Genomic DNA, 56,793 nt, shown 5'->3' with positions numbered 1-56,793 from the left:
GACCTGGTCCGAGCCGTACAGCTCGGCGGCCCGCGCCTCGGTGACGCCGACGGACGCCACCTCCGGCTCGCAGTAGGTCACGCGCGGGATGGTGGCCTCGTCGATCGCCACGGGCGAAAGGCCCGCGATCTGCTCGGCCACGAAGATGCCCTGGGCGAACCCGCGGTGGGCCAGCTGGAGGCCGGGGACGATGTCGCCGACCGCCCAGACCTGGCCACCCGCTGGGGTGGCGACACCGGTACGGAGCAGCTCGTCGGTGAGGACGAAGCCGCGGTCCAGTCGTACGCCGGCGGCCTCGAGACCGAGGTCGGCGGTGCGCGGGCCGCGCCCGACGGCGACGAGCAGCAGGTCGGCGTCGAAGGTCGTGCCCGACTCGAGCTCGACCTGCACGCCGTCCTGCGACTGCTTGACCTGGGCGAAGCGCTCGCCCAGGGAGAACTTGATGCCGCGCTTGCGGAACGCCCGCTCCAGCGCCTTGGAGAGCGCGACGTCCTCGTTCGGCACGAGGTGCGGCAGGGCCTCGACGACCTGCACGTCAGCGCCGAACGACTTCCACACGCTGGCGAACTCGACGCCGATCACACCGCCACCGAGCACCACTACCGACTTCGGCACGGTCTCAAGGGTGAGGGCCTCGTCAGACGTGATGACCCGGTCGCCGAGCTCGAGGCCAGGCAGGCTACGGGCGTACGAGCCGGTCGCGAGCACCACGTTCGTGCCGTTGTACCGCGTCGCCACGCCGTCCGGGGACGTGACCTCGACGACGCCGGGGGACACGAGCGTGCCGTGCCCGTCGACGACGGTGATCTTCCGGGAGGCGACGAGACCCTGCAGGCCCTTGTACAGGCCCGCGACCACGGAGTCCTTGTAGGCGAGCACGCCGGGCATGTCGATGCCGTCCAGCGAGGAGCGGACACCGAACTGCGCGCCGTGGGCGGCGGCGTCGGCCACCTCGGCCGCGTGCAGGAGCGCCTTGGTGGGCACGCAGCCCACGTGCAGGCAGGTGCCGCCGAGCTTGCTCTCTTCCACGAGCGCCACGCTCAGACCCAGCTGCGCGGCCCGGAGCGCTGTGGCGTAGCCACCGCTGCCCCCGCCGAGCACGACGATGTCGAACGTGGCCGGATTGTCATGCGTAGGCACGTGCTGGCTCCTCGTTGACAGGCTGTTGGCACTGTGGGGCGCTCGCATCGGGTGGATAGTGAGCACCGCATGCCATCTTGACACTTCAGCGGGCGTGGCCCCAATTGTGAACCCGGCTTGACGGGTGTGACCGTGGCGACATTGACGGGCAACCCCGGCTGTGAGCGGGATCGCGAGCGGGCCGGTGCAGTGCCGCTACCGTGCCGATACACGGCTGGTGCAGGGACGACGGCCCTGTACTGGGCAGACAGGTGCCTGTGAACAGGAGCTGTGGGTTTCCTGGAATCGCGTGGAGATGCCTAGGACGGTGGGGGTCGCGCTAGTAGTCTCGACGTATGCCCCGCCAGTCCCGTAGCTCGCTCGCGCGTTTCTTTCAGCGACGCTCCTCGTCCGGCAGCGGATCGCGCCCCAGCGGGAACGATGCGCGCCGCCAGACAGTGGCGCACCTTGGTGAGTTCATCGGGTCGCGCGTCGGCGTCGAGGCCTACGTAGAGCCGCCGACCACGGACATCCCCAGCACGATCCTGCTCGTGGCGACCACGGGCGAGTGGACACGGCGTCGGGTACCGGACGAGCGCACCGCGTTCGACATCGCGAACCAGCTGGGGGTGCCGGTGTACAACGTCCGGTTCACCGGCTACCCCCAGCGGATGCGCGACTGGAACAGCGCGCAGCGCAAGGCGAAGTAGCTCTACTTCTCCGCCTTCTCCGCAGCAGCCCGACCCTCGAGGAAGCCGAGCAGGGTGCGGACCCCTACGCCGGTGCCACCGCCGGGCGTGTAGCCGTGCGCGCTGCCGTCGTTGAACGCGGGGCCCGCGATGTCCAGGTGGGCCCACGGGTGGTCGCCCACGAAGGTCTGCAGGAACAGGCCGGCGTTGAGCATGCCGCCCCAGCGAGGGCCGGAGTTGGCGACGTCGGCCACCTTGGACTTGATGTTCGACTTGAGCTCCTCCGGCAGCGGCATGGGCCAGAACAGCTCGCCCGAGGCGTCGGCCGCGGACTTGACCTCGTCGCGTACGGCGTCGGTGCCCATCACGGCGGAGGTGCGGCTGCCGAGCGCGACCATCTGGGCGCCGGTCAGGGTGGCGATGTCGAGCACGACGTCGTGGCCGTCCTCGACCGCTGAGACCAGGCCGTCGGCCATGACCACTCGACCCTCTGCGTCGGTGTTCAGCACCTCGACGGTCTTGCCGCCGTAGATGGTGACGACGTCGGCGGGACGCTGGGCGTTGCCACCCGGCATGTTCTCGGCCAGGCAGAGGTAACCGGTGATCGCGAGCGGCAGGTTCAGCTTCGCGGCGGCGACGACCGTGGACAGGACGGCGGCGGCGCCGGCCATGTCCGACTTCATGGCCTCCATGCCCGCGGCCGGCTTGATCGAGATGCCGCCGGAGTCGAACGTGATGCCCTTGCCGACCAGCGCGACCTTCCCGTTCGGCTTGGCCGGCGTGTAGGCGACCTTGACGAGGCGCGGCCCGCGCGAGGAGCCCTGCCCGACGGCCGTGAGCCCGCCGTAGCCGCCGGACGCGAGCTGCTTGTCGTCAAGGACCGTCACCTTGACGTGCCGCACGTCCTTCGCGGCGGCCTTCGCCGCGTCGGCGAACGTGGCCGGGTACAGCTCGTTGGGCGCCGTGTTGACCAGGTCGCGTGCTGCGTGCACCGCCGCGGCGACGACCTGGGCACGCTCGGCGGCCACCTTTGCCTTCGCGTTCTTGTGCAGCGGCGTCAGGATCTCGATGGCCGCGACAGGGTCCTTGCGGTTCTTGGCGTCCTTGGCCGTGTCCTTGTCGGTGGACCTGTCGGTGGACTTGCCGGCGCTGCGGTACCGGTTGAAGACGTAGGCACCCAGTAGGGCGCCCTCGGTCACGGCGGTGATCTCGTCGTCGTCGGACGCCGGCAGCGCGATCGCCGCGGACTTGAGGCCCGCCAGCTCACGCGTCGCCGCACCCGCGGCGCGGCGCAGGGTCTCGGTGGCGAAGGTGCCGTCCTCGGCGCGCTCGCCCAGACCCGTCAGGACCAGGACGTCGACGGCGAGCTTGGGGCCGGCCGGGATCTTGCGGACCTCGTCGCGCGCGCCGGTGAGGCCGAGCTGCGGCGCGAGGGACTCGAGCTGGGTCAGCAGGTCGGTGGGAAGCTGGTCGGACACGACGGCTACGCCGTCCGACGTCTGGGCGGTCGCCACCACGAGCGCTTCGGCCTTCACGGCGGTGGGATTCTTGCTGGAGAGGGTAACGGAGGTCACGAGGCCGATCGTATCCCTCGCCTCCGACGCCCGGTCGGCCTGGCCTGGAGGCCCGATGGAGGCGCAGGTCACGCACGGTCCGATTGCCGCACGGCAGGTGCCGCCCGGTAGTCTGCGGGACGTGATCCTTGCCCTCGTGCTCCTCGTGGTCGCGCTGTGCGTGGCCCTGGCCGGGTGGGCCGGCTGGTTCGTGGCCCGCGACCGCGCGGTCATCCTGAACCAGCTGTGGGGCGGGGCCGTCGTCGAGGGCGTCGTCCTGGTGCAGGGCGTCGTAGCGATCGTGCAGGGCACCACCGGTGCCGGCGCGACCGACCCGCTGCTGTTCTGGGGCTACTTCGCAACGACCCTCGTGATCCTGCCGGTCGCCGCAGCGTGGGCGTTCGCCGAGCGCACCAGGTGGAGCTCGGTGGTGCTGCTCGTGGCCTCGCTGACGGTGGCGTTCCTGGAGTGGCGCATGTGGCAGATCTGGACGGCGGCATGATGGCGCAGCGGGCCACCGGACGGCGGACGGGGCAGGGCTTCGGCCGTGTCCTGGTGACCGTGTACGGGGTCCTGGCGTTCGCCGCCCTCGGCCGTTCGTCCTACGAGCTGGTCGTGAAGTTCGACGAGGCGCCCGTCGCGTACACGCTGTCGACGCTCGCCGCTGTCGTCTATGTCGTGGCGACGTTCGCACTGGCGATCGGGAGCCCCGCGTGGCGCCTGATCGCATGGATCACCGTCGGAATCGAGGCAGTGGGCGTCGTGACCGTCGGCGCGCTGTCGCTCGCCGACGCGCAGGCGTTCGGTGAGTCAACCGTCTGGTCCGGGTTTGGCCAGGGCTACGGTTACGTGCCGCTCGTCCTGCCGTTCGTGGGCTTGTGGTGGCTGTGGCGGACGTCGCGCAGCACGCCCGAGGAGAGGACTGCATGAGCTGGCCGTACTCGTTGTTGTTCAACGCCGCCTTCCGTCGGATGGACCCGGAACGCGCGCACGAGCTCGCGTTCACGCTGATCGAGCGCGTCGGGAAGGTACCGGTGATGCGCGACGTCGTGCAGGGCGCGGTGGCCCCCTACCTGGGACAGCGGGCAGGAGGGCCGGGGAGCGTGCGGCTCTTCGGTCGCGTGGTGCCCGCGCCGTTCGGCCTGGCCGGAGGGTTCGACAAGAACGCGAGAGCGGTCCGGGGCCTGACGATGCTCGGCTTCGGGTTCGTCGAGATCGGCACGGTGACCGCGCACCCGCAGCCCGGTAACGAGAAGCAGCGCATGTGGCGCGAGCTCGACGTGCGTGGGGTGCGCAACCGGATGGGCTTCAACAACGAGGGCGCCGCTGTCGCGGCGGACCGGTTGCGGGAGCTGCGGAGCACCGCGGCAGGCCGTGCCATCGTCGTCGGCGCCAATATCGGCAAGACCAAGGTGACGCCGCCGGAGGACGCCCCTGCGGACTACGCGACGTCGGCCCGGTTGCTGGCTCCCTGGGCGGACTACCTCGTGGTCAACGTCTCCTCCCCGAACACCCCGGGCCTGCGCGACCTGCAGGCGACCGAGTCGCTGCGACCGATCCTCGAGGCGGTACGCGCTGCGGCCGACGAGGCGAACGCCACCGTGTCGCCGGGAGGCAGCCGCCGCATCCCGCTCCTGGTGAAGATCGCCCCCGACCTCGCGGACGACGACGTCGACGCCGTCGCCGACCTGGTGCTCGAGCTGGGGCTGGACGGCGTGGTGGCCGTCAACACGACGATCGGCCACGACCGCGGCCCCGGTGGGCTGTCCGGCCCGCCGCTGCTGGGCCGTGGCATCGAGGTGGTCGCGCGGCTGCGCGAGCGGCTCGGTACCGGCCCGGTCATCATCGGCGTCGGCGGTATCACCAGGGCCGACGACGTTCGCGCCTACCTGCGCGCCGGAGCCGACCTCACCCAGGGTTACACGTCGTTCGTCTACGAGGGGCCGTTGTGGGCGTCGCGGATCAACCGCGCACTGACCCGCTCGGCCGGCTCGACAGCAAGTGGGAGGCTGGAGTGATCCGTCCGCAGTGGGAGTGGGCCCTCGACGACGCCGAGGGGCGTCGCCTGAGTGAGCCCTTGACCCCCGTCTTCACCGCGCAGTACGACGCCGAACAGTGGCTCGGCGAGCACTGGCGCGCGCTGGCCGAGGCCGGCGCCGTGCACGCGCGGCTGCTGCACGACGGCACCCAGGCGGCCCCGAGCGTGGAGCTGCGGACGCCCTGACGGGAGGTCCGTCGCTCCACGCTCGGCCCGCACTCACCCCTGGTGCATCATCCGGCCGCTCGCTCGGCGGCCGCGGGACTCCCCGGTGCTCCGACCGGACCGCGGACGAGCCGGCGGACGAGGAAGACGGACTGGATCACGCACGCTCCGATCAGGGGCAGGTGCGGTGGCGGCGAGGAAGACGAGCATCACCGTGGCCAGGACCGCGGCGACGACCCGGGCTGTGCGCAGGACGGTCATCGGGAAGCCCCGTCGAGTGTGGGCCCCGCGTACGCGGGCGGGGACGTCGGCGGCAGGCCTGCCGCGGGAGTCACGGGGTACTCCCGGAGACCGAACCGGTCGTGCAGGGCGCGCAGCGGACCGGGGGACCACCAGCTGGCCCGTCCGGTGAGGCGCAGCGCTGCGGGTACGAGCACGCCCCGGATGAGGGTGGCGTCGACCACCACGGCGAGCGCCATACCGATGCCGAGCTGCTGCATGAACGCGACCTCGCTGGACGCGTAGACGGCGAACGACGCTGCCAGGATGAGGGCCGCTGCCGTGACGAGCGGCGCCGAGCGTGCGATGCCGGCAGGCACCGAGCCCACCACGTCGCCGGTGCGCGCGTACTCCTCCTGTATCCGGGCCAGCAGGAACACCTCGTAGTCCATGCTCAGGCCGTAGGCGATGCAGAACATCAGCAACAGGATGCTGGGTTCCACCACGCCGGTAGGGGTGAACCCGAGCAGCCCGGCGAGCGCGCCGTCCTGGAAACCCCACACCACCACGCCGAACATGACGGAGAGCGAGAGCAGGTTCAGCACCATCGCGGTCAGCGGCGCTACGACGCTGCCGGTCATGACGAACAGCACGACGAACGTCACGACGAGAATCAGCAGGCCTACCAGCGGCAGGCGCTCGACGATGCCGTCACGGTAGTCGGCGAGCTCCGCCGGGTAGCCGCCGACGACTACCTCGAACGGCGCGTCCGCTCCGCGCACCTCCCGGACCAGACCCACCGGATCCTCGGCGAGGCGTTCGCTGGTGGGTAGGACGGACAGGCGGGTCGCCGTGCCGGCCTCGAACCGGTCGGCACCGAAGGGTCCTGCCGGGCCGGTCCGCTCGCCGGCCGTGAAGGCGCCTGCGGCCGAGTCGACCCGGGCGACTCCCGGGATCTGCGACAAGGATGCCGCGTAGTCGTGGAGGGCACCGTCGGGTGGGGACGCGGTCCCCGCGTCGGCGCCGGCCGCGTCCGGTGCGACGACGAAGAGAGCGTCAGCGTCCTCGGCGGCGAAGTCGGCGCGGATCGTGTCGTACATCGCGCGCACCGGCTGGTCGCCGTCGTTGAGCACGCGGTCGTCGGGCGAACCGAACGTCAGCCCGAGCGTGGGGGCGCCGAGCACGAGGAGGACCAGCAGCCCCGCACCGCCCGTCACGACCGGCCGGCGCATCACCGTGGTGGACACCCGGAACCAGAAGCCGTCCTCCGCCCTGCCGGTGCCGGTCGGGCGCAGCATCCGCTGGCCGGCCAGACGGAGGATCGCGGGGAGAGCCACGGTCGCACCGAGCACCGCGCAGAGCACCACGGCGATACCCGCCCAGGCGAACGACGTCAGGAACGGGAACGGGAACACGAACAGCACGGCCAGGGCCGCTGCAACGGTCAGGCCGCTGAACAGGACGGTGCGGCCGGCCCCGGCCACGGTCCTGCGCACGGCTGCGGCGGCGTCGTGTCCCGCGGCGACCTCCTCGCGGTAGCGGTAGATCATGAACAGGCTGTAGTCGACGCCCAGGCCGATCCCCATCACGAGCGAGACGTTGGCAGCGAACGTCGAGATATCCGTGAACGGCAGCACCAGCCGGAGCAGGGCGAGGCTGCCTGCCGCGGCGAACAAGCCGACGGCGAGGGTGGCCAGTGCCGGAGCGAGCCGTCGGTAGACCAGCCACAGGAGCACCAGCACCAGGGGGACGACGATCAGCTCGGCGCGCAGGAAGTCGGTGCGGGCCTGGCCCGCGACGATGCGGAAGATCTCGTCGCCGCCACCGAGCGTCACCTCGACGTCCTCGCTGTCGAAGCGCTCGACGACGTCGGCTGCCAGGGCGGGCAGCACCTCGCCGCGCACGTGGTCGGCGTCACCGGGCACCCACGCCAGCACCAGCGCCTGGCGCCGGTCCGCACCGGCGAGGGTGTCGGGCGCGTCGGGGCTCCAGTAGGACCAGGCGTCGCCGACGTCGGGGAAGGCGGCCACGGCCTCGGTGAGCTCGCCGCCCAGGGCGACCACCGCGTCGTCGTCCACCGTGCCGGTGGACGGCGAGACGAGGAGGGCGACGTTGGGGCTGCCCGTGCCGAACAGCCCGTCGAGGGCGGAGCGCGCGGCGGCGGACTCGGAGCCCGGTGCCTCGTAGCGGTTGAGGGACAGCGAGCTGACGGTGGTGGCGGCCACCGCGAACGATGCGAGCAGGACGAGGGCTGAGGTGACGAGCACCCGCCAGGGACGGCGGATGACGAGGCGACCGAGCACAGGTGCTCCCGGGGTCTAGGATGAATGCGAGCAATGACTCGCGTACAGAATGCGAGTGATCACTCGTGTTTGTCAACGCCTAGGGTGGACGGATGGAAGATCAGCTGGAGACCGGGGTGGCCGACGGCGCGGAGGAGCGCACCGCGCCGCGCAAGCGCCAGGCCCGCGGCGAGCGGCGCATCGCCGAGATCGTCGCGGCGGCAGCCCGGGTCCTGGCCGCACAGGGCTACGAGAAGACGACGACCAACGCGATAGCGGCAGAGGCAGGGATCTCACCGGGCTCCCTGTACCAGTACTTCCGGAACAAGGACGAGATCGCCGCGGAGCTGGCGACCACCTACGCGGCCGGTCTGCGCTCGGCGCACGATGCCGCGTTCGACCTCACCGACGTCGCGCGCCTGACGGCAGAGGAGACGGTCGACCGCGTGATCGACCCGATCCTCGCCTTCAACGTCGCCAACCCCGGCTTCAAGGCGCTGCACGCGCGGCCCGACATGCCACCGGGTCTCGTGGCGGCGACCCAGCCCATCCACGACGCGCTGCGGGGCCGGGTGATCGGTCTGCTGGAGACGAGGTTCCCCGAGCGGTCGTCCGTGGAGCTGCACCTGGCGGCGCAGCTGATGATCCAGGTCGTCCAGGCGGCGATGCCGACGATCACCGCCGCCGACCCGGGGGAGCGGCCGGTGATCATCACCGAGGTCAAGCGGATGCTGAGCGCCTACGTCCGCGAGCTGGCCGTGCGCTGACCTCCGGCGACACGCGCCCACGCCCGGACAAGGCGCGGCACGGCGTCGGCCAGCTCCGCGGGCGACCGGGTGAAGGTGAGGCGCACGCGGGAGGCAGCCCCTGCGCCGTCGGGCGTGAACAGCGGACCCGCGGCGACGAGCGCGCCCTCTGCCGCTGCGGCCGCTGCGAAGGCCTGCGCGACCGGCCTGCCCAGGTCGACCCAGCAGAACAGCCCGCCCGCCGGCAGGGGGACCTCCCAGGGGAACGACTCCCGGAGCCGGCCGACGAGCAGGTCCCGCCGTTCACGCAGCATGGCCTGCCGCCCCACCATGATCTCGGCGCGGCGTCCGAGCAGGTCGGTCACGGCGAGCTGCTCCAGCACCGCCGTCGCGATGTCCATGGACTGCCGCGCCCGCGCGAGCTGGGCGATCATCTGCGGGTGCGCGCGGATCCAGCCGACCCGCAGGCCGCCCCAGAACGCCTTCGACGCGGAGCCGACGGACACCACGTGCGGAGAGGTGCCGTACCCGGCGAAGGCCGGGGGCGTCGGGTCGGCGTCCAGCCCGAGCTCGACGAGCGTCTCGTCGCCCACGACGGTGACGCCGTTCCGGTCGGCGACCTCCCGCACCGCGGCCCGCTCGGCGGCGGACAGCACGTAGCCGGTCGGGTTCTGGTAGTCCGGCACGAGATACACCAGCCGTGCCTGGGTGCGGCGCACGGTGGAGGCGAGCAGGTCGACGTCGAGCGGGCCGGTCGGGACGCCGACGACGCGGCCGCCTGCCTCACGCATCGCCTCCATGGCGTGGAAGTAGGTGGGCGACTCGACGACGGCGCGGTCGCCCGGGCGCAGGTGCGTGCGCGCCAGGAGCGCGATCGCCTGCTGGGCGCCCGTGGTCACGAGGATCTCCTCCGCGGTGGTGGGCACCCCGCGCTCGCGGTAGCGCGCGGCCACCGCCTCGCGCAGCGGTGCGAGCCCGTACGGCTCGTAGCCGCCCGAGTCGAGGTAGGCGGGCAGGCTGTCCAGGGCCCGTGCGAACGAGTCGTACAGCTCGGGCGGCGCCGACGGCGTCGCCTGCCACAGGTCCAGGTGGCCGACGGCGCCGGGCCGGCTCCGTGCCCCCGGATGCTGCAGCGACTCGTCCGCCACGGGGGCGTCTCCGCCGGCCGGGCGACGTGGGCCGCGTTCCACCCTGCCCTGCGGGAGCGTGGTGACCGTTCCCGAGCCGACCCGGCTGACCGCGAACCCCAGGTCCCGCAGCCGGGCGTACGCGCCGGACGTGGTGGTGCGTGAGACGCGGAGGGCGGTCGCGAGCTCGCGCTCGCTGGGCAGGCGGGTGTTCGGTGAGAGGGTGCCCGACAGGACGGCGGAGCGCAGCGCGTCGGCGAGCGCGACGTAGGCAGGCCCGCCGGCGTGCCACGTGCCGAGCAGGCGCGTCGCGGCGGGAGCCGAGAGGTGCCGCAGAACGACGGGCGACGAGGCAGGCTTGGCCCTCGGTCGGGAACGTGGCCGGGCCGGCGGTCGGGGCACCGGTCCGGGTGCCGGGACGGATGTCGTCGTGGGACTCGCGCTGGGGATCGCGGCGTGAGGCGCAGCTGACATGGGTCCACTCTCACGCTATTGGCCATGGAAGACAAGGCCAATGGTCGCGCATCATGAGTACATGACGACCACCAGCGGCCGCCCGGCCGACGATGCACTCCGCCCTGCGGTACCGCCGGACGCCGCACCCGCACCGGTGCGAGCCGTCGCGATGAGCCCGCTGCGCCGTGGTGTCCAGCTCGTGCTCGGCCTGCTGGTGTTCGGCGCCTCCATGGCGATGATGCTGCACGCCAACCAGGGCGCCATGCCGTGGTCAGTGCTGGACCAGGGGATCGTGGGACGGACCGGCCTTGCCTATGGCTGGGTGGTGCTCGGGATCAGCGTTCTCGTGATGCTGGCCTGGATCCCCTTGCGGCAGCGGCCGGGGATCGGGACGGTCGCCAACATCATCCTGCTCAGCCTGGTGATCGACCCGGCGCTCTGGCTCCTGGAGGTGGTGATGCCGGACCCCGCGCTCGCGCCGTCGATCGGGCTGGCGCTGGGCGGGATCGTCCTCAACGGCCTGGGCACGGCAGCGTACGTGGGTGCCCGCCTGGGGCCGGGGCCGCGTGACGGGCTGATGACCGGTGCGGTGCGCCTGACCGGGTGGCCCGTCTGGCTGGTCAAGACCGTCATCGAGGTCACGGTCGTCGTGATCGGCGTGCTGCTGGGCGGGACGTTCGGCTGGGCCACCGTCGCGTTCGCGCTCGGTGTCGGTCCGGTGGTGCAGCTCGGCGTGCGGTGGTTCGCGCCGTCCGGCCTGGTGGCTCGTCGCTGAGCTGGTCAGGTGCCGATTCGATTCGATGTTCGTCGTAGGGTGACGGCATGGTCAACTATCGGTATCTCGGCAACAGTGGTCTCAAGGTCTCGGAGATCACGTACGGCAACTGGCTCACCCACGCCTCGCAGGTGGAGAACGACGTCGCGACCTCGTGCGTCCGGTCCGCCCTCGACGCGGGCATCACCACCTTCGACACCGCTGACGCCTACGCCAACACGGCTGCCGAGCAGGTGCTCGGTGACGCGCTGAAGGGCGAGCGCCGCGAGGGCCTCGAGATCTTCACCAAGGTGTACTGGCCCACCGGGCCGAAGGGCCCCAACGACACGGGCCTGTCACGCAAGCACATCATGGAGTCGATCAACGGCTCCCTGACCCGGCTCGGTACCGACTACGTCGACCTGTACCAGGCCCACCGCTTCGACGTGGAGACCCCGCTCGAGGAGACGATGCAGGCGTTCGCCGACGTCGTCCGCCAGGGCAAGGCCCTCTACATCGGCGTCTCCGAGTGGACGGCCGACCAGATCCGCGAGGGCGCCGCCCTGGCCAAGCAGCTCGGCTTCCAGCTCATCTCGTCCCAGCCGCAGTACTCGATGCTGTGGCGTGTCATCGAGGACGAGGTGGTGCCTGCCTCGAAGGAGGCAGGTGTCTCGCAGATCGTGTGGTCGCCCATGGCGCAGGGCGTGCTGTCCGGCAAGTACCTGCCGGGTCAGCCGGCGCCGGCCGGCTCGCGGGCCACGGACGAGAAGGGCGGCGCGCAGACGATCAGCCGCTTCATGAGCGACGAGACGCTGGCCGCCGTGCAGAACCTCAAGCCGGTCGCTGCCGAGCTGGACCTGTCCATGGCGCAGCTCGCCGTCGCGTGGGTGCTGCAGAACGACAATGTGGCCGCTGCGCTGGTGGGCGCATCGCGCCCGGAGCAGGTGGCGGAGAACGTCAAGGCGTCGGGTGTGACCATCCCCGCAGAGCTCATGAAGCAGATCGACGATGCCCTGGCCGGCGTGGTCGAGCGCGACCCCGCCAAGACCCTCGAGGGCATGCCCAAGAAGCGCCCGGCCTGATCAGAGTCTGATCTGCCGAGGTGGCTCGCTGGGAGCCGGGCCGGCGGGGTGACACTACGAATCCGAGGTCGGTTGCTGTGCGTAGACGTTGTCTACCGACAGCAACCGACCTCGGATTCGTAGTACTACCCCGCGGCGTCATGCCAGGACGGGCATCCGGCCGAGGCATCGCTCGGCGAGCCGGAGCTACTCCGGGTAGTTGCCGCGCTTCTTGCTCATCGGCTTCGGCAGCCGCGAGCGGCGCAGCTGGTAGGCGCGCGTGATCGTGTACATGAGAAGACCGCGCTGGACCTCGCCGAACTTCGCGGTCAGGCGCTTCTTCAGCGAACGCCACAAGAGCCACGCGTCGATGATCGTCAGGAACAGGAACCCGTAGAGGCCCAGCATCACGACGATGCTGAGCTCCGGGTACTGCGAGGTGAAGAACGTCGCGAACAGGAAGATGAACGCGACCGGCAGGAAGAACTCGCCGAGGTTCCAGCGTGCGTCCACGAAGTCGCGCACGTACCGGCGCACCGGGCCCTTGTCCTTGGCCGGCATGTACCGCTCGTCACCGGTCTGCATCGCCTGGTAGGCGCGCTCGCGGTCGATGCGCGACTTCTCGCGCTGGGTCTTGCGCGCCGCCTTGCGGTCGTTCGGGACCAGCGGCCGCTTGTTCGCGGCCTGCGCGACGTTGCGCTTGGGTGTCGGACGCCCCTTCTTGGGGGCGCCGTCCGGCGTCGCCTCGGACGCGGACGCCACCTCGTCGGGTGAGTCGCCCACGGGGGTCACGCCGTCGGGGGTCGGAGTCTTGCTGCGGGAGAACACCTCCCTAGCCTAAGCGCTCGCGGCAGTGCCCCGTTGCGAGCCGTTAACGTGGGGCGGTGACCTCCGATACAACCGCGGCCCTCCGCGCCCGCGTCGCCGAGCTGTTCCCCGCCCTGCAGGCCGATCTCGAGGCGCTGGTGCGCATCCCGAGCGTGTCGGCCGCCGCGTTCGACCAGGCGCACGTCGCCGCGAGCGCTGCAGCCACGGAGCAGCTCCTGCGCGACGCCGGCCTGCCCGACGTCCAGATCCTGTCCGCGCCGCGCCCGGACGGTACTGCGGGTGCGCCCGCCGTCGTCGCGCGCAGGCCCGCGCCCGAGGGTGCGCCGACGGTCCTGCTGTACGCGCACCATGACGTGCAGCCGCCGGGCGACCCCGCGACCTGGGACACCGATCCCTTCGAGCCCACCCAGGTGGGGGAGCGGCTCTTCGGCCGTGGGGCGGCAGACGACAAGGCGGGCATCGTCGCCCACCTGGGCGCGCTGCGTGCGCTCGGCCTGCCTGAGGGTGCGGACCTGCCCGTCGGGGTCACGGTCTTCCTCGAGGGCGAGGAGGAGTCGGGGTCGCCGTCGTTCCGCGCGTTCCTGGAGGCGCACCGCGACCTGCTCGCCGCGGACGTCATCGTGGTGGCGGACTCCGGCAACTGGAAGATCGGGGTCCCGGCCCTCACGACGTCGCTGCGCGGCCTGGTGGACGGCGAGATCGAGCTGCGGGTCCTTGAGCACGCCGTGCACTCCGGCCAGTTCGGCGGTGCCGTCCTCGACGCCGTCACCCTGATGTCCCGGCTCGTCGCGACGTTCCACGACGAGGCAGGCGACGTCGCCATCGGCGGCCTGGTCACCGCCTCGGAGCCGGAGGTCGACTACGACGAGGCTGCCCTGCGGGCCGACTCCTCCCTGCTCGACGGCGCGGCGCTGGCCGGCACCGGCACCGTCTCGGGGCGGCTGTGGGCCAAGCCGGCGCTCTCCGTGATCGGCATGGACGTCACGTCGGTGGCCGCGGCGTCGAACACGCTCGCGCCGAGCTGCACCGCGAAGATCTCGCTGCGGCTGGCCCCCGGCCAGGACCCGGTGGCGGCCGACGAGGCCCTGGCAGCGCACGTGGCGAAGCACGCGCCGTTCGGCGCGCAGGTGACGTGGCGCACCGGTGAGCAGGGCAAGGCGTTCCTCGCGCCGGGTGACTCGGCGGCGATGCGCGCAGCGCGTGCGGCCTTCACCGAGGCGTGGGGCACCGCGCCGGTCGACGTCGGCATGGGCGGTTCCATCCCGTTCATCGCCGACCTGCTCGAGGTCTTCCCGGAGGCCGCGATCCTCGTGACCGGCGTCGAGGACCCGGACTCGCGGGCGCACGGCGCGAACGAGTCGGTGCACCTTGGCGAGCTGCAGAAGGTGGTCCTCGCGGAGGCTCTGCTGCTGACGAAGGTCGGCGAGGGGCTCTAGCCGCGGTTGGAGGGCTCGCGCGGTGCGACGTCCATCGCGCGGGCCCAGGCGGCCACGTCCTCGGGAAGCTCGGGGGACGGCAGGTCCGCACCCATGACGTCCCGTACGACGTCGAGCGCCGAGATCCGGTTGCCCTTGCGGTCCAGGAAGCGGCTGGCCACGATGCCGCGGGCGTAGAGCTTGTCGCCCTTGGTGAACACCTGCTCCAGGTAGAACATGCGCTCGTCCCAGCCCAGGATCCGAGTGGTGATCTCGAACCGGTCGAACGGCTGCAGGGATCGCCGGTACTTCATGGTCGACGCCGCGACCACCGGTGCCCAGCCCTTCTCGCGGGCGACCGGGAACATGCCGAGGTCGGCGATCTGGTTGTTCCGGGCGACGTCCATCATCTGCAGGTACGTGCCGTTGTTGACGTGCAGGTACGAATCGAGGTCCAGGGGGCCGACACGCATCCGGGTGACCGACGGGTCGAGCAGGGTCTGTCCGGGGCGGGCCTTGCGCGGGAAGAGTCCGGTCCAGGTGAGCTGGAGCATGCGAGCCATGCGTCGAAGGTTATACCGAGAACCGGCAGTAGCAGGTACCGGTCGCCCCAGCGCGCCAAGAGGGTCGGCTGCCGGCTCGGTCAGCCGGCCGGGTGCTGGATCTCGCTCCGCACCGACCGGGCCACCGCCGCGGTCTCGAGCCGTTCGACCAGGTGCAGCGCCATGTCGATCCCCGAAGAGACCCCCGCAGAGGTGACCACGTCGCCGTCGTCCACGTACCGCGCCTCGGTGTCCACGAGGATGCTCGGGTCGAAGCCGGTGAGCTCGTCGTAGTGCTTGTGATGCGTCGTGGCCGGTCGCCCCGCCAGCAGGCCGGCGGCGGCGAACGACAGCGCACCCGTGCAGACGCTGGCCATGATCGGCGTCTGCTTGCGGATCATGCGTAACCACTCGAGGTGCCCTGCCTGGGCCAGCAGCTGCCGGGTACCCAGCCCGCCGGGGTAGACCAGCACGTGCAGCGGCCCGACGTCGTCCGCGCCGTGCGCAGGCAGGATCCGCAGGCCCTTCGCGAGCCGGACCCCTGAGCCGTCCCAGGAGAACGTGCTCACCGACGGCCGCAGCTGCGAGTGGGAGCCCCACTCGGCGAACACCTCGAACGGTCCGACGACGTCGAGCTCCTCCGCCCCGTCGAAGACGAAGATCCCGATGCGCAGCCCGCCGTTGCCGCTCATGTGCTCGATCCGGTCAGAGTCCTGGGAGGGCCAGCATCTGGTCGAGCGCCACGCGGGCCCAGTGGGCGTCGTCGGCGTCCACGACGATCTGGTTGACCATGCGCCCGTCCACGAGGGACTCCATGGCCCACACGAGGTGGGGCAGGTCGATGCGGTTCATGGTCGAGCAGAAGCACACCGTCGAGTCGAGGTAGTGCACGTTCTTGTCCGGGTGCGCCTTGGCGACCCGGCGCACCAGGTTCAGCTCCGTGCCGATCGCCCACGAGGAGCCCGGCTCGGCCGCGTCCAGCTGCTTGATGATGTACTCGGTCGAGCCCACGTAGTCGGCGGCCGTGACGACCTCGTTCTTGCACTCCGGGTGCACCATCACGTTGACGCCGGGGACCGCCGCGCGGATGTCGGTGACGTTCTGCACCGAGAAGCGGCCGTGCACCGAGCAGTGGCCGCGCCACAGGATCATCCGGGCGTCCCGCAGCTCCTGGTCGGTCAGCCCGCCGTTCGGCTTGCGCGGGTCGAAGACCACGCAGTCGTCCAGCGACATCCCGAGCGCCAGGACCGCGGTGTTGCGGCCCAGGTGCTGGTCGGGGAGGAACAGCACCTTCCCGGTGCCGTCGATCCCGCCCACCTGGTCGAACGCCCAGCGCAGAGCGACCTCCGCGTTGGAGGAGGTGCACACGGTGCCGCTGTGCCGTCCCGTGAACGCCTTGATCGCGGCCGACGAGTTCATGTACGTGACGGGGACCGTCGAGTCCGCGACGCCGGCGTCCTGCAGCACCGCCCAGGCCTCCTCGACCTGGCCGATCGCCGCCATGTCCGCCATGGAGCAGCCCGCCGCGAGGTCGGGCAGCACCACCCGCTGCTGGTCCGAGGTGAGGATGTCCGCGCTCTCCGCCATGAAGTGCACCCCGCAGAACAGGATGAACTCGGCCTCGGGGCGGGCAGCGGCCTCGCGCGCCAGCTTGAACGAGTCGCCGGTGACGTCGGCGAAGTCGATGACCTCGTCCCGCTGGTAGTGGTGCCCCAGCACGAACGCCCGGCTGCCGAGGGCGGCGCGCGCGGCGCGGGCCCGTTCGACGAGGTTGGGGTCGCTCGGTGCGGGCAGCTCGCCCACGCACTCGACGCCGCGCTCGGAGGCCAGGTCACGGCCCTGGCCCAGCAGAAGCAACGGCGAAGGGGCGGGCTCGGAGAAGCCGGAGTGTTCAGCCAGCAGGGTGCTCACAGTCACCATGATGACATGTGGTGATGACAGTGCCACGATGCCTGGTGTGCACGTGCTGCTGCTTGCCGAGACCCTGCCCGACGCCGAGCGACTCGCCTCCGCGTGGCGCGACGCCGCGCCCCACACCGGGACCGAGGCACGCGCCGTGCGCGTTCCGGGTGCCACCGGGGCGTCCGGCCACGGCGGAGCGCTCAGCGCTCCGGCGGGCCACGGGACGGGCGGCGGAGGTGTGCTGCTGGCGGGGGCGGCGATCCCCGTGGGGCGGCCGGACGCCGTCGGGCCGCAGGACGTAGGACCCGCCCACCCCGGGCCGACCGCGCCCGGCCCCGCGCCGTCCGCCCTGCCCCGCGCGGAACGTGCGGAGCTCGCCGAGGCTGCCGCGAGCGCCGACGTCGTCGTGGCGTACGTCACGCGGCTCGACGGCGAGACGCTGCACCGCGGTGTCGTGGTGGAGGCCGCTGCAGCGGCCGCACCGCACGCCGTCCCCGTCGTCGTGGTGACCGAGCGCAGCGAGGTGAGCAGGCGCGAGTGGTCGACGGCGGGTCTCAGCGGGGTGCACGAGGCGGTCGACGCCGACGTCGCACGCGTGGCCAGGACCTGGACGCCGGGCTGGGTGCGCCGAGCCGGACAGGTCAGCTGAGCTGGACAGTGCTGGGTTCAGCCGGTCCGTGGGCGTACGATCTTCAGAACAGACCGGCGACGGGAACAGACGGACGGCCCGATGGGTTGGCACCGCTGAGACATCGACTACCGGTATGTCGAACACGATCGGGAGATGACATGACCGACACGACCACGGACATCGGGACCCACGGCGTCACCGTCACCGACGTCGCCGCGGGCAAGGTCCGTAGCCTGCTTGAGCAGGAAGGCCGCGACGACCTGCGTCTTCGCGTCGCGGTGCAGCCGGGTGGCTGCTCCGGGCTGATCTACCAGCTCTACTTCGACGAGCGTGTGCTCGACGGGGACGCGCTGCGTGACTACGACGGCGTCGAGGTCGTCGTGGACAAGATGAGCGTGCCGTACCTCGAGGGCGCCACGATCGACTTCAAGGACACCATCGAGCAGCAGGGCTTCACGATCGACAACCCGAACGCAGGCAGCGCGTGTGCCTGCGGCGGGTCGTTCTCCTGATCGAAGCTTGCTGCGCCGACCAGGCGTCTGCACGACGGCGGGCCGGTCACCTTCACGGGTGACCGGCCCGTCTGCTTGTCTCCGTGCGACGGGCGCTGGCCCATGTGATCGTCCGCGGGCCACGCCATCCTCTGCGGCCGGCGGGGTCGTCGCGCGGACGATGGCGTGGCCCGCAGAAGATCACGTGGTCGTCCGGCTGAGTGTTGCCCCGCTCAGTGCAGGCGCACGGTGACGGCCCAGCCGTCAGCGCCGCCGCCTGGCTCTGCCGCGTGCTCGACCGTCGCGACGTGCTCGTGGCCGCGCATGCGACACCACGCGGGCACGTCGAGCCTGGCGGCGGGATCGGTCGACAGCACGGTCAGCTCGGTGCCCGCAGGCAGGCCCTTCGCGGCCGCCGCGAGCCGGATCACGGGCAGGGGACAGCGCAGCCCTCGCGCGTCCACCAACGTGTCAGACACACGGGTCACCCTAGTGACTCCAGCGCCCGACGTCCTCGGGGCAGAGCCCCGGAGCGCCTCAGAGGCCGCCGACCCCGAGCATCTCCCGCACGCGCGCCACCGCTCCTGGCAGCACCGCGCAGAAGCGGTCCACCTCGTCGGCGGTGGTGCCGCGGTCCAGGGCGATCCGTACGTTGCCGTGCGTGAGCACGCCCATCGCGGCCAGCACGTGCGACGGCTCGAGCGTGCTCGCGGTGCACGCGGAGCCCGACCCGACCGCGAACCCGTGCCGGTCCAGCTCCGTCACGAGCGCCTCGCCGTCCACGTACAGGAACGAGAACGTCGCGACGTGGGGGAGTCGTCCGTCCGGGTCGCCCACCACCTCGACGTCGGGGATACGCGACACCTGCGCCCGCACGTGCTCGACGAGGTCTCTGCGGCGGGCCTCCTGCGCCGTCCGGTCGGCCTCGACCGCTTGCAGCGCCACCGCAGCGGCGAACGCGAGGGGCACGCTGACGCCGCCCGGCGCCCACTGGTCCTCGTCCTCCGGCCCCGTCGCGGCCGTGCGGACGCGCTGCCGGACCGCGAGCACCCCGACGCCCGCTGGCCCGCCCCAGTCGGCGGGGTCGGCGGCCAGGAGGTCCCAGGCCTGGGGCACGGACACGTGCCCGACGCTCGCTCCGGCGTCGACCAGGAGGGGGACGCCTGCCGCGCGTGCGGCGTCGTGCACCGCCTCGACCGGCTGGACCGTGCCGACCTCGCCGTTGGCGTGCTGCAGCGCCGCCAGCGCCGCTCCGGGAGCCCGGACGGCGGCGATCATCGCGTCGGCGTCGACCCTCCCGAGCCGGTTGACCGGGACGCTGCTCTGCTGGCCGGCGGCACGGGCGGCGTGGAGCAGGGCCGAACGCTCGACGGCACTGGTCACGATCGCGCTGCCGGCTCGCCGTCGGGCTGCGGCGGCCGACGCGACGGCCGCGTGGAGCGACGCCGTGTGTCCGGGAGTGAAGTGGACCTCCTGGGTCCGCGCCCCGAGCACCGCGGCGACCGCTTCCCGTGCGCCGTCGAGCAGTCGGGCGGCACGCCGGCCCTCTGCGTGCAGCCGGCGCGGGTCGGCCCAGCCGTCGGCGAGAGCCTGCTCGAACGCCTGCCGGGCGAGCGGGTGCCATGGGGCCCGGCCGCCGTTGTCGAGGTGCACCCGGTCGGGGGTGCTCGGGGTGGCGTGGCTCACACGTCCTCCTGCTCCTGTGTCGCGGCACGGGGTCCGCGGACACCTGCTCCTTGGCCGCCTGGTCAGCGCCCTCGGACGGGCACCGGCGGCGGTGTACGGCATGCTGCCGCGGTCCTTCGCCTGATCCTCGCACCCGTACCGGCCGGCCGGTCGTGCGGATCGTTCTGACACGTCCCTGGCCGGTGTCCTGAACAGCGTCGACGTGCGTCCCGGATGCGGAGAGGATCACGTCCGGGAGGGCGCGCTCAGGGCATCATCGGGCCCCGGAGCGCGCTAGGCTGCACTCATCGAGGACGAAGGTTCTGCGTGGAGCTCGGGAGGAAACCGGTGCGACGCGCCGGACGAGACGTGAAAGGCCTCCCTTGCACTCGCAGCCACCTACCCGCACCCGGCGGGCCATCATGCGCGCGTCGGCTCTTGCCGTCGGAGTCGCACTCCTGGCCTCCGGCTGTGCCAGTGATTCCGTTCAGCGCGGATACCTGCCCGGCTATTCCGACGGGGAGGTGACGAACCAGACTGCGCGCATCACCGACCTTTGGGTGGGCTCGTGGATTGCTGCCCTTGCTGTGGGCATCGTGACCTGGGGCCTGATGCTCTGGTGCATCGCGGCCTACCGGAAGCGCAAGGACGACCACCAGCTCCCCGTGCAGACGCGCTACCACCTGCCGCTCGAGCTCATGTACACGGCCGTGCCGATCATCATGGTGCTCGTGCTGTTCTGGTACACCGACCGGGACGTGACCGAGATCAACAGGGTTGACGGCACCGCGACCGAGCACATCCAGGTCATTGGCAAGCAGTGGAGCTGGGACTTCAACTACACCGACGCCGGCGTCTACGACTCCGGTGAGCACGAGGCCAACGTCGGGGAGCTCACCGCGGAGGACCAGGTGGACGGTGCGCCGGGTACCTCGCAGTCCTTCCCGACGCTCTACCTGCCGGTGGACGAGACCGTCGAGTTCACGCTGGACTCGCGTGACGTCATCCACTCGTTCTGGATCCCCGCGTTCCTGTACAAGCAGGACATGATCCCGGGCCGGACCAACACCTTCCAGGTCACGCCGACCCGTGAGGGCACGTACGCAGGCAAGTGCGCCGAGCTGTGCGGCGAGTTCCACTCCGGCATGCTCTTCAACGTGAAGGTCGTGTCGGCGGAGGAGTACGACGCCCACATGGCGGAGCTCGCAGCGAGGGGACAGACCGGCGAGCTCGGTATGGACCTCGCCCGGACACAAGGCCCGGTTGACGCCGAGGAAGAGGAGGCTGGGCACTGATGGCCGCAGCGACCACGACCGAGCTGATCCCGGGCCTCGCGCCCGGGCGCCAGACGCTCGGCCGGACCGTCATCAAGTGGATCACCTCCACTGACCACAAGACGATCGGGTACCTCTACCTGATCTCGTCGTTCCTGTTCTTCTGCATCGGCGGCCTGATGGCCCTGCTGATCCGGGCCGAGCTCTTCGAGCCGGGCATCCAGCTCGTGCAGAGCAAGGAGCAGTACAACCAGCTGTTCACGATGCACGGCACCGTGATGCTGCTGCTGTTCGCCACCCCGCTCTTCGCCGGCTTCGCGAACGTGATCATGCCGCTCCAGATCGGCGCGCCCGACGTCGCCTTCCCGCGCCTGAACATGTTTGCCTACTGGCTGTACCTGTTCGGCGGTCTCATCACGGTGGCGGGCTTCCTGACCCCGCAGGGCGCCGCGTCGTTCGGCTGGTTCGCGTACGCGCCGTTGTCGACCACGACCTACAGTCCAGGGCTCGGTGGTGACCTATGGGTGTTCGGCCTCGCGTTGGCGGGCTTCGGAACCATCCTCGGTGCGGTCAACTTCATCACCACGATCATCACCATGCGCGCCCCGGGCATGACCATGTTCCGGATGCCGATCTTCACCTGGAACACGCTGGTCACCAGCCTCCTGGTGCTGATGGCGTTCCCGCCGCTGGCCGCCGCGCTGTTCGCGCTGGGCGCTGACCGGCGCTTGGACGCGCAGATCTTCAACCCGGAGAACGGTGGGGCCATCCTCTGGCAGCACCTGTTCTGGTTCTTCGGGCACCCCGAGGTCTACATCATCGCGCTGCCGTTCTTCGGCATCGTGTCCGAGATCTTCCCGGTGTTCAGCCGCAAGCCGATCTTCGGCTACACGGGCCTGGTCTACGCGACCATCGCGATCGCAGCGCTGTCGGTGACCGTGTGGGCCCACCACATGTACGTGACGGGCGCGGTCATGCTGCCGTTCTTCGCGTTCATGACGATGTTGATCGCGGTGCCGACCGGGGTGAAGTTCTTCAACTGGATCGGCACCTTGTGGCGAGGGAAGCTCACGTTCGAGACGCCGATGCTGTGGAGCATCGGGTTCCTCGTGACGTTCCTCTTCGGCGGCCTGACCGGCATCATCCTGTCGAGCCCTGCCCTGGACTTCCAGCTCTCCGACTCGTACTTCGTGGTGGCGCACTTCCACTACGTCGTCTTCGGCACGGTCGTGTTCGCGATGTTCGCGGGCTTCTACTTCTGGTGGCCCAAGTTCACCGGCCGGATGCTGAGCGAGCGCCTGGGCAAGCTGCATTTCTGGCTGCTGTTCGTCGGCTTCCACACCACGTTCCTCATCCAGCACTGGCTGGGCGTCGAGGGCATGCCGCGCCGGTACGCGGACTACATGCCGGAGGAAGGCTTCACCTGGGAGAACCAGGTCTCGACGATCGGTGCGTTCATCCTCGCGGCGTCCACGCTGCCGTTCCTCTGGAACGTGTACGTCACCTGGCGCAAGGCGCCGATGGTCACCGTCGACGACCCGTGGGGCTACGGCCGCTCCCTGGAGTGGGCCACGTCCTGCCCGCCGCCGCGGCACAACTTCACGTCGCTCCCGCGGATCCGCTCGGAGTCGCCGGCGTTCGACCTGCACCACCCGGAGGTCGTCGCGATGGAGCACCCCGAGTACAACAGGGGCGTGCTCGACAACATCTACGGCGAGGCGGACCGGCGCGGCCAGGAGACGCAGGCGCAGCAGCGCGCGGCGGACGGCGGCGGCTCACCGCAGCAGAGCAGCACGACGGTCGTTGACACGCCGGACGAGGGGACCAGCAAGTGAAGATCGAGGCACGACTGTTCCTCTGGGGCACACCCTTCTTCGTCCTGGCCGGCGTGGTGTACGGGTACATGACCGACTGGCAGGAGCCCGTCGGATACCTGGGCATGCCGCTCGTCGGCGGCCTGGTGGCGATGATCGGCGCGTACCTGGCCCTGACGGCCCGGCGCATCGACGCTCGTCCCGAGGACAACCCGAACGGCAACATCGAGGACGCGGCGGGCGACCAGGGCGTGTACGCACCCTGGAGCTGGTGGCCGCTGGCCATCGCAGGCTCGGCCGCGATCTGCTTCCTCGGCCTGGCCGTGGGCTGGTGGGTGTTCTACATCGGCTTCTGCGCTGCGGTGATCGCGCTGGTGGGCTGGGTGTTCGAGTACTCGCGGGGTATCCACTCGCACTGACGCCTCGTCGGGGCTGAGCAGGAGAAGCCGGCCGGCGCACCCCGTGGGTGCGCCGGCCGGCTTCTCCTATTCCGTCGATCACGGCGTCGCCCATGCCGTCGACCGAGAATTCACCCGCGACTTCACCCCTCTCCAGGATTCGCCAGAGGCCTTCGGCTGATTGGATCGAAGGTCGCCAACCGGACACGGGTGCGCACAGGGCATCCACGGTGGCGAGACCGAGAGAGGTACGTCGTGCGAATTTCTCAGAGGATCGTGTCGCTGGCAGCCGCCGGACTGCTGACAGTCGGCCTGGCGGGTTGTGGCGCGGCGACCGACGACACGGCATCGGACACTGCGCCGGACGCTGCGTCGGAGGGGACAGAGCAGGCCCCGGCCGAGATAACGCAGGCGACGTTCGTCGAACGCGTCGGGGCCGCACAGGAGTCCGCGACCACGATGCACATCGAGTCGACCTACAGCGGCGCGCTGGCCGAGGCCGGAGGCATGGCCGGCGGAAGCATCCCGATGGACGTGGACGCCACCGACCCGGAATCACCTCGGATGTCGATGTCCATGGACGTCGAGGGCATGGAGCTCTCGATGATCGTCGTTGACAAGATCTACTACATCTCGATGGGCGAGCTCACCGAGGGAAAGTACATCAAGGCCACCGAGGAAGAGCTGATGAGCGATCCCGCGATGGGCTCGTTCCAGTCGATGTCCGACGCGCCGGACCCCAAGGCGCAGCTCGAGGGTTTCCAGGACGCCATCGTGTCGTTCGAGGCGAGCGGCACGGACACGGTCGGCGGGGCAGAGGTCGACCTCTACACCCTGGTCCTGGACCCCGCCAAGGTGACGGGCCCGCAGGTCGAGCAGCTCGACCCCGAGATGCTCGACGCCATGGGCGAGATGACCGTCGTCTACGCCTTGGACGAGGCCGACCGGCCCGCCCGGGTGGAGGTCACGATGGACATCGACGGGCAGGAGCTCGTCTCGACGTCCGAGTTCAGCCGGTGGGGCGAGGACCTCGGCATCGAGGCGCCTCCGGCGGACCAGATCGTCGAGCAGTGACCGGTCCGCGATGACCGACGGGCCGGGCACCCTCTGGGTACCCGGCCCGTGCGTCACTGTCGGCGGCCCTGCGGCACTGCCGCCCGGCCCTCAGCGGCTGGCGGCGACCCAGCGGTCCAGCGCGGCCTGTGCGGAGCCGTCGTCGACGGCCTGCGCTGCCAGCTCGATCCCCGCAGCGAGGCGTTCCACGAGCGTCCCGGAGCCAGGGCCGGTACCGGGCAGCGTGCCGTCGGCGACCAGGCCGGACGCCGCGTTGAGCAGCACCGTCTCGCGGACGGGGCCGTCCTGCCCTGCGAAGACCGCGCGGGCGACCCCCGCGTTGTAGGCGGCGTCGTGGCCGCGCAGGTCCTCGACCTTGATGCGCGTGAGGCCGAGGTCGGCGGCCGGGTCGAGGCGGTGCTCGACGACCGTGCCGCCCTCAGCACCGGGCAGCACCTCCCACACGGTGGCGCCCGACGTGGCGGCGAGCTCGTCGAGGCCCTCGTCGCCCCTGAACACGAGCGCGGACTTGCCGCGCTCGGCGAACACCCCCGCCATAAGCGGCGCCATCCGGGCGTCAGCACAGCCGACGGCGGCTGCCCGCGGCTGGGCCGGGTTGGTGAGCGGCCCCAGGAAGTTGAACGCCGTCGGCACCCCCAGCTCCCTGCGGGTCTGGCCCGCGTGCCGCATGGACGGGTGGAAGGCAGCGGCGAAGCAGAAGGTGATGCCCGCCTCGCGGGCGATCTGCGCCACCCGCTCCGGTGTGTGGTCCAGCCGGATGCCGAGCTCCTCCAGCACGTCTGCGCTGCCCGACGACGACGAGGCCGCCCGGTTGCCGTGCTTCACCACCCGCAGACCCGTTCCCGCGATGACCACTGACGCCATCGTGGAGATGTTCACGGTGTGCGCGCGGTCGCCACCGGTGCCGACGATGTCGACGGACGGGCCGGGCACGTCGATCCGGGTCGCGTGCCGGACCATCGAGTCGGTCAGGCCGGCGAGCTCCTCGACCGTCTCACCCTTGGCACGCAGGGCCACGAGGAACCCGCCGAGCTGGACGGGGGAGACCTCGCCCGTCATCACCTGGTCCATCGCCCAGCCGGCCTCGGCCTGGCTCAGGTCGACCCCGGTGATCAGCCCGGCGAGCAGGCCGGACCACGTGGGTGCCTCGAGGTTCACGCGGTACCCGCCAGGAGCTTCGCGACTGCCTCCTGGACCTTGATGGCGTCGAGCGGGCGGGAGACCACGCCGTCGGCCAGGGACCAGGAGGCGAGCCACGCGTCCTCGGGGCGGCCGGTGAGGATGAGCACCGGCGGGCACTCGTAGATCTCGTTCTTGAGCTGGCGGCACAGTCCCATGCCGCCGGTCTGGTCGGCCTCACCGTCGAGGACGAGCAGGTCCCACTTCTCGTTGTCGGCCTTGTCCACCACTGCGGCGGGGGTGGCGGCCTCGATCCACTCGATGTCGGGCGCACCTGCGTGCAGGCGTGGCCCGACGGCGAGTCGGACCTGCTCACGCACCGTGCGGTCGTCGCTGTACAGGAGGACTCGCGGGCTCGACGTCGCCACACCGTTCGCACCTGCGCTGGTCACATCCGTCGTCATGCCGGTCATGCGTCGATCGTGGCACAGTCCCCGCTCGCACGGCAGATTTGTCCGCGCTCTTTTCATGGCACTCTGCTGGATCGCGTCAGCAAGAGACGTCGCAGGTAGTGCCTTGGAAGGACTTTGTGAGATTCGACGCGAGCGTCATGGGCGCCTCGGCGTTCGGGACACCCGAATGTCGGCCATAATGGCTGTCGTGTCGACCGCAACGGCTGCAGCCAACCCCACGCACCAGCACGTGACAGTCAATCGTCCGAACCCGGTCTCGGTCGGGACGATCGTCTGGCTCGCGAGTGAGCTCATGTTCTTCGCAGCGCTCTTCGCGATGTACTTCACGGTCAGGCAGACGATGCCCGCCGAGGAGTGGGCGCTGCAGGCGGACAAGCTGAACATCACCTTCTCGACGATCAACACGATCGTCCTGGTGCTGTCCTCCTTCACCTGCCAGTGGGCGGTCTTCAAGGCTGAGCAGTTCAAGCCGTCGCGCTCCGGCAAGCTCTACCAGTTCTGGACGTGGGGCATGCACGAGTGGCTCACGATGACCTACGTGATGGGTGCGTTCTTCATCGGCGGCCAGATCTTCGAGTACGCCGAGCTGGTCGGCCACGGCCTGACGATCTCGTCCAGCGCATACGGCTCGGTCTTCTACCTGACCACCGGCTTCCACGGCCTCCACGTGCTCGGCGGTCTGATCGCATTCCTCTTCGTGCTCGGCCGCTCCTTCGCGGCCAAGCGCTTCGGTCACCACGAGGCCACCACCACGATCGTCACGTCCTACTACTGGCACTTCGTCGACGTGGTGTGGATCGCGCTGTTCGCGGTGATCTACCTGCTGCAGTGACCCCGTAGCGACCACGCCTTGCGGGCGTGCGTCGAGCGTGGCCCGTGCGGTGGCATAGGTTCATAACAGAGAAGCTCAAACACTCACAGCGAGACGAGGACATTTTCGTGAAGGCACTCGCCGCCCGCAGGCATCACCGGTTGGCTCCGGTCGTGCTTCTGCTGCTGGCGCTGCTGACCACGGGCGGCGTCTATGCCGCCCTGGCTCCGAGTACGGCTCAGGCCGAGACCGTCAGCACCGCGGACATCGAGACCGGTAAGAAGTTGTTCCAGGCCAACTGCGCGACGTGCCACGGCTCGAACGCGGAAGGCAGAGACGGCGTGCCGTCCCTGGTCGGCGTCGGCGCAGCTGCCGTCGACTTCCAGGTGTCGACCGGTCGTATGCCGATGCAGATGAACGGCCCGCAGGCCGAGGCGAAGCCGCCGCAGTTCAACGAGGAGCAGACCGCGGCCCTGGCCGGGTACGTCGCCTCGCTGGGCGCCGGACCTGCCATCCCTACGGACGAGCAGGTGGACCCCTCCAAGGGCGACGCGGCCAACGGCATGGCCCTGTTCCGTACCAACTGCGCCATGTGCCACAACGCCGTGGGTGCCGGTGGTGCGCTCTCGGAGGGCAAGTTCGCACCCTCGCTGTGGGACACGTCCGAGCGGAACCTCTACCAGGCGATGCTCACCGGCCCGCAGTCGATGCCGGTGTTCAACGACGCCAACATCAACCCCGACGAGAAGCGCGACATCATCACCTTCCTCGTCGAGCAGCGTGAAGGTTCGGCCGGTGGCGCTTCACTCGGTGCTCTCGGGCCGGTGTCCGAGGGTCTGTGGGCGTTCGTGATCGGTATGGGCCTGCTCATCGGCGCAGCCGTGTGGATCGGAGCGAAGTCCTCGTGAGCGAGAACCGGAACGAGAACCAGAACAACCTGGGTGACACCTCCTCCGACGTGACGGTGTCCCCGGGGACGGGCACCGCCGTCGGGCCTGCGGAGCGATTCCAGGACCCGGGCGTGCCGGAGCACAAGCACCGCCTCACCGACACGGACCCGCGCGCGGCCAAGCGCGCCGAGCGGACAGTGACCTTCCTGTTCGTCCTGTCGATCCTCGGCACGATCGGCTCGATCGTCGCCTACGTGCTGGTCCCGCCGGACGGCACGACGTCGGGCGTCCGGCTGTCGACCCTCCTGATCGGCCTCGGCCTCGCGGTGTCGCTGCTCGGCATCGGCATCGCAGGCATCCACTGGGCCAAGGCGCTCATGGGCGACCGCGAGTTCGTGCAGGAGCGCCACACCCTCGCCACACAGGGCGAGGACCGCGAGACCGCGATCAAGGACCTGAACGAGGGCCTCGAGGACTCGGGCGTCGTCGGACGGCGCGGCATGCTCAAGGGCGCGTTCTTCGGTGCCCTGGCGCTGTTCCCGCTCGCCATCGCCGTGCCGCTGATCGGCTCGGTGGGTGGCGACTGGAACATCTCCAAGTTCAAGCACACGATGTGGAAGCGTGGCATGCGCCTCGCGATCGACCCGTCGGGTCGTCCCATCAAGGCCAGCGACGTCACCGTGGGTTCGGTGTTCCACGTGGTCCCTGAGACCACCGAGGAGTTCCGCGAGACGCACGAGTGGATCACGGAGAAGTCGAAGGCCGTCGTCCTGATGGTGCGCCTCAACCCGGAGGACCTCCGGACCGACCAGTCGCCAGAGGGTGAGGACTGGTCGTACGAGGGCATCGTCGCCTACTCGAAGATCTGCACGCACGTGGGCTGCCCTGTGGCGCTCTACGAGCAGCAGACGCACCACCTCCTGTGCCCCTGCCACCAGTCGACGTTCGACATCGCCGACAGCGCGAAGGTCGTCTTCGGCCCGGCCAACCGCCGGCTGCCGCAGCTGCCGATCACCGTCGACTCCGAGGGCTACCTCGTGGCGCAGGACGACTTCGCCGAGCCCATCGGCCCGAGCTTCTGGGAGCGCCTGAAGTGAGCACCGCGACCGACGACACCAAGCGCGACGCGCCGGCCAAGCCGACGACGCCCGTCGGCAAGGCCGCTGACTACCTGGACCAGCGGACCTCCATCGGCGTGGCCGTCAAGGAGTTCGCCCGCAAGGTCTTCCCGGACCACTGGTCCTTCATGCTGGGCGAGATCGCCCTGTTCTCGTTCGTCGTGCTGATCATCTCGGGCATCTTCCTGACGATGTTCTTCGAGCCGTCGATGGCGCTCACGCGCTACGAGGGCGAGCACCCGGCGAGCATGCACGGCGAGCTCATGTCCGTGGCGTTCGCCTCGACCGTCGACATGTCGTTCGAGGTGCGCGGCGGCCTGCTGATGCGGCAGATCCACCACTGGTCGGCGCTGGTCTTCATGGCGTCGATCGTGGTGCACATGATGCGCGTGTTCTTCACCGGTGCGTTCCGCAAGCCGCGCGAGATCAACTGGATCGTCGGTCTTCTCCTGATGATCCTCGGTCTGGCCGCCGGCTTCACCGGCTACTCCCTGCCGGACGACGTGCTGTCCGGCAACGGCCTGCGCATCACCGACGGCGTGGTCAAGGCGATCCCGGTGGTCGGCTCGTTCATGTCGTACATGATCTTCGGCGGCGAGTTCCCCGGCCACCACATCGTGCCCCGGTTGTTCACGCTGCACATCCTGGTGGTGCCGGGCATCCTGCTCGCGCTGATCGCCCTCCACCTGTTCCTCATGGTGCTGCAGAAGCACACCCAGTTCCCCGGCGGTGGCCGCACCGACAAGAACGTCGTCGGCTACCCCGCCCTTCCGGTGTACGTCGCCAAGATGACCGGAAACTTCTTCATCGTCTTCGGCGTGCTGGCGCTCATGGGTGCCACGCTCTCGATCAACAACGTGTGGAACTACGGCGCGTTCGACCCGTCACCGGTGTCCGCAGGCGCGCAGCCGGACTGGTACATGCTGTTCCTGGAGGGGTCGCTGAGACTCATGCCAGGACCGGGCTGGGAATGGGTCATCTTCGGGTACACGCTCCCGATGAACGTGATCATCCCCGCGATGGTCATCCCGGGCCTCCTGTTCACGTTCCTGTTCGTCTATCCCTTCGTCGAGGCGCGCGTCACGCGTGACGACAAGGAGCACCACGTGCTCGACCGCCCGCGCAACGTGCCGGTGCGCACCGGCCTGGGGGTCGCGTTCCTCGCGGCGTTCATCATCCTGGCCCTTGCCGGGTCGAACGACCTCATCGCCACGCACTTCGCACTCTCGATCAACGCGATCACCTGGGTGTTCCGTGTCCTGTTCTTCGTGGGGCCGGTGTTTGCCTACTACATCACCAAGCGCATCTGCCTCGGGCTGCAGCGCAAGGACCGCGAGCTGGTGCTGCACGGCCACGAGTCGGGTCGCATCGTGCGCTATGCGAACGGCGAGTACATCGAGGTCCACACTCCGCTCGACGAGCAGGAGCGCTGGCTGCGCGTCAACTACGAGGCGCCGGCTCCGCTGGAGATCGCCCCGAAGACCGACGCGCGGGGCGTCAAGCGCAAGGGCTATGCCGCTGACAAGCGGTGGCAGGGCCTGTCCCGGTTCTTCTACGAGGACCGCGTGTCGCCTGTCACCCCGGCGGAGGTCGAGGCCGCGCACTCGCACGGAGAGCACGACCAGCTGAACGGCTCCGAGCGCCAGGCCGTCGAGGCCGGTGCGGGAACCACCTCGCGGGAGCACTGAGCGACCTGCGACACCAAGCGATGGCCCGTGTCTCCCGGTCCGTGAATGCGGCCGGGGACACGGGCCATTGCCGTCCCGGCGGGCACCACTTCTGGCGCGCGACCAGGACGGCGTCTTCCCCCGCCCACCGTCCGGTGTGCGGCCCGATCCTGGAGGTACCTCAGCAATGGCTGTTTACACGCTCCCTGACCTGACCTACGACTACGCCGCGCTCGAGCCCCACATCTCGGGCAAGATCATGGAGCTGCACCACTCCAAGCACCACGCGACGTACGTCAAGGGCGCGAACACTGCCCTCGAGCAGCTCGAGGAGGCCCGCGAGACGGGCAACCTGGCAAACGTCAACAAGATCGAGAAGGACCTCGCGTTCAACCTCGGTGGTCACATCAACCACTCGATCTTCTGGACGAACATGGCGCCAGAGGCCGGCGGCGAGCCGACCGGCGACATCGCCGCCGCGATCGACGAGCACTTCGGCTCGTTCGAGAAGTTCAAGGCGCACTTCACTGCCGTTGCCGCCGGTGTGCAGGGTTCCGGCTGGGCCGTGCTGGCCTGGGACTCCATCGGTCAGAAGCTGGTCGTGGTTCAGCTGTTCGACCAGCAGGGCAACATCCCCTTCGCGCTCACCCCCGTCCTGATGCTGGACTGCTGGGAGCACGCCTACTACATCGACTACCTGAACGTGCGCCCGGACTACATCAAGGCCTGGTGGAACCTGGTGTCCTGGAGCAACGTCTCCGAGCGCCTGGGCCGGGCCAAGACGCAGACCGCGGGCCTCATCGTCCCGTCGGCCTGACCGGCTGATCAGATCCGGCGCACCCTGGGGGACGAGCTCCCCGAGGGTGCGCCGGATCTTTCCTGTCACGGATCGGTCACCTAATTCGTCATCCGGGTGGAAGGCAACACCTGGCACGGTGTCTACTGGGTCTACTGGAAGGCACGTGTCACCTACCCCAGGAGTGATGGCGTGGCAAAGAAGCAGCGTCCGACCGGCGTCGGCAAGGCCGCCGACTACCTGGACCAGCGCACGAGCATCGGTGTGCTGGTCAAGGAGTTCGCGCGCAAGGTGTTCCCTGACCACTGGTCCTTCATGCTGGGCGAGATCGCCCTCTTCTCGTTCGTGGTCCTGATCGCCTCTGGCTTCTTCCTGACGATGTTCTTCGAGCCGTCCATGGCGCTGGTGCGCTACGAGGGCGAGCACCCTGCGGCGATGCACGGCCAGCTCATGTCGGCGGCGTTCAGCTCCACGGTCGAGATGTCGTTCGAGGTGCGCGGCGGCCTGCTGATGCGACAGATCCACCACTGGTCTGCCCTGATCTTCGTGTTCTCGATAGTGGTCCACATGTTCCGGATCTTCTTCACCGGCGCGTTCCGCAAGCCACGCGAGATCAACTGGCTGGTCGGTGCCACCATGCTGATCCTGGCGCTGGCTGCCGGCTTCACCGGCTACTCGTTGCCCGACGACGTCCTGTCGGGCAACGGGCTGCGCATCATCGACGGCGTGGTCAAGTCGATCCCGGTGATCGGTTCCTGGACGTCGATCCTGGTGTTCGGCGGTGAGTTCCCCGGCCACCACATCATCCCGCGGCTCTTCACCCTCCACATCTTCGTGATCCCTGGGCTGTTGATCGCGCTCATCGCGCTGCACCTGTTCCTCATGGTGCTGCAGAAGCACACCCAGTACCCGGGCGGTGGGCGTACCGACAAGAACGTGGTGGGCTACCCGGCGCTGCCGGTGTACGTCGCCAAGATGACGGGCAACTTCTTCATCATCGCGGGCGTGCTGACCCTGATGGGCGCCACGATGGCGATCAACAACGTGTGGAACTACGGCCCGTACGACCCCTCACCCGTCTCGGCGGGTACGCAGCCGGACTGGTACATCCTGTTCGTCGACGGCGCGCTGCGCCTCATGCCAGGACCGGGCTGGGAGTGGGTCATCGGCGGGTACACGCTGAGCATGAACCTGCTGATCCCCGCCCTGGTGGTACCGGGGATCCTGTTCACGCTGCTGTTCGGGTGGCCGTTCCTCGAGGCCAAGGTGACGGGTGACCACAAGGAGCACCACGTGCTCGACCGGCCCCGCAACCGGCCGGTGCGTACAGGAGTGGGCGTGGCGATCCTCGTCGCGTTCGTGGTCTGTGCCCTGGCCGCGACGAACGACCTCATCGCCACGCACTTCTCGCTCGACATCTTCGCGATCACCTGGGCGCTGCGCGTGCTGGTGTTCGTGGGTCCGGTGCTCGCGTTCTGGGTGACCAAACGGGTGTGCCTCGGGCTGCAGCGCAAGGACCGGGAGCTGGTGCTGCACGGGCACGAGTCCGGCCGCATCGTGCGCTTCGCCAACGGCGAGTACATCGAGGTGCACACTCCGCTCGACGAGGAGGAGCGCTGGCTGCGCGTCAACTACGAGTCGCCGGCGCCACTGGAGATCCAGCCCCTCACGGACGGGCGTGGTGTGCGGCGCCCGGGGTACAGGTCCGACCGTCGCTGGCAGAAGGTGTCCCGGTTCTTCTACGAGGACCGCGTGTCACCTGTCACGCCTGCCGAGCTCGAGGCCGCGCACTCGCACGGCCGGCACGACGAGATCGAGCCGAAGGCGCCGACCGGTGCCGGTGCCGGCAGCAGCAGCTGAACAGAGCGGCTGACCCCTTCGCACCACAAGGGCTGCTGCGGCGCTAGCCGAGATTCAGAACCTCATCGTCGGCGTGCGTGCCGAACTCGGCCACGCGCACCTCCGCGATGCGTTCGTACCGGCTGATCCGGTCGGTCCACTCCGCGTCGACGCCGAACGCCACCTGCGCGAAGCCCACCCGCCGGACGGCCTCGGCCAGGCCGGGATCGCCAGGGGCCAGCAGCCGGACCGGCGCGTCAAGGGCCACGGTGTGCGGCGGCACGAAGTACTCGTCCGGCACAACGGTGCCCGCATGGACGAGCGCGCCGACAGCGACCACCGAGCCGGCCCCCAACCGCGCGCGCTGCAGGACCGTCGCCGAGGTCGCCACATAGACGCACCTGCCGACCTCGGAGCCCAGCAGCGTGGCATGCGGCCCCACGAAGACGTGGTCGGCGACAAGGACCGGCTGATCGCCGGCGACCGCAGACCCGCGCAGCACCGCGTTCTCGCAGATCACCGTCGCTTCCCCGACCTCGATCCGCGACCCCTCGGCATCGAGCACCGCGCCGTACATCACCCGCGCCCTCGGCCCCACCCGGACATCACCGACCAGCGTGGCCGTCGGGGCGACATAGGCGGTGGGATGGACCTGCGGTTCATGCCCGAGGTGCCGGATACGGATTCCCTGCGCTGCAGCGGTCATGAGCAGACAGGCACTAGTCGTCGAGCCCGAGGGCGAACGCCTGCTCCAGGTCTGCCTTGGAGAACGCGCGGAAGGCGATGAGGGTCTCGGTGTTCTGCACGCCCGGCACCTTGTTCACCGTGTCGGACACGACGCCGGCGAGCTGCTCGTGCTCGGGTACGCGCACGATGGCGACGAGGTCGGTCTTGCCCGTCACGGAGAAGACCTCGCTCACCCCGTCGATGTTCGCGACCTCCTGCGCGACCTCGGGGATGCGGGACGTCTCGGCGTCGATGAGGACGATCGCGGTCAGCATGCCGTCATCGTATCCACCTGCAGCGGGTTCTCGGGCTCTCCGGGCCCGATCGAGGTGCGCACCCGGTCCGACGCCCATGCGAGGTCCGCGTGCGCACCGGCCGCGCGCACCGGGCACGCCCAGGTGTCGCTGACGTGCACCAGCCGGACGCCGGGGGAGTCGAGCCACGCGATCAGCAGGTCCGTCTCCTCCGGGTGCGCGGCGGGCGACGGCGGGACCGGGGGCTCGACGTGCTCCGCCGTCGTGCGCAGAGCGGACACCAGGGGGAGCGGACTCGCACCGGGCGCCGAGACGTCGGTGGCGGCCAGCCGACCGTGCTTGATCACGACGATCTCCCAGCCGCCGGGCCTGCCCGGGGCGTCGCCGATGCCCGACGGCCGTGCGGCGACCAGCTCGGCGCACCCCGAGAGCGGCATCAGCTTCTGCGCCCGGTGCGCGCCCGAGACGAAGGCACGTAACCGCCGGGTGACCTCGCCCGCCTCCTCGTACCGTTCCTGGTGGGCGAGCGTCGCGATCCGGTCGGAGAGCGCCCGCACCACCGGGGCGGGATCACCGGTCAGTGCGCGGTGGGCGGCGTCGGCCACCTGCGTGTACGACGTGTCGGGGCCCTCCGTCGCGACGCACGGGGCGGAGCAGCGGCCCATGCCGGCCAGGGCGCACGGGCTGCCCGGAGTCTTGGAGACCAGCGGTATGCGCGCGGTGCACTGGCGGAGGTCGAGGGCGTCGTGCAGGGCGTGGACGGCCTCCTGCGCGGTGCGCCGGGACGCGAACGGGCCGATGTGCGCGGCGCCCGCCACCACACCGCCCACGACCGAGAGCCGCGGGTAGGCCTCGTCGGTGAGGCGTACCCAGGAGTGCCGCTCCGGGAACTTCGAGCGCCGGTTGTAGCGCGGGGCGTGCTCCGTGATGAGCCGCAGCTCGCGCACCTGCGCCTCCAGCGGGGTGGCACACGCGACCGGCGTGACCCGCTCGGCGATGCGCACCATCTCCGTGATCCGCTTCCGCTTCTCGGCGGCGGTGAAGTACGAACGCACACGCTTGCGGATGTTGACCGACGTCCCGACGTACAGGACCTCGTCACCCGGGCCCCTGAACAGGTAGACCCCTGGCGCGTCGGGCAGGTCGTCGGCGAGATGCCGCTTGCGGCGCACCTCTGGCGGCACCGGGTCAGCGGCCGTCGCCAGGTCCTCGAGGTGCGTGACGCCCATCGGTGCGAGCCGGTCGAAGAGGGCGTGCAGCACGTCGACGGTCGCGCGCGCGTCCGCCAGCGCGCGGTGGTCGGGGGAGACGCTCGCACGGAACAGGCGGGCGAGCGTGGACAGCTTGTGGTTGGGCGCCTCGTCACGCGTGACCAGCCGCCGGGCCAGCGGCACCGTGTCCACGACGTCGAAACCCGGCCACTCGTAGTCGAGCCGGGCGCACATGGCCTTGAGGAACCCGACGTCGAACGGCGCGTTGTGCGCCACGAGCACCGTGTCGCGCGCGAACTCCAGGAAGCTCGGCAGCACCAGGGCGATGTCCGGCGCCGTGGCGACCATGGCGTTGGTGATGCCGGTCAGCCGCGCGATGAACGCCGGAACGGGCTGCCCCGGGTTCACGAGTGACTGGAACTCACCCAGCACCTCGCCGCCGCGCACCTTCACGGCCCCGATCTCGGTGATGCCGCCCTCTTTGGCGTTCGTCCCCGTGGTCTCCAGGTCCACCACCACGAAGGTCACGTCCCGCAGCGGCGTGCCGAGCTCCTCGAACGTTGCCTGGTATGCGGATGCGGTGGTGCTCACGGCGTGCACGCTAGCTGGCACCACTGACACTCCCGTCCGCCGGCCTCGTCGAGTGCTGGGTATCTGTGGGAGATCGGCCCGTGGGCCAACAGATGGCCAGCACTCAACGGGTCAGGTCCAGGTGTCGCCCGTCAGCTGCTCGTAGATCTCGATGTAGCGGGCGCGGGTCTCCGCGACGACGTCGGCAGGGATCTCCGGGCCGGGGTAGGTGCGGTCCCAGCCGGTCAGCGTGGAGGACCAGTCACGGACGAACTGCTTGTCATAGGACCACTGCCCGCGGCCCGGCTCGTACTCGCTCGCCTTCCAGAAGCGCGAGGAGTCCGGGGTGAGCACCTCGTCGGCCAGCGTCAGCACGCCGTCGGCGTCGGTGCCGAACTCGAACTTCGTGTCCGCGATCAGGACGCCGCGCTCGCGGGCGATCTCGGCGCCGCGGTCGTAGATCTCCAGCGACAGGTCCCGCAGCCGGTTCGTCGTCTCCTCGCCCAGGTCCTTGGCGATCTCCTCGACGGAGATGTACTCGTCGTGGCCCTCGTCCGCCTTGGTCGACGGCGTGAAGACGGGTTGCGGGAGCCGGTCGGCCTCCACCAGGCCGGGCGGGAAGGCGACGCCGGAGACGCTGCCGGAGGCGCGGTAGCTCTCCAGGCCCCCGCCCGCGAGGTAGCCGCGCACGATGCACTCGACCGGGACGATCTCCAGGCGCTTGCAGCGCACTGCACGGCCCTGCCACTCGGCCGGGACGTCCTCGCTGATCACGTGGTTGGGCACGAGGTCGGCGAACTGGCGGAACCACCAGAGCGAGATCTGCGTGAGGATCGCGCCCTTGTCGGGTACCGGCGTCGGCAGCACCACGTCGTACACCGACACCCGGTCGGAAGCCACCAGAATCACATCGTCGCCGTCCGCGTAGACCTCGCGAACCTTGCCCTTACGGATCAGTTCCACGCGGCCAAGGTTAACCCGGCTACCGCGAGTCCTCCGGCGCGTCCAGGTCCAGCACGGCGTACCCGTGGCCGTCGAGGTGCACGACGTCGGCCCCGTCGGCACCTGGCTCGATCCGGCAGTGGCGGGCGAGGACCTCCCGGGCGCTCGCCGCGCCGTCGAGCGGAAGCTGCACCGCCGCCCGGCCCGGGTTCAGCACGACCGCGAGGGCCCCGCCCCGGAGGTAGGCCATGGGGTAGGCCGTGGCGAGCACCTCGACGGGCGACTCGACGTCGAGGCGGTGGTCGCTGTGCCGCAGCGCGATCAGCTCCCGCACGAGGTGCAGCAGCGAGCCGTCGTCGCCGAGCTGGTCAGCGACGGTCGGGCGGTCCGGGTCGGGGTCCTGTGGCAGGTAGGTGGAGCTGCCGGGGTTGCCAGGACCCAGCGTGCCGTCAGGGAGGTCGCCCCACTGCATGGGGGTGCGCGAGCCCGACCGGTCGTAGGTTGGGCTGAGGCGGGAGCCCTCCAGCGTCGGCGTGCCAGGCACGTACCGCATACCGATCTCGTCCCCGTAGTAGACGGACGGCATCGCGGGCCAGGTCATCGTGAGCACGTGCCCGACCCGTGCCTGCTCGGCGTCCCGCTCACCGGCGACCAGCCGGGTGAAGTCGTGGTTCGAGGTCGGCAGACCCACCACCCCGCCGCGGCCGGCGGTCGCGATGGCCTCGGCCGCCTCGCGCCAGGCACGGGCGAACGTCTCCGCGTCGCCGCGCGCGTCGGCGGCGGCCCAGGCAGGGACCTCGGCCCAGGCGGGGTTCACGGTGCCCGCGCTGTTGTTCCACAGGGACCGCATCGGGAGCCCGTTGTCGTCGCCCCCGAACTGGAGGAAGAAGTCCGCGTGGAAGCCGGCCGGGACGGACACCCGCGGGTTGCCCCACTCGCTGACCAGCACCCGCCCCGGATAGGCGTCGTCCAGCCAGGACCGCATCTCGCGCCACAGCCTGCCGGTCTCCACGTGCCCCGGGTCGTCCTTGACGAGCGAGGACGCCATGTCGACCCGGAAGCCGGCGACGCCGAGGTCGAACCAGTGCGCCATGATCTCGCGCAGCGCGGCCCGGTTGGCCAGCGGACCCGGAGCGTCGACCGGCTGGCGCCACGGCTCCGCGGGATCGAGGCGTGCGTAGCCGTAGTTCAGTGCAGGCTGGACCGGGAAGAAGTTCGGCAGGTAGTACCCGCCGCGGGTGCCAGGGCCCGGCTCGAAGCCGTCGACGGGCACGTCGCTCCACACGAACCGGTGGTCGTCCGGGTCGTCGGCCGACGCGCGGAACCAGGGGTGCTGGTCCGACGTGTGGCCCGCCACGAGGTCGAGCAGCACGGAGATGCCGCGGCGGCCGGCCTCCTCGGTGAGCCGTGCCAGGTCGTCGTTCGTGCCGTACCGAGGCGCGATCTGGAAGAAGTCCGCGACGTCGTACCCGGCGTCGGCGAACGGCGAGACGAAGCACGGGCTGAGCCAGATGGCGTCCACGCCGAGCCAGGCGAGGTAGTCGAGGCGCCCGGCGATACCGGCGAGGTCACCGATCCCGTCGCCGTCGGCGTCCGCGAAGGACTGCGGATAGATCTGGTACAGGACGGTGCGACCCAGGCGAGCGGCGAGGTCGACAGCGGTGGAGGTCAACGGTCTGCTCCTTCGTAGGTATGGGGACAGTCTGGTAGGCAGGGCATATGAGCGCATCCGCCCGCAAGCCCGACATCGTGCTGATCCTCACCGACGACCACGCGGCGCACGCTGTCGGCGCGTACGGATCGGTCGTCAACAGGACGCCACGCATCGACGAGATCGCGGACGCGGGCTGGCGGCTGGACCACTGCTACGCGACGAACGCGCTGTGCACCCCGAGCCGGGCGTCGATCCTGACCGGCACGTACAGCCACGTCAACGGAGTGACCACGCTGTCGACGCCGATCGACGCGAGCCTGCCGACGTTCGTGACGCAGCTGCGCGACGCCGGCTACCGCACCGGGATCGTCGGCAAGTGGCACATGGGGCACGGCGACGGCCACGACCCGCAGGGGTTCGACTACTGGGACGTCCTGATCGAGCAGGGGGAGTACTTCGACCCGACGTTCCTGTCCGCCACGGGCCGCCGGACCGTGCCCGGCTACGCCACCGACGTCATCACTGACCTGGCCCTGGGGTGGGCGGACAGCCTGGACGACGACGAGCCGGTCTGCCTGCTGATCTGCCACAAGGCGCCGCACCGGTCGTGGGAACCGGACGAGAAGCACAAGGACCTGTACTCCGGCCCCATCCCGGTGCCCGCGACGTTCACCGACGACTACGCGACGCGCACGTCGTCGGCCCGCCGGTCCGCCATGCGGGTCGCCGACCACCTGACGCTGGACGACCTGAAGACGGAACCACCCGCAGGGCTCGGCTACGACGAGCTCGCGCTGTGGAAGTACCAGCGGTACATGGAGGACTACCTGCGGTGCGTCGCGTCGGTGGACGACAACGTCGGCCGGGTGACCGACTGGCTCCGCGAGCGCGGACGCCTCGACGACACGCTGCTCATGTACTCCTCCGACCAGGGTTTCTTCCTCGGGGACCACGGCTGGTTCGACAAGCGGTACATGTACGAGGAGTCGATCCGGATGCCGTTCGTGCTGTCCTACCCGCGCCGGCTGCCCGCCGGCGGGGTGCACGCGGGGATCGTCACGAACGTGGACCTGGCCCGGACCGTCCTCGAAGCCGCCGATGTTCCGCCGCACCCGGGCATGCAGGGCCGCAGCTTCTTCGCGGACCTCGCGGGGGAGGGGAACCACGGCGACGCACCGGAGGGCTTCTACTACCGCTACTGGGAGCACGACGACGGCAACCATCGCGCGGCCGCCCACTACGGCTACCGCGACGCCCGGTACAAGCTCATCTATTTCTACAACGACGGGCTCGGGCTCCCTGGCACCGGACCGGGCCGGTACCCGGGCGAGTGGGAGCTGTACGACCTGGAGCAGGACCCGGACGAGCTGCGCAACGTGGCCGACGATCCCGGCTACGCGCAGGTCCGCACCCGGCTCGAGGTGGCGCTGTGGGAGGCGCAGGCGGCGGTCGGCGACGAGCCGCACCCAAGCCAGCCGGTCCCCGAGGGGGTGCTCGGCTGACCCGGGCGCGGCCCGGTGGGTGACCAGACCGGCCACCCCGGTCACTCGCGCCCGACGGCGAACGTCTCCATCGCCATCAGCGGCCGCACGGTGCGCTCCAGGGCGCCGGGCGCGACGTAGCGGCGCATCGCGTCGTCGGCCAGCTCGTTGCCGAGCGCGGCCATGATCATGCCCTGGTCGAGCGCCAGGTAGCGCTCGGAGACCTGGCCGCTGCGCACCGCCACGGCGTCGTAGAACCCGCCAGGGCCGTACGCGTCGAAGTCCCTGGCGATGCGCCGCAGGTTGGCGACGGACTCGCCGCGGGCGTACCGCAGCGCGAGGAACGAGGCGTGCGGCGTCACGACGCCGTCGCCGAACTCCGTTGGCGCGGGCGAGCCCTCGCGGCAGCCCTCGTACGGCTGGTCGACCGTCGTGCGCTCCTGGTCCGAGGTGTAGCCAGGGCCGTCCAGCCCCAGCTGGTCGACGCCGTACTCGCGGTACCCGCCGGCCGGGTCGTTGGACGGCGAGAAGCCCCAGTACCCGTAGTCCGCCTCCCGCATCCCGTGCTCGATCTGCCCGCGCACGTACAGCGGGTGGTTGCGGCCCCACGAGCGAGGCCCCCACGTCTCCTCCGGCACGAAGAGCGGCACCATCAGGGCCTCGAACATGCTGCCGCCCCACGTCGGGACCACCCGCATGCCGCGGTACGGCAGCGCGCCCTCGAAGACCGGCACCCCCAGGTACTCAGCCCACTCGCCGGAGGGCCGCGTCTCCGTCCAGTCCCAGTCGCAGGAGTCCGGGAAGGTGCGGTACGTGCCGAAGTAGTGCTTCGCCGGGATCTGCCCCTCGGCGATGCCGAGATACGACGCGATACGAGGTTCCGTGTTGAACGCGCCGTAGTGGTGACCCGTGTACCAGACGTCCGCACCCATGCCGCAGTAGTCCCCGGCGACCGGCGCCGGCTCCTGCGGGTCGGTGTCCCAGAAGCCGCCGCGGATCTGGTTCTGAGCGGGGTCGTAGTAGCAGCCGAAGTCCATGCGCTCGCGAACCGCGTCCGCCTCCTCGGCCAGGGACGGCTCCGCGCGGCTCGCCAGGAGCAGCCCGGTGGCCAGCCAGCCGTTGTCGACACTGGACAGGAACGGCTTGACCGGATCGCCGCTCGTGGGAAACTCCAGCAGCTTGGCGCCCGTGGCCGGGTCGTACCAGTTGTAGAACATGCCGCTGCGCTCGTGCAGCTCCAGCCCTGCGACGGTGTCCAGCGTGGTCGCCAGGCGCTCGCGGGCCTCGGCCCGTCCGATCAGCCCGACGTCGCGGGCGACCACCGTGCTCCACAGGTAGGCGCCGATGTTCGTCGGCGATGTGTAACCACCGCGGCTGCCGGGGCTGAGGTCGCCACCGATGTTGTCGTCGGGCAGCCCGGTCTCCTCGACCACCAGCGCGTCGAACGAGCGCCAGGTGTCGGCCGCCCAGGTGCGCAGCAGGCGGCGGTCGTCGCCGGTGCTGCTGCCGGTGTCAGGGCCCGGTCCCGTGGCGCTCGCTGGGACGGCCGTCAGCGCCAGCGCGGCGACGGCGGCCGTCGCGACCAGCGTCCGGTGTCTTCTCATGGTGGGTCTCCTCTACATCGTCGTAGTCAGGCCAGGTGTCCGGTGCGGGCGACCGTGCCGAGCCAGGCGAGGCTCGGCTTGGGCGTCCGCTCGAACGTCGTACGGTCGACGGCGACCAGCCCGAACGTCGGGGCGAAGCCGCTCATCCACTCGTAGTTGTCGAGCAGGGACCAGTGCAGGTACCCCTCGACACGGCAGCCGCCGGAGATCGCCCTGGCCATGCCGGCGAGGGCCTCCCTGGTGTAGTCGATGCGCCGCGCGTCGTCGGCGGTGGCCATGCCGTTCTCGGTGACGATCATCGGGACGCCACCGGTGACGCGGTGCGTGTACTCGAGGGCCTCGCCCAGTGCCTGCGGGTAGTACTCCCAGCCGGTCAGCGTGCGTTCGACGTCGTCGGCGGCGGGCAGCGGCTCGCCGTCCGCCCCGATGACGGTGCGCAGGTAGCTCTGCACGCCCACGAAGTCGTCGCCGCGCGCCACCTCCAGGAAGAAGTCCTCGCGCGGGTAGGCGTAGGCGTCCCGGGCGGCCTCGGCGCCCGGCGCCGCCTGGAACACCTGGTTGGCGACGGTCCAGCCGGCCCGCACGTGGCCGAGGCCGTGGAGGATCTCGACGGCGCGCCGGTGCGCCGTCGCCTGGATCTCGGAGGCCGCCTGGTCCGGGGCGGCCAGCCCGGCGGCGTCCAGGTTGGTGCGCCGGCTCGCACCGAGCATCATCGAGGTGATGTTGGGCTCGTTGATGGTGACCACGTGGCCGACGTCGCCAAGGATCTGCGTCGTGGTCTCGACATAGCGGCTGAACGTGTCGACGGCGTCGGGCGCGAACCAGCCGCCGCGCTCCGCGAACCAGCGCGGCAGCGTGAAGTGCAGGAGCGTGACCACCGGGGTCACGCCGGCCGCAAGGCACGTGTCGATCATGCGCCGGTAGTGCGCCAGCTGCGCCCGCGAGATCTCGCCCTCGGCCGGCTCGATGCGCGCCCACTCGATCGAGAAGCGGTAGGCGCCGAGGCCTGCGTCGGCGAGGAGCCGGATGTCCTCCGGGTAGCGGTGGTAGCTGTCGACGGCGTCGCCGGAGCTCTCCGCGCACAGCGACCCGGCGACGTGCTCCTTGGCCCACCAGTCGCTGTTGACGTTGCCCCCTTCGATCTGGTGCGCGGCGGTCGAGGCGCCCCACAGGAAGCCGGGCGCGGTGGGCAGCGTGATCTGTTCGGTCACGAAAAACTCCTCGGGTGGTGCGGGACGGCGCGGGTGCCGCCGGGCTGCGGAGACACGGGCGGCTACTTGAGTCCGGTGGTCGAGATGCCCTGCACGATGTGTCGCTGCAGGGCGAGGAAGACGATGAGGATGGGCAGCACGATGACGGTCGCGCCCGCGACCAGCAGGCCGTACTGCACGGTGTTCTGCCCCGTCGAGTACAGGGCGAGGGCGACGGGCAGCGTGTACCGGTCGGCGGACTGCACGGCGACCAGGGGCCACAGGAAGTTGTTCCAGGATCCGAGGAACGTCAGGATGCCGAGCGTCGCGAGCGCCGGCCGGGTCTGCGGCAGGACGATGCGGAAGAACGTGCGGAACTCACCGGCGCCGTCGACGCGTGCGGCGTCGAGCAGCTCGTCGGGGATGTCGAGCATGAACTGCCGCATCAGGAACACGCCGAACGGCGCCGCGAGGAAGGGCAGGACGAGCGCCGCGTAGGTGTTGATGAGGTCCAGGTTGGCCACCAGCACGAACAGCGGCACGAACGTGACCATGCCAGGCACCATGAGCGTGCCTATGACCAGCGCGAAGAGCGCGCGCCGCCCGGGGAAGTCCAGCTTGGCCAGTGCGTAGCCGACCATCGCGCTGAACAGGACCGACCCGACCGTCACAGCCAGCGCAACGACCACCGAGTTGAAGAAGTACCGCGGGAAGCTCAGGGTGGCGAACAGCTCGGTGTAGTTGGCCCACGTCACCTGCTCGGGGAGCAGCGTCGGCGGGAACTGCCGGATCTCGCCCTCAGGCTTGACCGACGACACGACCATCCAGACGAGCGGCCCGATCGAGGCCGCGAGGCCGATCAGGAGCGCGATGTTGAGGACGAGGGCTCGCGGGGCGAGGCGGCGCTTGCGGGGCGCGTCGTCGTGCGCCATCACTTCTCCGTCCTGAGCAGGCGGAACTGGAGGTAGGACAGGATCACGATGGCGACGAACAGCACGTAGCTCATCGCGGCGGACAGGCCGTAGTTCCCGAACCCGAACTGGTTGAAGATCTCGTACGCCACCGAGTTGGTGGCGCCCAGCGGCCCGCCCTGCGTCATCACGAACGGCTCCTCGAAGAACTGCAGGTACCCGATGCCGGTGATCACCGCACAGAACAGCAGCGTCGGCCGCAGCAGCGGGACGGTGATCGACCGGAACTGGCGCACCGCGCCGGCTCCGTCGATGGCCGAGGCCTCGTAGAGATCCCGGGGGATGCCCTGCAGCCCGGCCAGCAGGATCACCATCGAGTACCCGACGTTGCGCCAGGTGGCCATCACGATGAGCGACGGCATGGCCCAGACCTCGTCGGTGAGCCAGCGCGGCCCGTCGATCCCGACCACGCCGAGAGCTGAGTTCACGAGCCCGAAGTCGGGCTGCAGCAGGAACCGCCACACGACCGCCACCGCGACGATCGAGGTCACCACGGGGGCGTAGAAGCCCACGCGGAACACCGACCGGAACCACACCAGGCCCGAGTTGAGCAGCACCGCCAGCAGCAGCGCGAGGACGAGCGTCAGCGGCATGGCCACGCCGACGAAGTAGAGCGTGTTGCCGGCGGCCTGCTGGAACTTCGGGTCCGCGAGGACCGCCACGAAGTTGTCGAGCCCCACGAAGTTGACCGCCCAGGGGGTCCTGAGGTCCGACCCCTGCATGTCGGTGAACGCCATGTAGAGGGAGGACGCGACCGGGACCAGCATGAAGACGGCGAACAGCGCGGTGAAGGGCAGCGCAAGGCCCCACGCGGCGAGGCCTGTCCGACGGCGGCGTGCGGAGACGGTCACGGTCAGTCCAGCCCCGTGCCGATCGAGGTGGCCGCTTCCTGCATCTGCTGGGCGGCGTCCTCGGGGCTGAGGTCGCCCGCGATCACCTGTTCGATGATGAGGTCGAACTCGTGCTCGATCTCGGACCACGTCGGGATCGCCGGCGTGGACCGGGCAGTCTCCAGGACGTCGCCGTAGACGGCGACCGCCTCGTTGTCGGCGAGCGCCGGGTCGTCCCAGGAGGCCTGGACGGCCGGCAGGTCGCTCGAGATCTCGAACCAGTCGACCTGGGTGGGCGCGTCCGTGGCGAACTGGACGAACTTCCACGCTGCGTCGGGATTGGCGGCATCGGCCAGGACCGCCAGGTTGGAGCCGCCGATGAACGAACCCGTCGTGGCGTCCGACGGCAGCGGCGCGACACCGAACGTGTCGGCGAAGTCGTCGCCCGCCGTGGTCAGCAGGTTGGCCCGCTCCCACGGCCCGGACACGAACGAGCCCAGGTCCCCGTCGATGAAGTTCTGCACCTTCTCGTCCTCGACCAGCACCTGCGGGGCGAGGCCGTCCCGCATGAACGACGAGTAGTAGTCGAGGGCCTTGACCTGCGCCTCGTTGTCGAGGCTGAACTCGCCGGAGTCGTCGAGGATCTCCCCGCCGGCCTGCCAGTAGAACGGGAAGTACATGAGGCTGGTGGAGGCGCCGCGGGTCTGCAGGGCGATGCCGTGCTCCGCCCCGGCGTCCTGCAGCCCGGCCGCGAACGCCGTCAGGTCGGCCCAGCTCTGAGGTGCCTCGACGCCCGCTTGCTCGGCGAGGTCGGTGCGGTAGTACAGGACGCGCGTCTCGACGTACCAGGGCACGCCGTAGGAGGTCCCGTCGACCACCGTGGTGTCCCAGGCGCCCGGGAAGAAGGCCGTGGAGTCGATGTCCTCAGGGGTGGGCGCGAGGCCGCCGAGCTCTACGAAGCCGCTCATGAGGGTGGTGCCGACCTGCATGACGTCGGGCACCTCGCCTGTGGCGATGGCCGTGTTGATCTTCTCGGTGGACGACTCCCACGGGACCGGCGTGACGTTCACCGTGGCGTCCGGGTTGTCGGTCTCGAACTGCTGGGCGAGCTCGGGCAGCAGCTCGCCCTCCGTGCCCATCGCCCAGACCTCGATGGTGCCGGTGGCGGGGCCGTCGGTGATGCTGCTGGGGCCCGCTGCCGGGGCGCCGGCCTCGTCGCTGCGCCCGCACCCGGTGAGGGCGAGGGCGAGCGTGAGGGTCGATGCCGTCGCCGCTGCGGCGAGGCGAGGTGTCCTGTTCACGATCACTCCTTTGTTGAACCGCGGTTCCGAAATTTCGAAGCTGACTCTCGGAAAGACTCGGGGAGATTAGACGTGGCCACCGGGCGTGTCAATGGGCGTGCGCCCGCAATTTCCCGGTGGAATGCCCGGTTGAATGCCCGGTGGAATGCCCTGCGGAGTGCCCTGCGGATGGCAGGTTGGCGGCAGGGCGGGTGACCGGGTCCGCTACGATCGGTTTCGGAAACGCCATCTCGCCACGCCGACGGAGGACCCATGACACAGGACCAGCCACGCATCCCGCTCGCCGTCGTGGCGGCCGAGGCGGGCGTGTCGGTCCCCACGGTGTCCAAGGTCCTCAACACGCGGCCCGACGTCGCCGGCGCCACCCGTACCCGTGTCACCGAGGTGCTGGAACGCCACGGCTACGTCGTGCGGCCCCGGTCCGCGAAGCCGACGGGCATGATCGACGTCCGGATCGTCGACTTCGAGGGCACGTGGTCGGAGGCGGTGGTCCGGGGCGCCGTGGCCGGCGCCCGTCGGCTCGGCCTCGACGTGGTCCTGGCGGTCGAGCCAGACCCCGACGACTGCAGCTCCTGGGTGCGGCACGCGCTCGAGCGCGGTACCGACGGCCTGGTCAGCATCGTCGCCGTGCCCGACGCAGAGGCACGCGGCGCGCTGGCCGACACCGGCACGCCGCTCGTCGTCGTCGACCCGCGTCAGCGGCCGCCGGAGGGGATGCTCAGCGTCGGAGCCACCAACTTCCAGGGCGGGCTCGAGGCGACGACGCACCTCCTGGGCCTCGGCCACCGGCGCATCGCGACCATCACCGGCGCGCTCGAGCAGGACAACGCCATCGCCCGGCTCGCCGGCTACCGGGCGGCCATGATCAGGGCAGGCGTCCCCTCCGACGACGACCTCGTGCACGAGGGGGCGTACGGCGTCACCTCAGGCTACGAGGGCGCCCAGCGGCTGATGGCCCTGAGCGACCCGCCCACGGCGATCTTCGCCAGCAGCGACGACACCGCCCTCGGGGCGCTGCGGGCCCTGCGCGAGGCGGGCGCCGTCGTGCCCCGTGACGTCTCGCTGGTGGGCTTCGACGACCTGCCGATCGCCCCGTGGATCGACCCGGCGCTCACCACGGTGCGCCAGCCGCTGGCGGAGATGGGGGCCACCGCCGTCGACCTCGTGCACAGGGCCCGCACGGCGAGCGGGCACACGCTCCGCACCGAGCTGGCCACCAGCCTGGTGGTGCGCGCCTCGACAGAGCCACCGCGCCGTTAGACCGCCTCGTCTGCCGAGGCCGGTAGCTTCCTGCGACATCGTAGGAGCAGGTCAGCGCCGCGGACGCTGCGGCTTCTCGACCTCCGGCAGCGGCAGCCCGCCGGGACCTTCCTCCGAGGCGGGGGCAGGGGACTCGCCACGGGCCGCGCGCTCCTTCGCGCTCGCCGCGTACGCGTCGACGTACTCCTGGCCGGACAGCGCGAGGATCGCGTACTGGATCTCGTCGGCGACGGCACGCAGCACGAACTTGTCCGTCTCCATGCCCTTGTACCGGCTGAAGTCGAGCGGCTCACCGATCACGGCGCCGAGCGGCATGAAGGTGGGCAGACCCCGTCCGGGCGGCTGGGCGACGTCGGTGTCGACCATGGCGACCGGGATCACGGGCGCGCCCGACTCGAGCGCCATCCGGGCCACGCCCGTCTTCGCCTTGTAGAGGCGGCCGTCGGGGCTGCGGGTGCCCTCGGGGTAGATGCCGAACAGGGTGCCCTCGCGCAGCACGCGCAGGCCGGTGCGCAGGGCGGCCTCGCTCGCCGCGCCCCCGGACCTGTCCACGGGGATCACGCCGATGCCCGTCATGAACCAGGCGACGACCTTGCCCTTGAGGCCCTTGCCGGTGAAGTAGTCGGACTTGCCGAGGAAGGTCACCCGGCGGGGGATCAGGAGCGGCAGGATGAACGAGTCGATCACCGCCAGGTGGTTGCTGGCCACGATCGCCGGGCCCGTTCGGGGCACGTTCTTGGCGCCGACGACCCACGGCTGGTACGCGAGTCGCAGCAGCGGGCCGACCAACAGGTTCCGCATCACCCAGTAGAACAAGATTCCTCCTCAAGACCCGACCCCGCGGGTCCCCCGACGACAATAGAGTGTGCCCATGGCCGCATCGAACACCGACGACCGAGACGACGACGTGCCCGGCGACACCCCACGCGAGCTGGGCGACGACGACGTGGCCTCACGCTGGGCCGACATCGTCGCCACCCTCGGCGACATAGACGTCTCGCGGGCCGACGGCGCTGCCGCCGACCCGGAGGAGCCCGCCGAATCCTCTCAGACTTCGCGGTCCGATGACGAGGGCGCCGCCGGCGACCGGCCCGACGATCGTGCGGACGACCGCACGGGCGCGCGCGCCGACGACCGCGCCGACGACACGGCCGACGGCGAGCAGTCCTCCGCGCCGCGCGTGATCCTGCCTGCCGGACCGCGCGACTGGCCGCTGTCGCCCGAGTCCGAGGCGCTCGAGGAGGAGGATTCCCACTTCACGCCGCCGGTGCCGCCCCCGCTGCTGTCCCGCGACCCGTTGCTGACGATGGCCTGGAGCTTCGTCGTGGGCGTCCCGACGCTTGCCCTGGTCGGGATGGTCGTCTCGGCGGCGATGCCGTCGGTGGCGATCCCGCCGCTGGTGGGACAGATCGGCGTCGGCCTGTTCGTGGCGGGCCTCGGTGTGCTGATCTGGCGCATGCCGCACCAGCGGGACCCCGACGACGACGGTCCCGGCGCTGTCGTCTGACATAGCTGACGTATCTGACGTCGTGCCAGATAGCGACGTGCCAGAAGCTCAGGTCACCAGGTGACCTGAGCTTCTGCCATGTGCGGATCTGCCCTGTGCGGAGAGGTTCAGCGGCGGGCGAGGTCCGCGGCGCCCACGATGCCTGCCTCGTTGCCGTGCTCGGCCAGCTCGATCTTCGCGACAGGCCGGTGGCCCATGGCGGACAGCTGCGCCTCGAAGCCCCGGCGCACGGGGCCGAGCAGCAGGTCGCCGGCTGCGCCGACGCCGCCGCCGATGACGATCAGCTCCGGGTCGAGCAGGGCTGCGACCGACGCCGAGCCCTCGCCGATCCAGCGCCCGAGGGTGGCGAGCAGCTCGATCGCCAGCTCGTCACCCGCCTGGGCGGCCTCCGTCACCATCTTGCCCTCGATCCCGGCCGGGTCGCCGCCGGCGAGCTCCAGCAGGCGCGCCGCCTGGTCCACGCGGGCGACGGCGGCATGCTGGGCGTCGCGCTCCAGCGCGCTGCCGGACGCGTACTGCTCCCAGCAGCCCTCGTGGCCGCACCCGCAGTAGTGCCCCTCCGGCACGACGCGCATGTGCCCGACCTCTGCGGCCATGCCCCACTTGCCGCGCACGAGGTCCCGCTCGGAGATGACGGCGCCGCCGAGGCCCGTGCCGACCGTGAGCATGAGCATGTCGGTGGCGTCACGCCCCGCGCCGAACCGGAACTCGGCCCAGCCCGCCGCGTTGGCGTCGTTCTCCACCACGATGGGCAGGTCCGCGTCGACCAGCTCGGCGACCTTCGCGGCCAGCGGGTACTCCCGCCAGGCGATGTTGGGGGCGAAGTTCACGGACGTCCGGTCCGGGCTCACGAAGCCGGCGGCCGCCAGCCCGATCGCGCTCACCTCGTGCTCCTTGACGAGCTCGTTGCAGGCTTCGGCGATCGCCCTGTCGATGTGCGCGACGTCGTCGGCGTCGGTCTCCCTGCGCACCTGAGCGAGGATCTTGCCCTCCTCGTCGACGACTCCCACAGCGATCTTCGTGCCGCCGATGTCGACCCCGATGGCGTGCATGCGTCCTCACGTTCTCTCGTTGCACGACGACCGTACCGGCCGTCGAAAAGGAGGTTGCACCGAGTAGGTGCGCACACCCAGGGTAGCGACCGCGAGGGGTGCAACACACGGAGTCCGTTTCCCGGTATCTTTGCAGGCACGGTCAGTACTGCCACTGGAGTCAGAATGGACGAGATCTTCAGCCCGATTCTTATCGAGCTGCCCCCCACCTCCAACCTCAACGATGTGCTCGCGGAGCGGGTCGGCGCCGGTGCCGACAAGCCGATCATGGAGGTACCCGGCGGCGAGGGCGAGCCTTGGCGCGTCGTCACGGCCGGCCAGTTCGACGCCCAGGTGGTCGCTGTGGCGAAGGGCCTCGTGGCCCGCGGGATCGAGCCGGGAGACCGGGTCGGCATCATGTGCCGCACCCGGTACGAGTGGGCGGTGCTGGACTTCGCGGTCTGGGCCACCGGCGCTGTGCCCGTCCCGATCTACGAGACCTCCTCGGCCGAGCAGGTCGAGTGGATCGCGTCCGACGCCGACGTGAAGCTCGTCTTCACCGAGACCGCAGGCAACGCCGCCACGGTCGCGGAGGTGCGCGACGCCTGCCCGACCCTGTCCGAGGTACTCGTCATCGACGACGGCGCGCTGGACACGGTGGCGGCAGCGGGCGCGGACGTGCCCGACGCGGAGATCACTCGTCGCCGGGCCATCGCCGACCTGGACGACCTCGCGACGATCATCTACACGTCGGGGACGACCGGTCGGCCCAAGGGCGCAGAGCTCACCCACCGCAACTTCGCGTCGCTCGCCGTGAACGCCGTCGAGGCGGTACCGGAGGTCTTCGCCAAGGACGGTGGACGCACCCTCCTGTTCATCCCCATGTCGCACGTGTTCGCGCGCTACATCCATGTGCTCGCCGTAGCCGGCGGCGTGGTCACCGGGCACTGGGCCGACACGACGACGCTGGTCAACGGACTCGGCGAGTTCAAGCCGACGTTCATCCTCGCGGTGCCGCGGGTGTTCGAGAAGGTCTACAACACCGCGGAGCAGACGGCGGCGGCCGGTGGCAAGGCGAAGATCTTCCACTGGGCCACCGCGACGGGTATCGCGTGGTCGCGGGCGCTGGACACGCCGTCGGGTCCGAGCCTGAGCCTGAAGCTGCAGCACAAGGTCGCCAGCGCCCTGGTCTTCTCCAAGCTGCGCGCCAAGCTGGGCGGTCAGGCGGAGTTCGCGGTGTCCGGCGGTGGGCCGCTCGGCGAACGCCTCGGCCACTTCTACCGTGGTCTGGGCCTCAAGGTGCTCGAGGGCTACGGGCTCACCGAGTCCACGGCGCCGACCAGCGTGAACCGTCCGTCGGCGACGAAGATCGGCTCGGTCGGCCTGCAGCTGCCCGGCTGCGGCGTCAAGATCGCCCCGGACTCGGAGATCCTGCTCAAGGGACACCACATGTTCAGGGCGTACCACAAGAACGAGGCGGCGACGGCGGAGGCGTTCACGGAGGACGGCTGGTTCCGCACCGGCGACCTCGGGGTGCTGGACGACGACGGGTTCCTCACGATCACCGGCCGCAAGAAGGAGATCATCGTCACCGCCGGCGGCAAGAACGTGGCGCCATCGAACCTCGAGGACCGTATCCGGGCGCACGCACTGGTCAGCCAGTGCGTCGTGGTCGGAGACAACAAGCCGTTCATCGGTGCCCTCGTCACGCTCGACGCCGACGGCCTGCCGGGCTGGCTGAAGATGCACGGCAAGCCGGCCCTGTCCGTCGACGAGGCACGCAAGGACCCCGACGTCCTCGCCGCGCTCGACTCGGCGGTCCAGCGTGCCAACAAGGCGGTCTCCACGGCGGAGTCGATCCGCAAGTACACCGTGCTGCCGGGCGACCTCACCATCGAGAACGGGTACCTCACGCCGAAGCAGAGCGTGAAGCGTGCGGTGTTCCTCAAGGACTTCGACGCCGACGTCGAGCGTCTGTACGCGGACAAGAACAGGGAGAGCCTGCACCTGATCGGCTGATCCGTTGATCCGTTGATCCGTTGATCCGGCCCTCGTCGGTCGAGCTCGTCGGGACCAGGTCCGACGAGCTCGACCGCGTGGTGTCCGTTACCGCGTGGTGTCCGTTACCGCGTGGTGAGCGAGATCCAGGTGTCGGGCGGCAGGTCGGGACGGTCCGGGACCGCCCGGTGCTCCTCGGTCCAGGCCTGCCCGACGGCGTTCGTGGCCACCGCCCGCCAGAAGCGCACGGCAGGCAGGTTGGCGTCCTGGAACGCGATCTCCCAGCGGCCGGGGAAGCTCGCCAGCACCTGAGCCGCGAGCTCTCGCCCGACGCCGCTCCGGCGAGCCCCACGGACCACGAAGAAGGAGCTGAGCACACGGCTCGGGCTATCGACTCCGCGCACGAGGGCGAACCCGACGGGCGATGCGGCGACGCCGTCGGTCTCGAGGTGTGCGAGGAGTCCGCGCCAGCCCGGTTCGGTGAACGCGGCGTCGAGCCGTTCGCGCCGGAACTGCCCGCTCGGGCCGGGGAGCGCGCCCGAGACCTCCGACATGTCATGCCGGAACAAGAGCCAGAGCCGCTCCAGGACGGGGCGGTCGGCGGGCGTCGTCGGGCGAATGGTGAGTCGTGGCGGGCGGGCGCCGGGAAGGATCGTCATAGCAGAAAGCCTCCCGGGCCACTAGGCACCGGGAGGCTCACCTGGATTCTCTCACGCGCTGCGGGCCCGAGTCGAGCAGCAGCTTCTCGGCGGGGCCGCGCCGCGCCTGCGGTCGAACCGCAGGTTGTTGTCGTTTCTTGCTGTCGGCGGGTTTCGACTGCCGTCGAACCGCAAGTCGGGCGTCGTTCCTGCCGTCGACTGCCGTCGAACCGCAAGTTGGGCGTCGTTCCTGCCGTCGACTGCCGTCGAACCGCAGCTTGGCCGTTCTTCCTGCCGTCGACCGGTGTCGAACCGCAAGTTGGGCGTCGTTCACGCGGCCCAACCGCACGCTGCACGTCGATCAGTGCTTGTTGTGACCAGCAACCTTCGGTTCGAGCCCTGGATGGACGTGCAGCTTGCGGTTGGGCGCTGGTGCGCTGCTGGATGGACGTGCAGCTTGCGGTTGGGCGCTGGTGCGCTGCTGGATGGACGTGCAGCTTGCGGTTGGGCGCTGGTGCGCTGCTGGATGGACGTGCAGCTTGCGGTTGGGCGCTGGTGCGCCGCCCTTGCGGAGCCGGGACGACGTGCAGCGTGCGGTCGGGCGCGTAGGTGGTGCGCTGCGGGCCCTGACCACCCTGACCACCCTGACCACCCTGACCACCCTGACCACGGTGTGCTCATTCACCGGACGTGCCGGGCGCGGGGCCCGGCCGTCAGTAGGATGACGACGAAGGGTGCCGCGCGGGCGATCGCCGGTCGTGGTTCCCGTGAACTTTCCCCGATGAGAGGTACTCCTCCGATGGCTGTTCGTCGTGTGGCCCTGCTGACCGCCGGCGGTTTCGCGCCCTGCCTGTCGTCCTCGGTTGGTGGCCTGATCGAGCGTTACACAGAGCTCGACCCCGAGATCGAGATCATTGCCTACCTGCACGGCTACCACGGCCTGCTGACGGGCAACAAGATCGAGATCGACGAGGAGGCCCGCAAGCAGGCTCCGGTCCTGCACCGCTTCGGCGGCTCGCCGATCGGCAACTCGCGCGTGAAGCTGACCAACGTCAAGGACGCGGTCAAGCGTGGTCTCGTCAAGGAGGGCCAGGACCCGCTGCACGTCGCCGCGGAGCAGCTCAAGGCCGACGGCGTGGACGTGCTGCACACCATCGGTGGTGACGACACCAACACGACGGCCGCCGACCTCGCCGCCTACCTGCACGACAACGGCTACGAGCTCACCGTCGTGGGCCTGCCGAAGACCATCGACAACGACGTGGTGCCGATCAAGCAGTCGCTCGGCGCGTGGACAGCAGCCGAGGAGGGCGCGAAGTTCGCGGCCAACGTCATCGGCGAGAACCGCGTGGGCCCGCGCATGCTGATCGTGCACGAGGTCATGGGCCGGCACTGCGGCTGGCTGACCGCCGCGACGGCCGGCAAGTACCGCGAGTGGCTCGACGAGCAGGAGTGGGCCCCCGCCCTGGGCCTGTCCCGCGAGCGCTGGGACGTGCACGCCGTGTTCCTGCCGGAGCTGGAGATCGACCTCGAGGGCGAGGCCAAGCGCCTGCGCGGCGTCATGGACGAGATCGGCAACGTCAACATCTTCCTCTCGGAGGGTGCGGGCATGCACGAGATCGTGGCGCAGCTCGAGGCGGCCGGCGAGACCGTGGAGCGCGACCCGTTCGGGCACGTGAAGCTCGACACGATCAACCCGGGCCAGTGGTTCGCGAAGCAGTTCGCGGAGAAGCTGGGCGCCGAGAAGACGATGGTGCAGAAGTCGGGCTACTACTCGCGCGCCGCGGCCGCGAACAGCGACGACCTGCGCCTCATCAAGTCGATGACCGACTACGCGGTGGAGTGTGCGCTGCGTGGTGAGTCCGGCGTCATCGGCCACGACGAGGAGGACGGCGACCGCCTCAAGGCGATCGCGTTCCCCCGCATCGCCGGTGGCAAGGCGTTCGACGTCTCGCAGGAGTGGTTCGGGCAGATCCTCGCGGACATCGGCCAGCCGCTCGTGCCGGCCGCCCCGACGGAGCACTGAGCGCGGTGCGGGCACCACTAGCGGCGAGCCGATGAGCACTGTCACAGATCCGGCCGAACGGTCGGCAGGGCCGGCGGGTCTCGACCACTACCGCACGCTCACGGCACTCCAGCAGCCGACGTGGCCGGACCCAGCCGCGCTGGCGGCCGCGACGGGCCGCCTGGCCCAGGCCGCGCCCATCGTGGTGCCCGCACAGGCCGACACCCTGACCGAGCGGCTCGCCGCCGCCGGTCGGGGCGAGGCGTTCCTGCTCCAGGGCGGGGACTGCGCGGAGACGTTCGCCGAGGCGAACGCCGACCGCATCCGGAACAAGGTCCGCACCATCCTGCAGATGGCGGTGGTGCTCACGCACGGCGCGAGCACGCCGGTGGTGAAGATGGGCCGCATGGCCGGCCAGTACGCCAAGCCGCGTTCCAGCGACACGGAGACGCGCGACGGCGTGACGCTGCCCGCCTATCGCGGCGACATGATCAACGGGTTCCCGTTCACGTCGGCCGACCGCCTGCCCGACCCGGAGCGGCTCGAACAGGCCTACCGGATCTCGGCGGCCACGGCGAACGTGGTCCGCGCCTTCACGCAGGGCGGCTTCGCCGACCTGCGCCAGGTGCACGAGTGGAACCGGGGCTTCATGCGCAACCCCGCCTACGCCCGGTACGAGAAGACTGCGGACGAGATCGACCGCGCCATCCGGTTCATGCACGCGTGCGGGGCCGACTTCGACGCGCTGCGCTCCGTCGAGTTCTTCCTGAGCCACGAGGCCCTGGTGCTCGACTACGAGCGCGCGCTGACCCGTACCGACCAGCGCACGGGTCGCGCCTACGACACCAGTGCGCACTTCCTGTGGATCGGGGAGCGCACGCGCCAGCTCGATGGCGCCCACGTGGACTTCATGTCCCGCATCGCCAACCCGATCGGCGTGAAGCTGGGGCCGACGACGACGCCGCACGACGCGCTGGCGCTCACCGAGCGGCTGAACCCTGACAACGTCCCCGGCCGGCTCACGTTCATCACGCGCATGGGCGCCGGTCGCGTCCGGGAAGTGCTGCCCAGCATCGTCGAGGCCGTGACCTGGTCCGGCGCGAACGTCACGTGGGTGACCGACCCGATGCACGGCAACACCATCACCTCGGACAGCGGGTACAAGACCCGCCGCCTGACGGACGTGCTCGACGAGGTCGCCGGATTCTTCGAGGTGCACCGCGCGCTGGGTACGGTCCCTGGCGGCCTGCACATGGAGCTCACCGGCGACGACGTCACCGAGGTGCTCGGCGGCAGCGAGGAGATCTCCGACGCGGGGCTCGCACTGCGCTACGAGACGCTCGTGGACCCGCGCCTGAACCACCAGCAGTCACTGGAGCTGGCGTTCCAGGTCGCGGAGATGCTCCGCCGGTAAGGACCGTCAGAGCAGCGTCTGCGCCACCCGGCGGACGGCGGCGCGCTTGCCGTTGATCAGGGCGTCGACCGGCTGCTCACCGAGCTCGTCGTTCGGCGTGAACAGCCACTCGATGATCTCCGCATCGGTGAACCCGGCGTCCGACAGCACGATCACCGTGCCGCGCAGCGTCGGGATCACGCCGGGGCGGCCGTCGACCTCCGGCAGCACGAACTTGGCGGGGACCTGGAAGATGGTCCGCTCACCGCGCTTGAGGCCGACGACGTGCTGGTCGCGGACGAGGCCGCGAGCCTTGCCGACCTCGATGTCGAGGGCCTCGGCGAGGTCGGGCAGGTTCAGCCATTCGCCAACGAGGGCGTCGAGATCTGTCACGGTAGAAGGGTATGCGACGGGGCGCTGCCCCGTGACGCCGCAACGATCCGGCAACGGCATCCTGTCCACTATGCGAGTTTCAGTCGGAGCGTGGGCGGTCCCCCGTACACTCCCAGCGTGGCTCAGGTGACGGCAGACTCTCTCATCGGCCGCCTGGTCGACGGGCGGTACCAGATCGTCGCGCGCGTGGCGCGTGGTGGCATGGCCACGGTGTACCGCGCGCACGACAACCGCCTGAACCGGGAGATCGCCCTCAAGGTGATGCACCCGCACCTGGCGGAGGGGGATCAGGCCGCGAGCTTCCTGCAGCGCTTCGAGCGTGAGGCCCGCTCGGCCGCCGGCCTGCAGCACCACGGTGTCGTTGCGGTCTATGACCAGGGCACCGACGGTGACATGCGCTATCTGACCATGGAGTACGTGCCCGGCACCAACCTGCGCCAGCTGATCCGCGACGGTGACCTGACGCTGCGCCGCTCGTTCGCCGTCCTCGACGTGGTGCTGTCGGCGCTCGCGGCCGCGCACGCCAAGGGGATCGTGCACCGCGACATCAAGCCGGAGAACGTGCTGCTGGAGCAGGGCACGGGGCGCCCCAAGGTGGCCGACTTCGGCCTGGCGCGCGCCATCTCCGAGGTGTCCAACACCACGACGGGCACGGTGCTCGGTACCGTCGCCTACCTCGCGCCGGAGACCATCTCGACCGGGCACGTCGACGCGCGCGCCGACGTGTACGCCGTGGGGATCCTCGCGTTCGAGCTGTTCACCGGTCGCCTTCCGCACGCGGGCGAGGGGCCGATCCAGGTCGCGTACGCGCACGTCAACACCGACGTGCCGCCCGTGAGCGCGTTCGCAGGCCACCTGGGGCGCCCGCTGGACCTGTT

Annotated in this window: 54 protein-coding genes (2 of these 54 running past the window's edge); 28 read left to right on the top strand and 26 right to left on the bottom strand. The window is 70.3% G+C overall.

The features are described from left to right. Positions 1-1,188: the 5' portion of a dihydrolipoyl dehydrogenase gene (gene lpdA, locus ACFS27_RS02045; protein WP_377179838.1), read on the bottom strand. The gene continues 279 nt to the left of window position 1, outside the view; the window shows 1,188 of its 1,467 coding nt (coding positions 1-1,188); the start codon lies at positions 1,186-1,188; the stop codon falls past the left edge of the window. A gap of 287 nt (positions 1,189-1,475) precedes the next feature. Here lpdA and ACFS27_RS02040 point away from each other — a divergent pair, with 287 nt between their 5' ends. After that, positions 1,476-1,829 carry an oxidoreductase gene (locus ACFS27_RS02040; protein ID WP_377179836.1) on the top strand — a complete coding sequence of 118 codons (354 nt, stop codon included), beginning with the start codon at positions 1,476-1,478 and terminating at the stop codon, positions 1,827-1,829. Between the two features lie 2 nt (positions 1,830-1,831). Here ACFS27_RS02040 and ACFS27_RS02035 read toward each other — a convergent pair whose 3' ends face one another. Beyond that, positions 1,832-3,382, bottom strand: coding sequence for a leucyl aminopeptidase (locus ACFS27_RS02035; protein WP_377179834.1), 1,551 nt, complete (start codon positions 3,380-3,382; stop codon positions 1,832-1,834). Between the two features lie 121 nt (positions 3,383-3,503). On the opposite strand from ACFS27_RS02035, the gene ACFS27_RS02030 reads away from it, so the two are divergent. The 4 genes from ACFS27_RS02030 to ACFS27_RS02015 are packed head-to-tail and all read left to right on the top strand — an operon-like array spanning position 3,504 to position 5,585. Beyond that, on the top strand, positions 3,504-3,863 hold the full coding sequence (locus ACFS27_RS02030) for a hypothetical protein (protein WP_377179832.1): 360 nt from the start codon (positions 3,504-3,506) through the stop codon (positions 3,861-3,863). Further along, the gene (locus tag ACFS27_RS02025) at positions 3,839-4,291 is read left to right on the top strand and encodes a hypothetical protein (protein ID WP_377179830.1); all 453 of its coding nucleotides are present in this window, start codon (positions 3,839-3,841) and stop codon (positions 4,289-4,291) included. Before ACFS27_RS02030 ends, ACFS27_RS02025 begins: the two co-directional genes overlap by 25 nt. Beyond that, entirely contained in the window at positions 4,288-5,379 is a 1,092-nt protein-coding gene (locus ACFS27_RS02020; RefSeq protein WP_377179828.1) for a quinone-dependent dihydroorotate dehydrogenase, read from the top strand. The genes ACFS27_RS02025 and ACFS27_RS02020 overlap by 4 nt, the downstream gene beginning before the upstream one ends. Further along, positions 5,376-5,585 carry a hypothetical protein gene (locus ACFS27_RS02015; protein ID WP_377179826.1) on the top strand — a complete coding sequence of 70 codons (210 nt, stop codon included), beginning with the start codon at positions 5,376-5,378 and terminating at the stop codon, positions 5,583-5,585. The genes ACFS27_RS02020 and ACFS27_RS02015 overlap by 4 nt, the downstream gene beginning before the upstream one ends. 236 nt (positions 5,586-5,821) lie before the next feature. Here ACFS27_RS02015 and ACFS27_RS02010 read toward each other — a convergent pair whose 3' ends face one another. Continuing rightward, on the bottom strand, positions 5,822-8,086 hold the full coding sequence (locus ACFS27_RS02010; RefSeq protein ID WP_377179824.1) for an MMPL family transporter: 2,265 nt from the start codon (positions 8,084-8,086) through the stop codon (positions 5,822-5,824). A gap of 92 nt (positions 8,087-8,178) precedes the next feature. On the opposite strand from ACFS27_RS02010, the gene ACFS27_RS02005 reads away from it, so the two are divergent. Then, entirely contained in the window at positions 8,179-8,832 is a 654-nt protein-coding gene (locus ACFS27_RS02005; RefSeq protein ID WP_377179822.1) for a TetR/AcrR family transcriptional regulator, read from the top strand. Here ACFS27_RS02005 and yczR read toward each other — a convergent pair. After that, positions 8,805-10,412, bottom strand: coding sequence for a MocR-like transcription factor YczR (gene yczR, locus ACFS27_RS02000; protein ID WP_377179820.1), 1,608 nt, complete (start codon positions 10,410-10,412; stop codon positions 8,805-8,807). The genes ACFS27_RS02005 and yczR overlap by 28 nt on opposite strands. A gap of 61 nt (positions 10,413-10,473) precedes the next feature. On the opposite strand from yczR, the gene yczE reads away from it, so the two are divergent. Together yczE and ACFS27_RS01990 are read left to right on the top strand one after the other, a co-directional pair. After that, positions 10,474-11,169 carry a membrane protein YczE gene (gene yczE, locus ACFS27_RS01995; RefSeq protein ID WP_377179818.1) on the top strand — a complete coding sequence of 232 codons (696 nt, stop codon included), beginning with the start codon at positions 10,474-10,476 and terminating at the stop codon, positions 11,167-11,169. Between the two features lie 47 nt (positions 11,170-11,216). Further along, a complete protein-coding gene (locus ACFS27_RS01990; RefSeq protein WP_377179816.1) occupies positions 11,217-12,230 on the top strand; it encodes an aldo/keto reductase family protein in 1,014 nt (337 codons plus the stop codon). A 186-nt stretch (positions 12,231-12,416) separates the two neighbouring features. On the opposite strand, the gene ACFS27_RS01985 is transcribed toward ACFS27_RS01990, so the two are convergent. Beyond that, positions 12,417-13,037 (bottom strand): DUF3043 domain-containing protein, encoded by a 621-nt coding sequence (locus ACFS27_RS01985; protein WP_377179814.1) that lies wholly within the window; start codon positions 13,035-13,037, stop codon positions 12,417-12,419. Between the two features lie 56 nt (positions 13,038-13,093). Here ACFS27_RS01985 and ACFS27_RS01980 point away from each other — a divergent pair, with 56 nt between their 5' ends. Next, complete coding sequence (locus tag ACFS27_RS01980) at positions 13,094-14,473, top strand: dipeptidase (protein ID WP_377179812.1); 1,380 nt, start codon at positions 13,094-13,096, stop codon at positions 14,471-14,473. On the opposite strand, the gene ACFS27_RS01975 is transcribed toward ACFS27_RS01980, so the two are convergent. The 3 genes from ACFS27_RS01975 to nadA form a co-directional block, all read right to left on the bottom strand. After that, positions 14,470-15,015, bottom strand: coding sequence for an acyl-CoA thioesterase (locus ACFS27_RS01975; protein ID WP_377179810.1), 546 nt, complete (start codon positions 15,013-15,015; stop codon positions 14,470-14,472). The genes ACFS27_RS01980 and ACFS27_RS01975 overlap by 4 nt on opposite strands. A gap of 80 nt (positions 15,016-15,095) precedes the next feature. Next, positions 15,096-15,686 carry a DJ-1/PfpI family protein gene (locus ACFS27_RS01970; RefSeq protein ID WP_377179808.1) on the bottom strand — a complete coding sequence of 197 codons (591 nt, stop codon included), beginning with the start codon at positions 15,684-15,686 and terminating at the stop codon, positions 15,096-15,098. Positions 15,687-15,699: 13 nt separating this feature from the next. Continuing rightward, the gene (gene nadA / locus ACFS27_RS01965) at positions 15,700-16,914 is read right to left on the bottom strand and encodes a quinolinate synthase NadA (protein WP_377179806.1); all 1,215 of its coding nucleotides are present in this window, start codon (positions 16,912-16,914) and stop codon (positions 15,700-15,702) included. A 28-nt stretch (positions 16,915-16,942) separates the two neighbouring features. On the opposite strand from nadA, the gene ACFS27_RS01960 reads away from it, so the two are divergent. Continuing rightward, positions 16,943-17,545: a hypothetical protein gene (locus ACFS27_RS01960; protein ID WP_377179804.1), complete on the top strand. Its 603-nt coding sequence runs from the start codon at positions 16,943-16,945 to the stop codon at positions 17,543-17,545. Positions 17,546-17,685: 140 nt separating this feature from the next. Next, positions 17,686-18,039: an iron-sulfur cluster insertion protein ErpA gene (gene erpA, locus ACFS27_RS01955; protein ID WP_253867609.1), complete on the top strand. Its 354-nt coding sequence runs from the start codon at positions 17,686-17,688 to the stop codon at positions 18,037-18,039. Between the two features lie 212 nt (positions 18,040-18,251). On the opposite strand, the gene ACFS27_RS01950 is transcribed toward erpA, so the two are convergent. Together ACFS27_RS01950 and ACFS27_RS01945 are read right to left on the bottom strand one after the other, a co-directional pair. Next, on the bottom strand, positions 18,252-18,497 hold the full coding sequence (locus ACFS27_RS01950) for a sulfurtransferase TusA family protein (RefSeq protein WP_377179802.1): 246 nt from the start codon (positions 18,495-18,497) through the stop codon (positions 18,252-18,254). 58 nt (positions 18,498-18,555) lie between these two features. Then, entirely contained in the window at positions 18,556-19,704 is a 1,149-nt protein-coding gene (locus ACFS27_RS01945; protein WP_377179800.1) for a cysteine desulfurase family protein, read from the bottom strand. 362 nt (positions 19,705-20,066) lie between these two features. On the opposite strand from ACFS27_RS01945, the gene ctaC reads away from it, so the two are divergent. From ctaC to ACFS27_RS01925, 4 genes are all read left to right on the top strand, one after another. Next, complete coding sequence (gene ctaC, locus ACFS27_RS01940; protein ID WP_449301504.1) at positions 20,067-20,978, top strand: aa3-type cytochrome oxidase subunit II; 912 nt, start codon at positions 20,067-20,069, stop codon at positions 20,976-20,978. Then, a complete protein-coding gene (gene ctaD / locus ACFS27_RS01935) occupies positions 20,978-22,792 on the top strand; it encodes an aa3-type cytochrome oxidase subunit I (protein WP_377179796.1) in 1,815 nt (604 codons plus the stop codon). Before ctaC ends, ctaD begins: the two co-directional genes overlap by 1 nt. After that, entirely contained in the window at positions 22,789-23,190 is a 402-nt protein-coding gene (locus ACFS27_RS01930; RefSeq protein ID WP_377179794.1) for a cytochrome c oxidase subunit 4, read from the top strand. Before ctaD ends, ACFS27_RS01930 begins: the two co-directional genes overlap by 4 nt. 234 nt (positions 23,191-23,424) lie before the next feature. After that, positions 23,425-24,243, top strand: coding sequence for a hypothetical protein (locus tag ACFS27_RS01925; RefSeq protein ID WP_377179792.1), 819 nt, complete (start codon positions 23,425-23,427; stop codon positions 24,241-24,243). Between the two features lie 90 nt (positions 24,244-24,333). On the opposite strand, the gene trpD is transcribed toward ACFS27_RS01925, so the two are convergent. Together trpD and ACFS27_RS01915 are read right to left on the bottom strand one after the other, a co-directional pair. Continuing rightward, a complete protein-coding gene (gene trpD / locus ACFS27_RS01920) occupies positions 24,334-25,401 on the bottom strand; it encodes an anthranilate phosphoribosyltransferase (protein ID WP_377179790.1) in 1,068 nt (355 codons plus the stop codon). Beyond that, positions 25,398-25,835 carry a hypothetical protein gene (locus tag ACFS27_RS01915; RefSeq protein ID WP_377179788.1) on the bottom strand — a complete coding sequence of 146 codons (438 nt, stop codon included), beginning with the start codon at positions 25,833-25,835 and terminating at the stop codon, positions 25,398-25,400. Before ACFS27_RS01915 ends, trpD begins: the two co-directional genes overlap by 4 nt. Before the next feature lie 178 nt (positions 25,836-26,013). Between ACFS27_RS01915 and ctaE the strand changes: the two genes are divergently transcribed. The 6 genes from ctaE to qcrB (ACFS27_RS01885) all read left to right on the top strand — a co-directional run bounded on the left by ctaE (position 26,014) and on the right by qcrB (ACFS27_RS01885) (position 32,977). Continuing rightward, a complete protein-coding gene (gene ctaE / locus ACFS27_RS01910; protein ID WP_377179786.1) occupies positions 26,014-26,667 on the top strand; it encodes an aa3-type cytochrome oxidase subunit III in 654 nt (217 codons plus the stop codon). A 107-nt stretch (positions 26,668-26,774) separates the two neighbouring features. Further along, positions 26,775-27,554 carry a cytochrome bc1 complex diheme cytochrome c subunit gene (gene qcrC / locus ACFS27_RS01905; RefSeq protein ID WP_377179784.1) on the top strand — a complete coding sequence of 260 codons (780 nt, stop codon included), beginning with the start codon at positions 26,775-26,777 and terminating at the stop codon, positions 27,552-27,554. Further along, a complete protein-coding gene (qcrA, locus tag ACFS27_RS01900; RefSeq protein ID WP_377179782.1) occupies positions 27,551-28,633 on the top strand; it encodes a cytochrome bc1 complex Rieske iron-sulfur subunit in 1,083 nt (360 codons plus the stop codon). The genes qcrC and qcrA overlap by 4 nt, the downstream gene beginning before the upstream one ends. After that, positions 28,630-30,342, top strand: coding sequence for a cytochrome bc1 complex cytochrome b subunit (gene qcrB / locus ACFS27_RS01895; protein WP_377179780.1), 1,713 nt, complete (start codon positions 28,630-28,632; stop codon positions 30,340-30,342). The genes qcrA and qcrB (ACFS27_RS01895) overlap by 4 nt, the downstream gene beginning before the upstream one ends. A gap of 166 nt (positions 30,343-30,508) precedes the next feature. Then, positions 30,509-31,138, top strand: coding sequence for a superoxide dismutase (locus ACFS27_RS01890; protein WP_377179778.1), 630 nt, complete (start codon positions 30,509-30,511; stop codon positions 31,136-31,138). Positions 31,139-31,309: 171 nt separating this feature from the next. After that, positions 31,310-32,977, top strand: coding sequence for a cytochrome bc1 complex cytochrome b subunit (qcrB, locus tag ACFS27_RS01885; RefSeq protein WP_377179776.1), 1,668 nt, complete (start codon positions 31,310-31,312; stop codon positions 32,975-32,977). Between the two features lie 43 nt (positions 32,978-33,020). Here the strand turns inward: qcrB (ACFS27_RS01885) and ACFS27_RS01880 are convergent, their stop codons facing one another. The 5 genes from ACFS27_RS01880 to ACFS27_RS01860 all read right to left on the bottom strand — a co-directional run bounded on the left by ACFS27_RS01880 (position 33,021) and on the right by ACFS27_RS01860 (position 38,331). Continuing rightward, positions 33,021-33,662: a gamma carbonic anhydrase family protein gene (locus ACFS27_RS01880; protein ID WP_377179774.1), complete on the bottom strand. Its 642-nt coding sequence runs from the start codon at positions 33,660-33,662 to the stop codon at positions 33,021-33,023. A 13-nt stretch (positions 33,663-33,675) separates the two neighbouring features. After that, entirely contained in the window at positions 33,676-33,957 is a 282-nt protein-coding gene (locus tag ACFS27_RS01875) for an Lrp/AsnC family transcriptional regulator (RefSeq protein WP_253867636.1), read from the bottom strand. Continuing rightward, positions 33,951-35,747 carry a DEDD exonuclease domain-containing protein gene (locus ACFS27_RS01870; RefSeq protein ID WP_377179772.1) on the bottom strand — a complete coding sequence of 599 codons (1,797 nt, stop codon included), beginning with the start codon at positions 35,745-35,747 and terminating at the stop codon, positions 33,951-33,953. The genes ACFS27_RS01875 and ACFS27_RS01870 overlap by 7 nt, the downstream gene beginning before the upstream one ends. Before the next feature lie 102 nt (positions 35,748-35,849). Beyond that, positions 35,850-36,680 (bottom strand): phosphoribosylaminoimidazolesuccinocarboxamide synthase, encoded by an 831-nt coding sequence (locus ACFS27_RS01865; protein WP_377179770.1) that lies wholly within the window; start codon positions 36,678-36,680, stop codon positions 35,850-35,852. A 19-nt stretch (positions 36,681-36,699) separates the two neighbouring features. Then, entirely contained in the window at positions 36,700-38,331 is a 1,632-nt protein-coding gene (locus ACFS27_RS01860) for an alpha-amylase family glycosyl hydrolase (protein ID WP_377179768.1), read from the bottom strand. Positions 38,332-38,378: 47 nt separating this feature from the next. Here ACFS27_RS01860 and ACFS27_RS01855 point away from each other — a divergent pair, with 47 nt between their 5' ends. Then, on the top strand, positions 38,379-39,815 hold the full coding sequence (locus ACFS27_RS01855) for a sulfatase family protein (RefSeq protein ID WP_377179766.1): 1,437 nt from the start codon (positions 38,379-38,381) through the stop codon (positions 39,813-39,815). 41 nt (positions 39,816-39,856) lie between these two features. Here the strand turns inward: ACFS27_RS01855 and ACFS27_RS01850 are convergent, their stop codons facing one another. The 5 genes from ACFS27_RS01850 to ACFS27_RS01830 form a co-directional block, all read right to left on the bottom strand. Further along, the gene (locus ACFS27_RS01850) at positions 39,857-41,398 is read right to left on the bottom strand and encodes a glucoamylase family protein (RefSeq protein WP_377179764.1); all 1,542 of its coding nucleotides are present in this window, start codon (positions 41,396-41,398) and stop codon (positions 39,857-39,859) included. A gap of 26 nt (positions 41,399-41,424) precedes the next feature. Next, entirely contained in the window at positions 41,425-42,609 is a 1,185-nt protein-coding gene (locus tag ACFS27_RS01845; protein ID WP_377179762.1) for a glycoside hydrolase family 1 protein, read from the bottom strand. A gap of 62 nt (positions 42,610-42,671) precedes the next feature. Further along, entirely contained in the window at positions 42,672-43,520 is an 849-nt protein-coding gene (locus ACFS27_RS01840; protein ID WP_377179760.1) for a carbohydrate ABC transporter permease, read from the bottom strand. Then, complete coding sequence (locus ACFS27_RS01835; RefSeq protein ID WP_377179758.1) at positions 43,520-44,410, bottom strand: carbohydrate ABC transporter permease; 891 nt, start codon at positions 44,408-44,410, stop codon at positions 43,520-43,522. The genes ACFS27_RS01840 and ACFS27_RS01835 overlap by 1 nt, the downstream gene beginning before the upstream one ends. 2 nt (positions 44,411-44,412) lie before the next feature. After that, complete coding sequence (locus tag ACFS27_RS01830) at positions 44,413-45,690, bottom strand: extracellular solute-binding protein (protein WP_377179756.1); 1,278 nt, start codon at positions 45,688-45,690, stop codon at positions 44,413-44,415. 252 nt (positions 45,691-45,942) lie between these two features. On the opposite strand from ACFS27_RS01830, the gene ACFS27_RS01825 reads away from it, so the two are divergent. Continuing rightward, complete coding sequence (locus ACFS27_RS01825; protein ID WP_377179754.1) at positions 45,943-46,950, top strand: LacI family DNA-binding transcriptional regulator; 1,008 nt, start codon at positions 45,943-45,945, stop codon at positions 46,948-46,950. 51 nt (positions 46,951-47,001) lie between these two features. On the opposite strand, the gene ACFS27_RS01820 is transcribed toward ACFS27_RS01825, so the two are convergent. Then, complete coding sequence (locus tag ACFS27_RS01820) at positions 47,002-47,766, bottom strand: lysophospholipid acyltransferase family protein (RefSeq protein ID WP_377179752.1); 765 nt, start codon at positions 47,764-47,766, stop codon at positions 47,002-47,004. A 55-nt stretch (positions 47,767-47,821) separates the two neighbouring features. Between ACFS27_RS01820 and ACFS27_RS01815 the strand changes: the two genes are divergently transcribed. Continuing rightward, complete coding sequence (locus ACFS27_RS01815) at positions 47,822-48,457, top strand: hypothetical protein (protein WP_377179750.1); 636 nt, start codon at positions 47,822-47,824, stop codon at positions 48,455-48,457. 107 nt (positions 48,458-48,564) lie between these two features. Here the strand turns inward: ACFS27_RS01815 and ACFS27_RS01810 are convergent, their stop codons facing one another. Beyond that, complete coding sequence (locus ACFS27_RS01810) at positions 48,565-49,509, bottom strand: ROK family glucokinase (protein WP_377179748.1); 945 nt, start codon at positions 49,507-49,509, stop codon at positions 48,565-48,567. A gap of 165 nt (positions 49,510-49,674) precedes the next feature. Here ACFS27_RS01810 and ACFS27_RS01805 point away from each other — a divergent pair, with 165 nt between their 5' ends. Continuing rightward, positions 49,675-51,507: an AMP-dependent synthetase/ligase gene (locus tag ACFS27_RS01805; RefSeq protein WP_377179746.1), complete on the top strand. Its 1,833-nt coding sequence runs from the start codon at positions 49,675-49,677 to the stop codon at positions 51,505-51,507. 104 nt (positions 51,508-51,611) lie between these two features. On the opposite strand, the gene ACFS27_RS01800 is transcribed toward ACFS27_RS01805, so the two are convergent. Next, positions 51,612-52,145, bottom strand: a complete 534-nt coding sequence (locus ACFS27_RS01800) for a GNAT family N-acetyltransferase (protein WP_377179744.1) — start codon at positions 52,143-52,145, stop codon at positions 51,612-51,614. Between the two features lie 778 nt (positions 52,146-52,923). Between ACFS27_RS01800 and ACFS27_RS01795 the strand changes: the two genes are divergently transcribed. Continuing rightward, on the top strand, positions 52,924-54,150 hold the full coding sequence (locus ACFS27_RS01795) for a pyrophosphate--fructose-6-phosphate 1-phosphotransferase (protein WP_377179742.1): 1,227 nt from the start codon (positions 52,924-52,926) through the stop codon (positions 54,148-54,150). Between the two features lie 31 nt (positions 54,151-54,181). After that, positions 54,182-55,543: a class II 3-deoxy-7-phosphoheptulonate synthase gene (locus ACFS27_RS01790; protein ID WP_377179740.1), complete on the top strand. Its 1,362-nt coding sequence runs from the start codon at positions 54,182-54,184 to the stop codon at positions 55,541-55,543. A 6-nt stretch (positions 55,544-55,549) separates the two neighbouring features. Here ACFS27_RS01790 and ACFS27_RS01785 read toward each other — a convergent pair whose 3' ends face one another. Further along, on the bottom strand, positions 55,550-55,915 hold the full coding sequence (locus tag ACFS27_RS01785; protein ID WP_377179738.1) for an Rv2175c family DNA-binding protein: 366 nt from the start codon (positions 55,913-55,915) through the stop codon (positions 55,550-55,552). Positions 55,916-56,032: 117 nt separating this feature from the next. On the opposite strand from ACFS27_RS01785, the gene pknB reads away from it, so the two are divergent. Beyond that, a protein-coding gene (pknB, locus tag ACFS27_RS01780; RefSeq protein WP_377179736.1) for a Stk1 family PASTA domain-containing Ser/Thr kinase crosses the window boundary here: on the top strand, positions 56,033-56,793 show its start. It continues 1,135 nt past the right edge of the window; 761 of the gene's 1,896 nt are visible here — the first part of the coding sequence; its start codon is at positions 56,033-56,035; the stop codon falls past the right edge of the window.

Source organism: Promicromonospora vindobonensis, from assembly GCF_042685865.1.
Lineage (GTDB): Bacteria > Actinomycetota > Actinomycetes > Actinomycetales > Cellulomonadaceae > Promicromonospora > Promicromonospora vindobonensis.
Note: the sequence above shows the minus strand (reverse complement) of the source record. Positions and strands in the feature narration are given on the sequence as shown.

Bases quoted from the DNA above. Each gene is read 5' to 3' on its own strand.
- ACFS27_RS02020 (WP_377179828.1), top strand. From the start codon at position 4,288: ATGAGCTGGCCGTACTCGTTGTTGTTCAACGCCGCCTTCCGTCGGATG.
- ACFS27_RS02040 (WP_377179836.1), top strand. From the start codon at position 1,476: ATGCCCCGCCAGTCCCGTAGCTCGCTCGCGCGTTTCTTTCAGCGACGC.
- ctaD (WP_377179796.1), top strand. From the start codon at position 20,978: ATGGCCGCAGCGACCACGACCGAGCTGATCCCGGGCCTCGCGCCCGGG.
- nadA (WP_377179806.1), bottom strand. From the start codon at position 16,914: ATGGTGACTGTGAGCACCCTGCTGGCTGAACACTCCGGCTTCTCCGAG.
- yczR (WP_377179820.1), bottom strand. From the start codon at position 10,412: ATGTCAGCTGCGCCTCACGCCGCGATCCCCAGCGCGAGTCCCACGACG.
- ACFS27_RS01915 (WP_377179788.1), bottom strand. From the start codon at position 25,835: ATGACCGGCATGACGACGGATGTGACCAGCGCAGGTGCGAACGGTGTG.
- erpA (WP_253867609.1), top strand. From the start codon at position 17,686: ATGACCGACACGACCACGGACATCGGGACCCACGGCGTCACCGTCACC.
- ACFS27_RS01990 (WP_377179816.1), top strand. From the start codon at position 11,217: ATGGTCAACTATCGGTATCTCGGCAACAGTGGTCTCAAGGTCTCGGAG.
- ACFS27_RS01810 (WP_377179748.1), bottom strand. From the start codon at position 49,509: ATGCACGCCATCGGGGTCGACATCGGCGGCACGAAGATCGCTGTGGGA.
- ACFS27_RS01855 (WP_377179766.1), top strand. From the start codon at position 38,379: ATGAGCGCATCCGCCCGCAAGCCCGACATCGTGCTGATCCTCACCGAC.
- ACFS27_RS01975 (WP_377179810.1), bottom strand. From the start codon at position 15,015: ATGGCTCGCATGCTCCAGCTCACCTGGACCGGACTCTTCCCGCGCAAG.
- ACFS27_RS01790 (WP_377179740.1), top strand. From the start codon at position 54,182: ATGAGCACTGTCACAGATCCGGCCGAACGGTCGGCAGGGCCGGCGGGT.
- ACFS27_RS01875 (WP_253867636.1), bottom strand. From the start codon at position 33,957: ATGCTGACCGCGATCGTCCTCATCGACGCCGAGACGTCCCGCATCCCC.
- ACFS27_RS01795 (WP_377179742.1), top strand. From the start codon at position 52,924: ATGGCTGTTCGTCGTGTGGCCCTGCTGACCGCCGGCGGTTTCGCGCCC.
- ctaE (WP_377179786.1), top strand. From the start codon at position 26,014: ATGGCTGTCGTGTCGACCGCAACGGCTGCAGCCAACCCCACGCACCAG.
- ACFS27_RS01840 (WP_377179760.1), bottom strand. From the start codon at position 43,520: ATGGCGCACGACGACGCGCCCCGCAAGCGCCGCCTCGCCCCGCGAGCC.
- ACFS27_RS01825 (WP_377179754.1), top strand. From the start codon at position 45,943: ATGACACAGGACCAGCCACGCATCCCGCTCGCCGTCGTGGCGGCCGAG.
- ACFS27_RS01880 (WP_377179774.1), bottom strand. From the start codon at position 33,662: ATGACCGCTGCAGCGCAGGGAATCCGTATCCGGCACCTCGGGCATGAA.
- ACFS27_RS01815 (WP_377179750.1), top strand. From the start codon at position 47,822: ATGGCCGCATCGAACACCGACGACCGAGACGACGACGTGCCCGGCGAC.
- yczE (WP_377179818.1), top strand. From the start codon at position 10,474: ATGACGACCACCAGCGGCCGCCCGGCCGACGATGCACTCCGCCCTGCG.
- ACFS27_RS01970 (WP_377179808.1), bottom strand. From the start codon at position 15,686: ATGAGCGGCAACGGCGGGCTGCGCATCGGGATCTTCGTCTTCGACGGG.
- ACFS27_RS01890 (WP_377179778.1), top strand. From the start codon at position 30,509: ATGGCTGTTTACACGCTCCCTGACCTGACCTACGACTACGCCGCGCTC.
- ACFS27_RS01960 (WP_377179804.1), top strand. From the start codon at position 16,943: ATGCCTGGTGTGCACGTGCTGCTGCTTGCCGAGACCCTGCCCGACGCC.
- ACFS27_RS01850 (WP_377179764.1), bottom strand. From the start codon at position 41,398: ATGAGAAGACACCGGACGCTGGTCGCGACGGCCGCCGTCGCCGCGCTG.
- ACFS27_RS02005 (WP_377179822.1), top strand. From the start codon at position 8,179: ATGGAAGATCAGCTGGAGACCGGGGTGGCCGACGGCGCGGAGGAGCGC.
- ACFS27_RS01800 (WP_377179744.1), bottom strand. From the start codon at position 52,145: ATGACGATCCTTCCCGGCGCCCGCCCGCCACGACTCACCATTCGCCCG.
- ACFS27_RS01805 (WP_377179746.1), top strand. From the start codon at position 49,675: ATGGACGAGATCTTCAGCCCGATTCTTATCGAGCTGCCCCCCACCTCC.